Origin of the sequence: Fangia hongkongensis FSC776 = DSM 21703 (assembly GCF_000379445.1) — a bacterium.
GTDB classification, from domain to species: domain Bacteria; phylum Pseudomonadota; class Gammaproteobacteria; order Francisellales; family Francisellaceae; genus Fangia; species Fangia hongkongensis.
In genome coordinates, this window is the sequence record NZ_KB902241.1 from 1 (window position 1) to 57671 (window position 57671).

General features: G+C 39.0%; 51 protein-coding genes (1 of these 51 running past the window's edge). 12 read left to right on the forward strand and 39 right to left on the reverse strand.

Features of this window, described 5'->3' with window-relative positions:
• Window positions 1–44: 44 nt before the first annotated feature.
• Both A37Q_RS0102760 and A37Q_RS0102765 read right to left on the reverse strand, forming a co-directional pair.
• Window positions 45–323 (reverse strand): transposase, encoded by a 279-nt coding sequence (locus tag A37Q_RS0102760; RefSeq protein ID WP_018298742.1) that lies wholly within the window; start codon window positions 321–323, stop codon window positions 45–47.
• A gap of 15 nt (window positions 324–338) precedes the next feature.
• Window positions 339–644 (reverse strand): LysR family transcriptional regulator, encoded by a 306-nt coding sequence (locus tag A37Q_RS0102765; RefSeq protein WP_018298743.1) that lies wholly within the window; start codon window positions 642–644, stop codon window positions 339–341.
• Window positions 645–720: 76 nt separating this feature from the next.
• Between A37Q_RS0102765 and A37Q_RS0102770 the strand changes: the two genes are divergently transcribed.
• Together A37Q_RS0102770 and A37Q_RS0102775 are read left to right on the forward strand one after the other, a co-directional pair.
• Window positions 721–1410, forward strand: coding sequence for a carboxymuconolactone decarboxylase family protein (locus A37Q_RS0102770; protein WP_018298744.1), 690 nt, complete (start codon window positions 721–723; stop codon window positions 1408–1410).
• A gap of 31 nt (window positions 1411–1441) precedes the next feature.
• Complete coding sequence (locus A37Q_RS0102775) at window positions 1442–2305, forward strand: amidohydrolase family protein (RefSeq protein ID WP_018298745.1); 864 nt, start codon at window positions 1442–1444, stop codon at window positions 2303–2305.
• Here the strand turns inward: A37Q_RS0102775 and A37Q_RS0102780 are convergent.
• Window positions 2297–3133 (reverse strand): helix-turn-helix transcriptional regulator, encoded by an 837-nt coding sequence (locus tag A37Q_RS0102780; RefSeq protein WP_018298746.1) that lies wholly within the window; start codon window positions 3131–3133, stop codon window positions 2297–2299. The genes A37Q_RS0102775 and A37Q_RS0102780 overlap by 9 nt on opposite strands.
• A gap of 304 nt (window positions 3134–3437) precedes the next feature.
• On the opposite strand from A37Q_RS0102780, the gene A37Q_RS14470 reads away from it, so the two are divergent.
• Window positions 3438–3914, forward strand: coding sequence for a DUF2760 domain-containing protein (locus A37Q_RS14470; protein WP_018298747.1), 477 nt, complete (start codon window positions 3438–3440; stop codon window positions 3912–3914).
• A complete protein-coding gene (locus A37Q_RS0102790) occupies window positions 3914–5713 on the forward strand; it encodes an Hsp70 family protein (RefSeq protein WP_018298748.1) in 1800 nt (599 codons plus the stop codon). The genes A37Q_RS14470 and A37Q_RS0102790 overlap by 1 nt, the downstream gene beginning before the upstream one ends.
• A 16-nt stretch (window positions 5714–5729) precedes the next feature.
• On the opposite strand, the gene A37Q_RS0102795 is transcribed toward A37Q_RS0102790, so the two are convergent.
• From A37Q_RS0102795 to A37Q_RS0102805, 3 genes are all read right to left on the reverse strand, one after another.
• Window positions 5730–6365, reverse strand: a complete 636-nt coding sequence (locus tag A37Q_RS0102795) for a phosphoribosylanthranilate isomerase (RefSeq protein WP_018298749.1) — start codon at window positions 6363–6365, stop codon at window positions 5730–5732.
• Between the two features lie 10 nt (window positions 6366–6375).
• Entirely contained in the window at window positions 6376–6756 is a 381-nt protein-coding gene (locus A37Q_RS0102800; protein ID WP_018298750.1) for a ribosome modulation factor, read from the reverse strand.
• A gap of 266 nt (window positions 6757–7022) precedes the next feature.
• Window positions 7023–7601 (reverse strand): superoxide dismutase, encoded by a 579-nt coding sequence (locus tag A37Q_RS0102805; RefSeq protein WP_018298751.1) that lies wholly within the window; start codon window positions 7599–7601, stop codon window positions 7023–7025.
• Window positions 7602–7714: 113 nt separating this feature from the next.
• Between A37Q_RS0102805 and grxD the strand changes: the two genes are divergently transcribed.
• Both grxD and A37Q_RS0102815 read left to right on the forward strand, forming a co-directional pair.
• A complete protein-coding gene (gene grxD / locus A37Q_RS0102810) occupies window positions 7715–8053 on the forward strand; it encodes a Grx4 family monothiol glutaredoxin (RefSeq protein ID WP_018298752.1) in 339 nt (112 codons plus the stop codon).
• 72 nt (window positions 8054–8125) lie between these two features.
• Window positions 8126–8311: a hypothetical protein gene (locus A37Q_RS0102815; RefSeq protein ID WP_018298753.1), complete on the forward strand. Its 186-nt coding sequence runs from the start codon at window positions 8126–8128 to the stop codon at window positions 8309–8311.
• A gap of 7 nt (window positions 8312–8318) precedes the next feature.
• On the opposite strand, the gene A37Q_RS0102820 is transcribed toward A37Q_RS0102815, so the two are convergent.
• Entirely contained in the window at window positions 8319–9026 is a 708-nt protein-coding gene (locus A37Q_RS0102820) for a class II aldolase/adducin family protein (RefSeq protein WP_018298754.1), read from the reverse strand.
• Between the two features lie 67 nt (window positions 9027–9093).
• Here A37Q_RS0102820 and A37Q_RS0102825 point away from each other — a divergent pair, with 67 nt between their 5' ends.
• Window positions 9094–9831 carry an SDR family NAD(P)-dependent oxidoreductase gene (locus tag A37Q_RS0102825; protein ID WP_018298755.1) on the forward strand — a complete coding sequence of 246 codons (738 nt, stop codon included), beginning with the start codon at window positions 9094–9096 and terminating at the stop codon, window positions 9829–9831.
• 43 nt (window positions 9832–9874) lie between these two features.
• On the opposite strand, the gene A37Q_RS0102830 is transcribed toward A37Q_RS0102825, so the two are convergent.
• From A37Q_RS0102830 to A37Q_RS15755, 11 genes are all read right to left on the reverse strand, one after another.
• Window positions 9875–10471 (reverse strand): hypothetical protein, encoded by a 597-nt coding sequence (locus A37Q_RS0102830; RefSeq protein ID WP_018298756.1) that lies wholly within the window; start codon window positions 10469–10471, stop codon window positions 9875–9877.
• Between the two features lie 36 nt (window positions 10472–10507).
• The gene (locus A37Q_RS0102835; RefSeq protein ID WP_018298757.1) at window positions 10508–12700 is read right to left on the reverse strand and encodes an FYVE zinc finger domain-containing protein; all 2193 of its coding nucleotides are present in this window, start codon (window positions 12698–12700) and stop codon (window positions 10508–10510) included.
• A gap of 333 nt (window positions 12701–13033) precedes the next feature.
• Window positions 13034–15208, reverse strand: a complete 2175-nt coding sequence (gene priA, locus A37Q_RS0102840) for a replication restart helicase PriA (RefSeq protein WP_018298759.1) — start codon at window positions 15206–15208, stop codon at window positions 13034–13036.
• A gap of 1 nt (window position 15209) precedes the next feature.
• On the reverse strand, window positions 15210–16460 hold the full coding sequence (locus A37Q_RS0102845; RefSeq protein ID WP_018298760.1) for an MFS transporter: 1251 nt from the start codon (window positions 16458–16460) through the stop codon (window positions 15210–15212).
• Between the two features lie 202 nt (window positions 16461–16662).
• Window positions 16663–17034 (reverse strand): type II toxin-antitoxin system PemK/MazF family toxin, encoded by a 372-nt coding sequence (locus A37Q_RS0102850; protein ID WP_018298761.1) that lies wholly within the window; start codon window positions 17032–17034, stop codon window positions 16663–16665.
• Window positions 17027–17281 carry an AbrB/MazE/SpoVT family DNA-binding domain-containing protein gene (locus A37Q_RS0102855; protein WP_018298762.1) on the reverse strand — a complete coding sequence of 85 codons (255 nt, stop codon included), beginning with the start codon at window positions 17279–17281 and terminating at the stop codon, window positions 17027–17029. The genes A37Q_RS0102850 and A37Q_RS0102855 overlap by 8 nt, the downstream gene beginning before the upstream one ends.
• A gap of 76 nt (window positions 17282–17357) precedes the next feature.
• Window positions 17358–21245 (reverse strand): phosphoribosylformylglycinamidine synthase, encoded by a 3888-nt coding sequence (gene purL / locus A37Q_RS0102860; RefSeq protein ID WP_026196481.1) that lies wholly within the window; start codon window positions 21243–21245, stop codon window positions 17358–17360.
• 240 nt (window positions 21246–21485) lie between these two features.
• Window positions 21486–22937, reverse strand: coding sequence for a S8 family serine peptidase (locus A37Q_RS0102865; protein ID WP_018298764.1), 1452 nt, complete (start codon window positions 22935–22937; stop codon window positions 21486–21488).
• Between the two features lie 187 nt (window positions 22938–23124).
• Complete coding sequence (locus tag A37Q_RS15750; RefSeq protein WP_018298765.1) at window positions 23125–24204, reverse strand: diguanylate cyclase; 1080 nt, start codon at window positions 24202–24204, stop codon at window positions 23125–23127.
• 108 nt (window positions 24205–24312) lie between these two features.
• The gene (locus A37Q_RS0102875; protein ID WP_018298766.1) at window positions 24313–25791 is read right to left on the reverse strand and encodes a PfkB family carbohydrate kinase; all 1479 of its coding nucleotides are present in this window, start codon (window positions 25789–25791) and stop codon (window positions 24313–24315) included.
• Between the two features lie 15 nt (window positions 25792–25806).
• Complete coding sequence (locus A37Q_RS15755) at window positions 25807–26196, reverse strand: DUF4156 domain-containing protein (RefSeq protein ID WP_240402931.1); 390 nt, start codon at window positions 26194–26196, stop codon at window positions 25807–25809.
• Between the two features lie 128 nt (window positions 26197–26324).
• Between A37Q_RS15755 and A37Q_RS0102885 the strand changes: the two genes are divergently transcribed.
• Entirely contained in the window at window positions 26325–27101 is a 777-nt protein-coding gene (locus A37Q_RS0102885) for a DNA/RNA non-specific endonuclease (RefSeq protein ID WP_018298768.1), read from the forward strand.
• Window position 27102: 1 nt separating this feature from the next.
• Here A37Q_RS0102885 and A37Q_RS15760 read toward each other — a convergent pair whose 3' ends face one another.
• Complete coding sequence (locus A37Q_RS15760; protein ID WP_018298769.1) at window positions 27103–27975, reverse strand: LysR substrate-binding domain-containing protein; 873 nt, start codon at window positions 27973–27975, stop codon at window positions 27103–27105.
• Window positions 27976–28114: 139 nt separating this feature from the next.
• Here A37Q_RS15760 and A37Q_RS0102895 point away from each other — a divergent pair, with 139 nt between their 5' ends.
• Window positions 28115–29581, forward strand: coding sequence for a ketol-acid reductoisomerase (locus A37Q_RS0102895; RefSeq protein WP_018298770.1), 1467 nt, complete (start codon window positions 28115–28117; stop codon window positions 29579–29581).
• Window position 29582: 1 nt separating this feature from the next.
• Here A37Q_RS0102895 and A37Q_RS0102900 read toward each other — a convergent pair whose 3' ends face one another.
• The 9 genes from A37Q_RS0102900 to A37Q_RS14490 form a co-directional block, all read right to left on the reverse strand.
• On the reverse strand, window positions 29583–31184 hold the full coding sequence (locus A37Q_RS0102900; RefSeq protein WP_018298771.1) for a S8 family serine peptidase: 1602 nt from the start codon (window positions 31182–31184) through the stop codon (window positions 29583–29585).
• Between the two features lie 134 nt (window positions 31185–31318).
• Complete coding sequence (locus tag A37Q_RS0102905) at window positions 31319–32797, reverse strand: peptide MFS transporter (protein ID WP_018298772.1); 1479 nt, start codon at window positions 32795–32797, stop codon at window positions 31319–31321.
• Window positions 32798–32866: 69 nt separating this feature from the next.
• A complete protein-coding gene (gene parC / locus A37Q_RS0102910) occupies window positions 32867–35107 on the reverse strand; it encodes a DNA topoisomerase IV subunit A (protein ID WP_018298773.1) in 2241 nt (746 codons plus the stop codon).
• 151 nt (window positions 35108–35258) lie between these two features.
• Window positions 35259–36107, reverse strand: coding sequence for a hypothetical protein (locus tag A37Q_RS0102915; RefSeq protein ID WP_018298774.1), 849 nt, complete (start codon window positions 36105–36107; stop codon window positions 35259–35261).
• A 233-nt stretch (window positions 36108–36340) separates the two neighbouring features.
• The gene (carA, locus tag A37Q_RS0102920) at window positions 36341–37393 is read right to left on the reverse strand and encodes a glutamine-hydrolyzing carbamoyl-phosphate synthase small subunit (RefSeq protein WP_018298775.1); all 1053 of its coding nucleotides are present in this window, start codon (window positions 37391–37393) and stop codon (window positions 36341–36343) included.
• Between the two features lie 62 nt (window positions 37394–37455).
• Window positions 37456–38979 carry a DHA2 family efflux MFS transporter permease subunit gene (locus tag A37Q_RS0102925; RefSeq protein WP_018298776.1) on the reverse strand — a complete coding sequence of 508 codons (1524 nt, stop codon included), beginning with the start codon at window positions 38977–38979 and terminating at the stop codon, window positions 37456–37458.
• 67 nt (window positions 38980–39046) lie between these two features.
• The gene (locus tag A37Q_RS0102930; protein WP_018298777.1) at window positions 39047–39709 is read right to left on the reverse strand and encodes a DedA family protein; all 663 of its coding nucleotides are present in this window, start codon (window positions 39707–39709) and stop codon (window positions 39047–39049) included.
• A 123-nt stretch (window positions 39710–39832) separates the two neighbouring features.
• Entirely contained in the window at window positions 39833–40138 is a 306-nt protein-coding gene (locus A37Q_RS0102935; RefSeq protein ID WP_018298778.1) for a hypothetical protein, read from the reverse strand.
• A gap of 242 nt (window positions 40139–40380) precedes the next feature.
• The gene (locus A37Q_RS14490; RefSeq protein WP_018298779.1) at window positions 40381–41739 is read right to left on the reverse strand and encodes a flavin monoamine oxidase family protein; all 1359 of its coding nucleotides are present in this window, start codon (window positions 41737–41739) and stop codon (window positions 40381–40383) included.
• A 189-nt stretch (window positions 41740–41928) separates the two neighbouring features.
• Here A37Q_RS14490 and A37Q_RS14495 point away from each other — a divergent pair, with 189 nt between their 5' ends.
• Both A37Q_RS14495 and trmB read left to right on the forward strand, forming a co-directional pair.
• On the forward strand, window positions 41929–42924 hold the full coding sequence (locus A37Q_RS14495) for a hypothetical protein (RefSeq protein ID WP_018298780.1): 996 nt from the start codon (window positions 41929–41931) through the stop codon (window positions 42922–42924).
• 69 nt (window positions 42925–42993) lie between these two features.
• Window positions 42994–43683: a tRNA (guanosine(46)-N7)-methyltransferase TrmB gene (trmB, locus tag A37Q_RS0102950; RefSeq protein ID WP_018298781.1), complete on the forward strand. Its 690-nt coding sequence runs from the start codon at window positions 42994–42996 to the stop codon at window positions 43681–43683.
• A 58-nt stretch (window positions 43684–43741) separates the two neighbouring features.
• On the opposite strand, the gene A37Q_RS0102955 is transcribed toward trmB, so the two are convergent.
• From A37Q_RS0102955 to A37Q_RS0103010, 11 genes are all read right to left on the reverse strand, one after another.
• Complete coding sequence (locus tag A37Q_RS0102955) at window positions 43742–44506, reverse strand: hypothetical protein (protein WP_018298782.1); 765 nt, start codon at window positions 44504–44506, stop codon at window positions 43742–43744.
• Window positions 44507–44836: 330 nt separating this feature from the next.
• Window positions 44837–45400 carry an OmpH/Skp family outer membrane protein gene (locus tag A37Q_RS0102965; RefSeq protein WP_018298784.1) on the reverse strand — a complete coding sequence of 188 codons (564 nt, stop codon included), beginning with the start codon at window positions 45398–45400 and terminating at the stop codon, window positions 44837–44839.
• Between the two features lie 33 nt (window positions 45401–45433).
• The gene (bamA, locus tag A37Q_RS0102970) at window positions 45434–47824 is read right to left on the reverse strand and encodes an outer membrane protein assembly factor BamA (RefSeq protein ID WP_234393902.1); all 2391 of its coding nucleotides are present in this window, start codon (window positions 47822–47824) and stop codon (window positions 45434–45436) included.
• Window positions 47825–47912: 88 nt separating this feature from the next.
• On the reverse strand, window positions 47913–49094 hold the full coding sequence (gene dxr / locus A37Q_RS0102975; RefSeq protein WP_018298786.1) for a 1-deoxy-D-xylulose-5-phosphate reductoisomerase: 1182 nt from the start codon (window positions 49092–49094) through the stop codon (window positions 47913–47915).
• A gap of 3 nt (window positions 49095–49097) precedes the next feature.
• Complete coding sequence (gene gyrA, locus A37Q_RS0102980; RefSeq protein ID WP_018298787.1) at window positions 49098–51701, reverse strand: DNA gyrase subunit A; 2604 nt, start codon at window positions 51699–51701, stop codon at window positions 49098–49100.
• Between the two features lie 94 nt (window positions 51702–51795).
• Window positions 51796–53652 carry a ribonuclease catalytic domain-containing protein gene (locus tag A37Q_RS0102985; RefSeq protein WP_018298788.1) on the reverse strand — a complete coding sequence of 619 codons (1857 nt, stop codon included), beginning with the start codon at window positions 53650–53652 and terminating at the stop codon, window positions 51796–51798.
• Window positions 53653–53771: 119 nt separating this feature from the next.
• Window positions 53772–54635 (reverse strand): UDP-3-O-acyl-N-acetylglucosamine deacetylase, encoded by an 864-nt coding sequence (gene lpxC, locus A37Q_RS0102990; protein WP_018298789.1) that lies wholly within the window; start codon window positions 54633–54635, stop codon window positions 53772–53774.
• 86 nt (window positions 54636–54721) lie between these two features.
• Window positions 54722–55324, reverse strand: a complete 603-nt coding sequence (locus A37Q_RS0102995) for a LysE family translocator (protein ID WP_018298790.1) — start codon at window positions 55322–55324, stop codon at window positions 54722–54724.
• Window positions 55325–55418: 94 nt separating this feature from the next.
• A complete protein-coding gene (locus tag A37Q_RS0103000) occupies window positions 55419–56102 on the reverse strand; it encodes an HAD family hydrolase (protein ID WP_018298791.1) in 684 nt (227 codons plus the stop codon).
• 91 nt (window positions 56103–56193) lie between these two features.
• Window positions 56194–56757: a ribonuclease HII gene (gene rnhB / locus A37Q_RS0103005; protein ID WP_018298792.1), complete on the reverse strand. Its 564-nt coding sequence runs from the start codon at window positions 56755–56757 to the stop codon at window positions 56194–56196.
• A 4-nt stretch (window positions 56758–56761) separates the two neighbouring features.
• A complete protein-coding gene (locus A37Q_RS0103010) occupies window positions 56762–57496 on the reverse strand; it encodes an RNA methyltransferase (protein WP_018298793.1) in 735 nt (244 codons plus the stop codon).
• A gap of 86 nt (window positions 57497–57582) precedes the next feature.
• On the opposite strand from A37Q_RS0103010, the gene A37Q_RS0103015 reads away from it, so the two are divergent.
• Window positions 57583–57671, forward strand: the 5' end (the start) of a protein-coding gene (locus A37Q_RS0103015; protein ID WP_018298794.1) for an inositol monophosphatase family protein. 703 nt of this gene lie beyond the right edge of the window; 89 of the gene's 792 nt are visible here — the first part of the coding sequence; the start codon lies at window positions 57583–57585; its stop codon lies beyond the right edge, outside the window.

Sequence of the window (57671 nt, forward strand, 5' to 3'; positions counted from 1 at the left end):
CTGAGCCTAGGTTTAAAAGCAAACCCCAATTACATTTCAGTAAGTTACAGGCTTTTTTTTATTGTATTAATCACTGTCTTAGTGCTGACTTTGAGCACACGTGCCGTATCACGAATACCACTACCATTGTTGCACATATCAATAATCTTTTCTTTTGTCTCAGGAAGCCTGCCTTTTGCTTTATATTCAAGCTGAAAGTATTTGCCACAATCTTGGCATTTATACTTCTGAACTCCCTCAGGGTTTGACTTTATCCTATGCCTACCAGCCTTTACTGTATTGTTGGATTTACATAGCCTGCAAGTAACGTCAATTTTTGCCATTTTTGATTGAGTATTCTACACAGAGTTAAGACAAAGTAAAACACTACCATCATTTTTTATCTCGGACTCAAGTGCTAGGATCTCTCTTACCCTTGGCAAGATTCGTTTTAACTCGTCGGTTAATGTCACTTGTCTCGTTGTGCGATAAAAAAGGGGAACCTGATAAAATGCTTCCAAGTCTTTAATGTACTTAGAAATCACTGAAATTGACAAGTTCAACTCTTTAGCACTTCGGCGAAAATTCTGCACACTTGCAAGTTTATCCAGCACTTTATAATGCATATTGGTTAGCTTTATTTGATCTAAATTACGATCAGTCATTTCAAATATACGCTATTAATATCTATTTGAGATCAAAGTATAGTAAATGGGTAACTCAAACACAATGGAGATAATGATGATATTAATACATGTCCAATATATAAAACCTCTTAACGAAGTTGATCAATATAGAAAAGCGCATATTTTACACCTAGAGCACTATTATCAACAAAACTTGATACATGCATCAGGACCTTATAATAACCGTGAAGGCGGCTTTATTATTAGCAATATGAGCATTGATGAAGCACAGAGCTATATTGACAACGATCCTTACCATTTTGCACAAGTTGCCACATTCAAGCTAATCGATTTTTCACCTACCAAATCCTCAGAGTTATTTACTTTGCTTATTGACAAAGATCACTTCCCCAAAGAAGCTAAAGCACTTTTTAACTCGCTTCATGGTCAACATGCAGGGGAGAGATTAATTAATACGCTCAGTAATATATCACCTGAGTTTACTGATTTAACCTTTAACTTTGCATTTGGAGAAATACTCTCCCGCCCTCTACTGCCCATGCTTCTAAAAGAGCTTTTAATTATCGCCATGTGTACTATGCTTGGCGACACACAAAAACAACTTCACTCTCATATAGATGCTGCCTACAACCTCGGTGCAACAACACAAATGATTGTTGAAGTCTTATTACTTGCTATTCCAATCATTGGGTTTCCACGTGTTGCTAATGTGCTACTTACCTTAAAAGAAATAATCGAAAGCAAACATGGACATAGTGATATAGCAATGAATCACCTAGAATAGGGCAAGTAAATCACAGAAGGAATGTTAATCTATGCATACTAATAATGGAGAAATTATCGATAGTCATTTTCACATTTGGGATAGCACAAAACTGCCAATGCCTTGGCTTGAGTTATTTAAAGACACGCTTCGCCCCATATACACACTAAATGATTACATAAGCGCAATTCATAACAGCAACATTGTACAGTCAGTTTATATGGAAGTTGACACGGCTCATGATCATCAAAAAATGGAAGCTGACCTTGCCATAGCATTGTGTAACAATAATACTCAGGTTGCTGCTGCTGGCATTGGATGCGATTTAGCATCTTCTGACTTTCCTGAGTATATCCAGCACTATGCAAAGAATAGCAATATTAAATCAGTTCGGCATAATTTCTTTGCCTCAGATCCAAAAATCACCACTGAAGAGAATTTTATCAAAAACACACAGCTTTTGGGGCAGTTGAATATTATGTGTGATCTTATTATGCCTGTTGATGATATGCACTATGGCATAACACTTGCCTCACTCTGTCCTAACACAACTTTTATTATCGATCACTGCGGTGCTTGCCCACCTAAAGCAGATAGCCAAACATGGGATAAATGGTCTTTAGGTATTCAAAACTATGCAGCACTTAACAATGTCATTTGCAAAATATCAGAGTGTGGTTTTATGCAAGCGGATTATCAATGGGCAATAGAGGATATGTCTCCTATTATCCAGCATTGTTTTCATGCTTTTGGAAAAGATCGTGTTATATATGGCTCAAACTGGCCTGTTTGCGAACTAACAGGAACGGTAGAAAAATGGATCAGTGCAATTCATAAAAGCCTTGAGGGCGTTTCCAAGCAAGATTTACACAAGCTATTTTATCTCAATGCTAAACACTACTACAGTCTACCTTAAGCTTTTTACTCTTTTAAGGTATTGCCGCAAACAACTTTTATACGTGCTTTCTGACAGATCATAAATACCAATCTCAATGCACTTTTCAATAAAGCCTTCATGCTTCTGTAGGTGAATCTTTTTCTTAATATTTTTCAAATGTGTTTTAACTGTCTCTTCAGAGTTATTTAGACAATTGGCAATTTCAGCTATGCTATATCCTCTGAGCTTAAATGCCAGTACTTTAAACTGATAGGAAGTAAAAACAATATCCGTTTCATGATGCGTAAATACCACCTTTTTTGACTGATTGACAAGGTTTAAGTCAATATGCTTTTGTTTACGTGTTGATGGATAAAAAGGTAGTGGTAAAAAATCCTCATTTTTCTCTATTTTAGCGATAATTGGTGACATTTCTGAAAGAAAATGGAGATTAAAGTTTTTCAGCTGAGACATATTATTTAAATAATAATTGATAATAATATCCTTATTTTCCTTAGAACAACCATAGCCAAAAATATCAATATAATGTTGATGCCCCTCTACAATTTCTATCCGTCCATAAATCCCAAAATTTTCCTCAGCATCCGTTGCCGCATGACTCATTTCATCATGACTTAACCAATAATTCACACCCTCTTCCAAGCGCTCATGCACCAAAGTAATATAGTTTTTATCCCAAAAATGCCTATGCCATTTATTTTTTGAAGAAAGGTTTAACACATAACCATTTTTATAAAATCGCCCAAAGTTAAAAAAACTAACAGGCGTTTTGGAAAAGAGCTCTCGGCAAATATTGTGCACCAGTGGCTCATATTTCAGTGAAGAATGATTGTCATTTAACTGCATTTTTTAACATTATCGCTTATTTTTTAAAAATACCACCATTAAGGGTTGTTTTTCAGCTTGAACATTGACAAAGAACACTTTATCATTGGCAAATTATAAAAGCTACTTGTTTGTAGATATTATACAAATAAATGTGTTTTTATAATCAAATTACGCGTGGGGGCGGGACCGGCTAACATGCCACAAGGGGAATTTAATTCTATTTGGCATGTAGCATGGTCTAATTGATCAAAGAAAGACTTGATGCACCAAATGAATACGTTAAACTGAGTGTATACCGAGAGATATCTGAGCCTATATATTTATGGATATGAGACTGTCGTGGAAACAAAGAGTAAAAGCTTTTTTCTGCGGGAAGCTTCAGGTCGATGTGACAGAAACAAAAACAGATTTTCCAGTAAATAATAATGCTGCAAAGCAATTATTAAAAATCTTACAAAAACAAGGTCGCCTCCTTGATTTTCTGACACAGAATATCGATCAATTTAATGATAAAGAAGTTGCGAATGCCGCAAAGGTTGTCCATCGCGGGTGCAATAGAGCACTTAAGAAACATTGCATCATTAAAGCTATTTATGATACAAATGAAAATACAAACATAACTCTCAATCCTGACTTTGATCGCACCAAAGTTAATCTAACGGGAAACCATCATATCAAAAGTCCTATCAAAGGAATTTTAATTCATAAAGGCTGGCAAATAGAATCACTATCACTGCCAACTTTAACTGAAAAAGCAAATCCTGATATCCTTCAACCTGCTGAAATTGAGGTGAGATAATGGCAGAGAAATATATTATTGGCATCGACATGGGCACTACCAACTCCGCTGTCACTTATAAGACAATTGAAGAAGATGGCGAGATACACACACTCAATATTCCCCAGTTTGTTGAGCATGGACAATATGAAGATAAAGTGTTGATGCCTTCTTTTTTATATATCCCCAATGAAGCAGAAATCACCTTGGATGATATCACCCTGCCATGGCAGACTGACACCAGTATTATCGTTGGTGAGTTTGCTAAATCAAAAGCACAAAGCACACCAAATAGAAGCATTACGAGTGTTAAAAGCTGGCTTTGCCAACCAACCATTGATAAACGAAAAGGGCTCTTGCCCTATCAAGCGGCTGAAGGAGTGGAAAAAATCTCCCCACTTGAGGCATATACGCACTTTTTTGAACACATTAAAAACACTTGGAACAATCAATTTCCACAAGCACAACTTTTTCAGCAGAAAATTGTTATTACGATTCCTGCTTCTTTTGAACCTGCGGCAAGAGATCTAACCGTTGAAGCTGCAAGATTGTGTGATTTTGAAAAAGTGACGTTACTTGAAGAGCCGCAAGCTTCACTTTATGGCTGGATTCATAAGCATCAAGATACTTGGCGTGACACTTTAGAGAAAGAAGATATCATTCTTGCGATCGATGTCGGCGGTGGCACGACTGATTTCTCACTGATTCAAGTTGAGGATAATAATGGCGATCTTGAGTTTAAGCGAATTGCAGTGGGTAATCATATACTAGTCGGTGGCGATAATATTGATTTAATGCTCGCTTATACCACTCAACAACGTCTTCTTGATCAAGGTCAACATATCGAACACTGGCAATTACAAGCACTTGTCCACAGCTGCCGTGATGCAAAAGAAAGACTATTAAGTGATGATAATCTTGATGAGATTTCTGTCATTGTTCCAGGGCGATCCTCTCAGCTATTTGAAGATGCATTAAAAACAACGTTAAGCCGCGAAGATATTCAACAAATTATGTTAGAGGGGTTTTTCCCGAAAGTCTCCATTAATGATCATCCTAAACACACTACGCGCGCTGGTATTAATCGTTTTTCACTCAACTATACACAAGACCCTGCCATCACAAGACATTTGGCACAGTTTTTGCATACACAATCACAGGATAAAAAAAGTTTTGTCAAACCAAAAGCCATCTTGTTTAATGGAGGTGTTTTTAAGCCCGATATTATCAGAAAACAACTGCTTGAGACTGTCAATGACTGGCTTAGTGCATCAAAAACCACAAAAAACAGAAAAACTACGCAAGTGATTGAGCTTAAAGGCGCTGATTATGAAACCTCTGTTGCCTATGGCGCCACGATTTTTGCCGATGCATTAATTGGACATGGCATCAAAATCAAAGGCGGTGCATCACATGCCTTTTACATTGGAATTGAATCACCTATGCCGGCAATTCCCGGCTTTCAGCCACCTGTTGAGGCACTTTGTATTGCCACTCAGGGCATGGAAAGTGGTGAGATGATCACTTATACAGGAGAGACATTCTCACTTGTTGTCGGCGAACCTGTTGAATTTAAATTCTTTGCAGCAAACCATCGCCCAGATGACGCTTTGGGTGATATTATCGGTAACTGGGAAGAGGCAGGACTGATCGAACTTACGCCACTTCGTTTAACGCTTTCTGCTGCCAATTATCAAAATGCACAGCATGTTCCTGTACATATCAGTGCACTTCACACAGAAATTGGCACACTTGAGCTGACCGCTCATGCCATTGAAAATGCCGATCAATGGAAAATTGCTTTTGAAACCATTCGCTAGCTTCTTTGGATAATGCTTAGGCTAACCTTAAATGACAATCAAATCGCCTGACTGCATCGCAAAATGCCTGAATTTTTTCATGTGACTTCACGCCTTTTTGCACTTCAACACCACTACTGACATCTACAGCAAGAGGTTTAACACCTTCAAGCATTGAAACCACATTATCAGCATTTAGCCCACCTGCAACAATCACTTTATTTCTAAGGCTCTCAGGAATCATTGACCAGTCAAAAGCCATTCCAGATCCACCATAGAGATTTTGATCATAACTATCAAGCAGCAATGCTCTAGCCTCAGGGTATTGGTTATCAGCCTCGATAATATCTTCATTTGAGCGTACACGTATCGCTTTAACAAAAGGAAAGTTAAACTGTTGGCAAAATGCAGCTGATTCATCACCGTGAAATTGAAGAATATTCACGCCAGTGGAAATGATTTCTTTGACATATTCACTATCAGCATTAACACACAAACCAAATACACTGACAAATGGCGGCAGCTGTTGAATAATCACACGTGCATGCGTGGTAGAGACATAACGCGGGGATTTTGCATAAAAAACAAAGCCAAGCGCATCAGCGCCGCATTCAATTGCAAAAAGTGCATCCTCTAAGTCAGTAATGCCACATATTTTAATTTTTGTGGTCATATAGCTCTCCCTAGGCAACAAAGTTAATTAATGCTGCAGCGACCATTGAGGCGGTAGCAACACTCACCCCTGTACCTGCAATCAACCTGTCAACTTTATTTAAATGGAAGCGTTTGCGCTCCTCCAGCTCACCATCTTTGCCCTCCAAGTGATCTGCTAATACTGAAATATACTCAGGAAAAAGCGGCTTTTCACCATATTCACCAGATTGATACCCTTCCAGCCAATAATTATGCTCTACTGTATTTTCTGGAAAAGGGTTACTGTCATCAGGTCTACTTTGAATACCATGGGCATAGCCTGACATCCACACTTTTTCAAGCTCATCGAGTTTATCAACCTGCGCTGAAAGTATTAGCTTTAAGCGTGCATCCACATCTTTTTGATCCATAACTTTCTCCTTCTGAATGCCTTACTATATTTATACCCTATCTTCATAGACATGAACAGCGGAATATATAAATACCTTCCGCACTCATTTATTGTATTGTGTAGACAGTCCATATAAAAAACAATTTGATGATGCCGATGTGGAAAATACTTTGATATCTCTAGAATTTAGGGCATTTTCCCCTCGCAATTAAGAAGATAAAGCCTCAGACAAAAGGGATGTAAATAGGTTGAAAAACGCTTAATTAATAACAGCTGTGCTAGTTATTATGCCGCAAAATTATTGGCAACAAACTCCCAGTCAACAATTTCCCAGAAGTTTTTGATATAGCCTGGGCGCGCATTTCTATAATCAATATAATAAGCGTGCTCCCATACATCGCAGGTTAAAAGTGGCGTATAACCATCAGTCAACGGGCAGCCTGCATTGGAAGTGCTGATGATTTTCAGCTCGCCTTTTTCATCTTTAACAAGCCATGCCCAACCTGAACCAAAGGTTGTTGCTGCTACTTTTGAGAACTCTTCTTTAAACGCATCAAAGCTGCCAAATTTTGCCTCAATTGCATTTTTAAGTGCTCCTGCTGGCGCTTTTGTGCTGTTTGGTGTCAAACCATACCAATAAAATGTATGGTTCCAAATTTGTGCCGCATTATTAAAAATGCCACCGGAAGATGCAAGAATAATTTCCTCTAGTGATTTGCCTTCGTACTCTGTGCCCGGCACAAGATTGTTCAAGTTATTGACATAAGTTTGATGGTGCTTGCCATAGTGATATTCAATTGTCTCCTCAGAGATATAAGGCGCAAGCGCATTTTTTTCATAGGGAAGCTTTGGTAATTCGAACATGTAATTACTCCTTGTTATAATATTGACCAATGGCCGTGAAATGATATGATGTACGAGCAATATAATACTAATCATCCACCATTTCAAGGTTGGAGCTAACAGAGGATACAAAAATGAGCTCTCCAGAGGCTTTTGATAAAGAAACGGTTATTGAAACCATTAAAGAACAAATTGAAGACAACAGCATTTTACTTTATATGAAAGGCACACCGAATATGCCGCAATGTGGATTTTCTGCTCATGCCGTTAATGCTATTAGAAGCTGTGGTAAAGCCTTTTCATTTGTGAACATTTTAGAGCACCCAGAGATTCGCGCCACATTGCCTGAATATGCTAACTGGCCGACTTTTCCTCAGCTTTATGTCAATGGCGAGCTCGTTGGTGGCTGTGATATCATTTTAGAGATGAAAGAGTCAGGCGAACTTCAAGATGTGATTGATCAAGCTAAATAAGCACTACACATATGGCACAAATTTGATTACCCTTTCTAACACGGATTCAATTTTTATTTTTTTATGTGATATATGATTAAGCGCTTAATAATTCTTATCATCACTCTTTTTATTATCATTGGCGCTTGGTTGTACCTTGTTATTAGCGAATATCAAGCGCTTAAAAAGGCTCAAAATCACCAAACTGTCTCAATACAAAAACTCGTTGAGAACCCAATTGCACTCCCTGCGCTTAATAAAAACATTGATACGTTGTAAGATAAGCTTAGCTTGTCACTCGAGCACTCAGTGCTTCAAACTCTTTGTATGGCGTTAAGATTCGATCAAACTGCGATTTGGTTTTTTGACAGACAGCTTCAGAAATAGTCACCATGTTTTGATTGGTGCTTTGTGCTAACACCTGTAATTTGCAGCATATCTCCAGATAATATAACCGATAAAGCGCGGTTTCAATGTCTATTCCTGTTGTTAAAAGCCCATGATTGCGCAGAATCATCACACTTTTGCCTTTTAAGGAGGCAACAATTTCCTCACCTTCATTTTCAAGCGCAAGTCCATTAAAATCATGATAGGCAACATCATTATAAAAACGAAGTGACTGCTGATTAAAAAACAAAAGTCCTGAGCTTAATGACGAAACGGTAACCCCATAGGTGCTATGTGTATGCATTGCACTCATACAATGCGCACTATGACGGTAAATTGCAGCATGAATGTTCACGGCCTGTGGCATTACTTTATAAGAATTTTGTGAAATGATATTTCCATATAAATCGGTTTTTACTAAATTGTCCGCTGTGACATTTTCAAATGTTACATTGTGCGGTGTGACCAACAGGGTATCTGTGTCAGGAATTCTAGCACTTAAGTGTGTTGCCAGTAAATCATCCCATCCATAGTAATGAACAATATGATGGGCACTTGCAAGCTTCTGTCTTAAATTTATCTCTAGCTCTGTAATTTGACTTGGCATCTTCAACCTAATATCATCGCGGCAGTAATTGTAATTTTACAAATTTATTGAGAGGAGAGAAAGGAAAATGAGTACAAAACAAAAGATACTACTGATCACAGGCGGCAGTAACGGGATTGGTCTTGCCTCTATCAAACGCTTTAAAGCTGCCAATTATTACATCATCAACTTTGATATCATGCCATCTAACATTGCTGATGTTGATATTTTGGTAGATCTCAGTAGCCCTAATGCAATTCAAGATGCCTTTGACAAGATTAAGGCGCAATTTCACACAATCGATGCACTTATCTCTAATGCTGGCATTCACTACTCTGGCACAGTAGAGTCCACAAGTATTGATGATTATTACAAGGTGATAAATACCAACCTAAGCTCATGTTTTTTTGTTCTCAAACACGCTGTTTCCTTAATGAAAGCACATGGTGGAAGAATTGTAACCATCGGCTCAGACCAAAGCTTTATCGGCAAAGGAAACTCAGCTGCCTATGGGCTGACTAAAGCGGCTATCGCTCAGCTGACAAAAAACATTGCTATTGACTATGCCCAATATAACATAAGCGCAAACTGTGTTTGCCCCGGCACTATTGATACACCACTTTATCAAAAGGCAGTGAAAAACTACTGTGAGCGCTCTGGCCGCAGTGAAAGTGAAGTACATCAAGAAGAAAAAGAAACACAGCTCAATACCCGCATTGGCACACCTGAAGAAGTAGCCTCGCTTATCTTCTATTTAATTCATGAGGCTGGAGACTTTATCCTCGGGAGTAATATTCTTATTGATGGGGGTTATTGTGCAAAGTAGATTAGATCAAATATTGACTGATACTCACTCAGACTATTTCTATTTAAGGCCCAAGTAACCTTGATTTCCAAGTGACTGCTTCATATGCCTTTGCATTTTCTACCTGTAAAGCACCGTTTCTAACGGCCTCACGGATATAGCAAGGATATGACTCCCCTGCAAGATAAAACAGAAAATCTCGCACATCAAAAAATATACACAAGCTAATCACAGCTATCTGACTCCAAAGAAATATGTAAAAATAAACACTTTCACCTTGCGGCCAAGGGACAACCCAAAGCAGTACTAACACAGGTCCAAAGCTCAATAGGTGACAAAGACCTAACCCCCTTGTAAAAGGCATAATCTCATCAAGTTTTCGAACAATACACATTGCCAATATTCGTGCAAAAAATATCGCTAAGGTTAGCAGTTTGAAACCAAACAAAGGTGCAATAAACCACTGAGGGAAACACATAATAGGCGCCCATAAAATCACCAAAAAAGCACTAGGGCTGCCTGATTTTCTGCAAATTTTTAAGATTTTTCTGTGTTCACTCACAACAACCCACTGACTCTCTAACACCCACCATAATGGATATAAAACCTTTCGAAGCAATAAATAGCCGCGATAACTCCCTAGCCTTTTTACTTTTATCATACTTTATACCTCTATATTCAATTTCAGCAAAATAATTTAAACACTTACCAACCCATGACAAGGCGCACAAAGTTTCATTGGGTTTTCATATTTAGCCCAGATATCTTGCTCTTCAAGTGCTGTTCGAATGTTTATTTTATCAAGTGTATATTTATCCAAGCATTTATCACAAAATATATTTCCGCATCGCCGACAATGATGCCTGCGAGTAAAGAAATCAAATGAACGAGTACAGCTATCACTCATACAAGAAGAAGCTTTGCTATCAGGTAAATAAATAAATTTTCTCTGTGCTTTTGAGGCCCCTTCTTTCTGAGTCATGCCTATAAGGTGCTGTGAAGCAATTTGACTTATATTGCGATCTAATGCCCCATATTTGCTTTTACAAAAATCCGCAATTTTCCTTTGTTTATCTTTTGGCACTTTCAGCTCATTGAGTTTCTCCTCAATATATTGAGGAATGTGCGCTAGAAACTTCGCGCTTTTAAGAATAGCTTGATACAAAGGACCTTGTTGATTGCGACAAATGCGAATGATATTCTCACATAGCCATTTTTGATGATGTGATGAGGTTTTAGCGACATCAAGAACACTATTTATAAAAAACTCATTCACATTGCCTGAAATACTGCCATATTTGAGGCTATCTAGCTCACTTACAGTCAGTGTTGAAGTTGCCAACATCAAATTATCAGCATCCAAAAAGTCCTGTTTATAGCGATTTTTATAGGAAGTTGTCTGATAAAATAAGGTTGCAGCATATAGCATAGGCAAACAAAGTGCTATTGTTAACAAAATACCCTCTCCCTCTCTACTGCGTAAATCCTTAATCAATAAAGGTGACTCAATGGGTATATCCAGATTATGTGTTTCAATATCCTCCCGCCATGTTCCCCAAAATGTTCCATCAATATGCTTTTTAAATTTTTGTAACACCAAACAGCTAGGCAAATCTTTTTCCATGGAGTTTTTCATCATTAAATAGACATGAACAGACCCAGGCCCTACTGAAATTGAGTTATAAGTTCTCTGAAACTTTTCACGGGGATCATCACTTTGAAACGTGCTAACTTTTCCTTGAAACCTTTGTGCATCAAATGGGCTTAAGTATAGTTGCCTTTCCAAATCACGATAATTTTTAATTGGGATATCGGTATCTGGATTGGTTAATCTTGCAATGGCTAAAGGCACATCATGCTTACGAATATTTGGATTCACATACCCTGTCTGTGACAAATAAGGCTGACTACTCGGCGTCATATTTGCAAATAAAGTAATATAGCGTGAAAATTGAGAAAACTCTGATTTTTGCCTTTGCTTTAAAGATGGGTTTGACGTTTTAATAATAATCTGAGTTAGATGTATTGCTAAAAAAAGTATTAATACATCTTGTGCACCATGCTCTTGCCATTTACTCATATCTATCTGAAAAGGATTTGATTTCATTTTTTCCATACGTCTATGTACAGATTGACTCTTATTGACATCATACTTTGTCGACATCAAAAATGAGTTGTTTCTCATATACGCTGTAGCAAACTGGGTTGTACTTTCAACCACTAAATCTTCTGAGGAAAGCTTTTTTGTGATATTTTCATCTTGATCCGTATAAAGACCACCATACTTTAGCAGAGCAACAAGACGAAGGAGACTGACAAAAGAGGCGTAGTTATTATATGAGAGATTCTCCACCAAAGTATCAGATGAAGCATAATCTTGTGTTGTTGATTTGAATCCATATTGATCTGGTTTATAGCTAAACCCTATAATGGAAGCGAAGCGGTTAAATGTGTAGAGCATTAGCTTTGGAATATCGCGTTTGACATGCTGTCCATACTCAGGTGCTCTTAGATAATTACTGGCATTAATTTGCCGATTATAGATGGGATTGTCGCCATTAAATATCTTCACATGATTAATGGCAACATATTCCAATAGCTCTTTAATGTTTCTAATTTCAAAATTTTTTACGCTTTTAGTCGTTTCTGTTCCATACAAACTATCTAGCTGCTCCAACACCAACTTCTTTGAGTTTGTCCAAAAAATCACTTTGAAATCAGGTTGTTTTTTGGCTAATAAAATTGAGTGACGAACAGATTTAACAAGTGGCTTGCCACCCACCCAAAACTGATGGATTACTTTTGGAATCTCTACTGCTTTCTTACGCCCTTTGGGAAAGTACTTTAACTCATCCTTTTCTGGCACATCACAAACACGAAAGTATGTCATTATTGATATTTCTCCTAAATTGTTACCGCATATCAAGCGCTTTTTGTGATCAGCGATTCATAGGCGGCATTTATCCTTTCCATGATATTTTGCGTTATGTCACTTGCATGCTCGATTACAACTGCTTTCTTATATTTAAAGCACTGTAATTTGTCATGATGTACAATTGATATAACCATTGATATGACAACATACCAGAGGCAGGAATTTTAGGGCTTCGAATCGCGCTGCCTCTAGTATGTCTTATTTAAATTAACCCTTTGAATCACCCGCGTAAACCAGCTAAATCTAAACAGCTGTTAAGTAGATGTGAACGTTAAAAGAGAAATGTGTTTATTTCATTTCAATTGGATCGATATCAATGATAATTTTAACTTTCCTTTGCTGGTAAATAAATGCACGCATTGCATGGAGCGTTTGCTGTAGCGGCTGCCTACTCTCTGCCGTTAACATCACGCTTTGCAGATATTTCCCTGCACTTCTCTCGTGAATTGCTGATATAGGGCCAACGATATTCACAGATAACTGATTACTCTCTATAACCTGTTTGATATGACTTACCATTCCACTGGCACTACTTAGCACAAGTTCCTTTTGTTGTGCTTGAACATAAAGATAAACTTGATAGAAAAAAGGCGGATACTCCAAATACTGTCTTGTCAGTAAAAGTGAATCTAGAAACTTTTGATATTGACCGTTTAAAATCAGATTCAGCATCGGGTTATCTACCTGATAGCTTTGTACAGAAATATCTCCTTTTTCACCAGCTCTCCCTCCACGCCCTGCCACTTGCGTAATAAGCTGAGCTGTTCTTTCGATGCTATGGAAATCTTGTGAATAAAATCCACTATCGGCATTAACAATACCCACTAAAGCAACATGCTTAAAATCATGCCCCTTAGCGATCATTTGCGTGCCAATAATAATATCCGTTTTTTGCTTGGCAATACGATCAAGCTGCGCCTCAAGCACGCCTTTTTTCTGTGTTATTGTCCTATCTAATCGCGTAATTCGCGCATTTGGAAACGCTTCTGCCAAATATTGCTCTAACTTTTCTGTGCCATGACCGATGTCAATAAGTGCATCAGAGTGACAGTTTGGACACTGATGATAAATCTTTTGTGCTTTAGCGCAAAAATGGCAAGATAAATGCTGTGGGTGCATATGAAGCGTGTAGGGTTTATCACAAGCCTCACACATCGCACACCAACCACAATCATTACATACAAGCGTATGGGCAAATCCGCGTCGATTAACAAAAATAAGCGCCTGTTTATTTTGCTTAATACATCTATCAATCTTATGCTTAAGCGTATTTGACAGCCCTGAGGTGACTTTCTGTTTCTGTAAATCAATCAAATTAACATCATTATCTGTATCACTTAAAGCGCGCTTAGAGAGTTGTATTAATTCGTACTTTTTAGTCACCGTTGCATGGTAATAGCTTTCAATTGAGGGCGTTGCACTACCAAGAATAATAGGGATATTAAGCTGGTGCGCCTTCATAATGGCAACATCGCGCGCGTGATAATAGACACCGCTTTGCTGCTTAAAGGATGCATCATGCTCTTCATCAACAATAATCATTGCCAAATCTTTAAACTGATATAAAAGACCTGCACGCGTTGCAATGACGATTTTAATAGTGCCCTCTTTTACCCCAAACCAATAATTAAGGCGCATTTGATCAGATACTTTAGAACTAATCGCAGCAACAGGCACATTAAAGCGCTCATTAAAGCGTGCCAATGTTTGAGGTGTTAGATTAATCTCTGGCACTAAGACCAGAACTTGTTTATTTTGATTGATAAGTGGAGCAATGCTCTGTAGATAAACTTCCGTCTTGCCACTTCCTGTCACACCATACAATAAGCTGCAATGAAATGCCCCTATCTCATTTTGAATCCTATCAACTGCAAGCTTTTGCTCTACATTCAAGCTTTTGGGTTCATCTTGAGCCTCTTTGGTTAGATGATACGTCACATCCTTTGTATAACTTTCAATAACCTCTAAATCTAAAAGCGCCTGCATAGTTGGTTTTGTAATTCCCTGTACTGCAAGCTCTTTTTGTGATTGATCTTCTTTAGCTAATAACTCAACAAGCAACCTTTGCTTTGTTGCACGTTTAGAGAGTGGGACACTTTTGTTCACTAAGCGATAATAAACTTCCTTGGAAACATTCGCTTTTTCATCACTTAACAACAACTTCGGTAGCGCTATTTTTAAAACCTGATAAATGGGCACATGATAATACTCACTCATCCACTTGATAAGCTTTATGCTTTCTCTAGAGAAAAGCGGCTTTTTATCAATCAACTTAATAATTGATTTCACCTTAGTTTGATCATATTCACAGTGATCAGATACACTCAAAGCGACACCAATTAATTTACGCTTGCCAAAAGGCACCAGTACACGTGAGAAAGGTATTATCGTCTCTTTATGATCATAAAAATAATCAAGCCCATCAAAAAAAGGACCTTGAAGGGCAACTTTAACAAAGGGCAAATTATTTGACTCGCTTAATAATACTATTTAGCACAATAAAAATTAATGTGATGATACTGCCAACAGCAAGCACATAAGAAGGAGCACTGACATCATGTGTCACTTTAATCACTGATAAAACAATCAAAGGTGTCAAGCCGCCAAAAACAGCAAAACCTAAATTGTAGGCAAAGCCAATACCAGTATAACGCACATCTTGTTGATACAATTCAACCAATATTGCTGGAATGTTACCCCAACAAAAAGCGCAAACAATGGCGCTTAAGAGGATTGCATAAAAATAATAGCTCGCCTGAGAGATGTAAATACCGTAAATCACTGTTGGTAAAAATAACAGCAAAACACAACTGATCACAAGTAATACGGTTTTACTCATTTTATCCGCACAAAAGCCAATCGCAATACATAAAATAGAAAGGATAATGACTCCAAGACTATTCATCCAAATAAAGTTGCTCAGTTTTAAAGATAGTACTTTAGAGATATATGATGGCAAAAAGATAAATAAAGTGACAAAGGCAAGTGCTCCAAAAGAGACTAAGACCGTGCCATAGATGAAATTCCAAAGCTGTGTTTTAAGGAGCTTTGTCACAGGCAAGGCAAACTCTTTTTCAATAAAGGGACGAAAACTTTTAATATCCATCAGCTGGCGTCTTAAATAATAGGCAACAAGTCCAAAAATACCGCCTAGAATAAAGGGTATACGCCATGCCCAATCAAGCATTACTTGATGCGTGTATATCGTTAACAGCACCGCCTCCACAATAAACCCAACAGCCACACCTGCAATTAAAAAGCAAAATATTGTCCCGGTCATAAAGCCTTTTTTCTCCGGTGCAATCTCACTGATATAAGTAATAGCGCCTGGAATTTCACCGCCAACTGAAATACCTTGGAATATGCGAAAAATCACCAGTAATACTGGCGCTAATGCCCCAATTGTTTCATAGGTTGGCAACAAACCAATTAAAAGTGTCGAAAGCGCCATCATTAAAATCGAAATGGTAAAGGTTTTCTTTCTGCCATATTTATCACCAAAGTGTCCAAAAATAAGGCCACCGAAAGGTCTTGCAAAATAACCTACCGCATAAGCACTAAAAACGGCTAAAAGACCATTTATACTTGAAGTTTCGGGGAAAAAAAGCTGAGATAAATACCCAGCTAAAAGCGCATAGATGATAAAATCGTAAAACTCTAAAAGCCCACCTAATGATGACAGCGTTAACGCTTTTTTATGCTCTCTCAATAACATTAAACTATCCTAAATTATATGTATTTATCTTAGTTAACATACGCTATCTGGCTGGCATACACCATATCAAATTATAGCGAAAAATAATATAGGCGCTATTTCCCCATTTTTTAATATTTGTTAGCATAATCACACTCAAATTTCACCAAATCGTACATACATTGTATACCTAAGTAAAAATTGTATTAACAATGTATTTTTTTTATTTGTTACTCAAAGCTTCTTGTATTACTTCTTCAGCACCAATTAATGGCAAAATCCTCAATATAACCTCTTTAAATACGCCTTTTTCTGCTTTAGCAATGAACTTACACTTTCTATCTTTCCAAGATAAGGTTTGCACAATTGAAGCAGCCACAACAGATTTACTCTCTAAATTGTTAATATGTACTTCGGTAATACCACCACGAATGGATGTGCTGACTGGACAGCAAATCAGTGTAGCAGTTTTTTGATTATATTCTTTAGAAGATAGGACAAAAGCAGGGCGGTACTTCCCTATTTCTTTGCCTTTTGTGGGTTCAAAATCAAGCCAAACAATATCATTTCTTTGAGGAATATACTGCTCAGTCATACCACTCATCGCCTTGTGGTTTAGCCAAAAGACTATCATGACTTTTTTCATCTAAGCCTTCAAGCAAAGCAGATTCAGAAAATGGCAAGATTGTTTTTTGTGGCGATTTTCGTATAAATAAACCATCTTTTTTGATTTCGATATCCACTTCTGTACCAGCTTTAAAGTCAGTTAGGTCTTTAAGGGCACCTGATAATCTAATGCCTAGACTATTTCCCCATTTTAAGACTTTTGCATTTACGTGCATGATACGCTCCAAAGCATTTAATTATACAAAGTATAACACTGAAAGGATGGCATATCAAATCAAGTATGATTTATCTTCAATCAACCCATACTCTGGCATTTCTGAAAAGGCGCATCCAAGGGGAGTACTCTTTGTCTTTATTACGCCAATCAAATGGATACCATGATAACTGCGTCAAACGAAATGCTCGCTCTGGGTGCGGCATCATAATCGTTGCTCGCCCATCTACACTTGTAAATGCTGTCATTCCTCCTTCAGAGCCATTTGGATTTAATGGATAATGCTCTGTAGGGTTCGCATGACTGTCAATATAACGCATTACCGATTGTTTATTCTCTAAAAGACGCTTAGCATCTTGTACATCGTCATATTGCACTTTCCCCTCGCCATGAGAAACTACAATTGGCATTTTAAGTCCTTGCATATCCTGAAACACAATTGAAGGGCTCTCCATAATTTCCACTTGCGAGAATCTGGCTTCAAACTGATTGGAGTCATTATTCACAAACTTTGGCCAACTCTCAGCACCAGGGATTAATGACTTTAATTGCGATAGCATCTGACAGCCATTACACATGCCAACACTGAAGCTGTCAGCACGGTGAAAAAACTGCGTGCACATCTCTTTAAGCTTCTCATCAAATAAAATCGACTTGGCCCAGCCACCGCCTGCCCCTAATACATCGCCATATGAAAATCCACCACAAGCAGCCAAACCTTTAAAGCTCTCAAGATCAAAACGTCCACTTTGCAAATCACTCATTGTGACATCAATAGCTTCAAAGCCTGCCAAAGAAAAAGCAGCTGCCATCTCATTATGACTGTTTACCCCTTGCTCTCTCAGTATCGCAACCTTCGGTCTAACGCCTGAATTAATGTAGCTTGCTGTAACATCCTCACGCATATCAAAAGGAACCTGAGCAAAAAGCCCATAATCATTAAAGCCTTTGATTAAGGCATGCTCTTTCTCAGCACACTCACTGTTATCACGCAATTTTTGAATTTGATATGATGTCTCAGACCAAAGTGTCTGGAGCTCAGCACGTGTCGCATGAAACACCTCATCTATATCATCAAAGATACTCAGTGATGAGTCTTCCTGATCAGTGACAGGTTCACCTATCACATGCGCTTTTAACTGGAAACCTGCCAATGCTGACATAACAATATCTCTATCGCTATTTCTAATTTGAATAACCGCACCAAGCTCTTCATTAAAAAGCGTGCTGATAACATCTTCACCTAAATTATCAATATGAATCTCAAGCCCACATTTGGCAGCGAACATCATCTCACAAAGCGTCACCATCAATCCACCATCAGAGCGATCATGATAGGCTAAAATCTTATCGCGTTTCACCAGCTCATGAATGGCAGCGAAAAAGTTTCTTAAATCTTCTGCTTCAATATCAGGTGTTTGATCACCTAGCTCATTGAAAACCTGCGCAAGTGCCGAACCACCCAGACGGTTTTTGCCACCCCCTAAATCAATTAAAATCAAATCTGTTTCAGGAATAGTTACCCTAAGCTGTGGCGTTAGTGTACGCCTGATATCCTGAACTGGCGCAAATGCAGTTGCAATCAATGAAACCGGTGAGGTCACAGACTTATCAGTGCCATCTTCCTGCCAAAAGGTTTTCATTGAGAGTGAGTCTTTACCTACAGGAATAGTAAGATCAAGCTTAGGGCAAAACTCTAAGCCTGCTGTTTTTACCATTTCATACAGCTTAGCATCTTCGCCCATCTGACCGCATGCAGCCATCCAGTTGGCTGAGAGTTTGACATCTGAAAGGTGATAAATATAAGCCGCTGCAATATTAGTAATTGCCTCCCCTATCACCATTCTTGCTGCCGCTGGTGGGTTCATCATTGCCAACGTTGGGCGCTCACCCATTGCCATCGCCTCACCATGATAACCTGTGTAATCAGAGGCGGTCACCGCCACATCTGAAACCGGCACCTGCCAAGGACCCACCATTTGATCTCTTGCCGTTAATCCACCAACACTCCTATCACCAATAGTAATAAGAAACTTTTTACTTCCTACAGCCGGTAATCTTAAAACACGCTTTGTTGCCTCAGCAAGATCAACTTTACTATAATCCCACCTCGTATAGGCATTATCTGATGATCTCACATTCTTAACAAGCTTTGGTGGGTTCCCAAGAAGCACCGATAAAGGCATATGGATGGGATCTTTCTTTGAATTTACATCTTTCAGAACCAATGTTTTTTCATTAGTAGCTTCACCAACAACTGAATAAGGGCATCTCTCACGTTTCGCAATCTCATCAAAACGTGCTAAATCTTTCTCTAAGATCGCAAGCACATAACGCTCTTGAGACTCATTACACCAAATCTCAAGCGGAGATAACATACTCTCGGCAACATGGATTGCATTTAAATCAAATATTGCCCCCATGTCACAATCAGCAACCAGTTCAGGCAAGGCATTGGAAATCCCACCCGCACCGACATCATGAATGCTGATAATAGGATTATCATCACTCATCCAGCAAGCATCAATCACCTCTTGCGCTCTTCTTTGCATCTCAGGATTTCCACGTTGCACAGAGGCAAAATCAAGGTCTTCCTCTGAACTGCCAGAGTCCACAGAAGAGGCAGCACCCCCACCTAGACCGATCAGCATCCCCGGCCCACCTAATACAATGATTTTGGCGCCATCAGGAATTTTATTTTTCTTTACATACTCCAAACGGATATTCCCATAGCCACCTGCAATCATAATTGGCTTATGATACCCTCGGACTTGATTATCAACTCTCTGCTCATAGGTACGAAAATACCCACACAGATTTGGACGGCCAAACTCATTATTAAAGGCAGCGCCCCCTATTGGCGCCTCTAGCATAATATCAAGCGCAGAGGCAATGCGCTCAGGTTTACCATAATGCTGCTCCCAAGGCTGAATATCATCAGGGAGATATAGGTTTGATACCGTATAACCTGTTAAGCCTGCCTTGGTTCTAGCGCCGCGACCAGTTGCAGCTTCATCTCTAATTTCACCGCCAGCACCTGTTGCTGCACCAGGATCTGGCGCAATCGCCGTTGGATGGTTGTGTGTTTCTACTTTAATCTGAATATGAATTGGCTCTTGCTTGAAATAATACTTTGCCTCACTATCACGAAGTAATCTCTCTCCAGAATAACCAGCAATTACCGCGGCGTTATCATGATATGCTGACAGTACATTTTCTTTATGATGCTCATAGGTATGCTTGATCATTGGGAAAAGACTATGTGATTTTTCCTGACCATCAATTACCCAACTTGCACGAAATATTTTATGGCGACAATGCTCTGAGTTTGCCTGCGCAAACATCATCAACTCAACATCTGTTGGGTTTCGACCCAGATCTACAAATGCTTTATATAAATAATCAATTTCATCTTCTGATAATGCAAGTCCAAGCTTCTCATTAATATGAATAAGTGCAGACTTTCCCTTATCTAAAACATCAATTATATCAAGGAGCCCTTGCCCATGAGTGCTTTGAAATGGGTCAACCTGATCTAAATCAAAAGCAACACTCTGTGTCATTCGATCATACAAAACACTAGCGAGCGTCATAAGCTCACTTTGATCAAGCGTATTTTCAGAGGCGATGTAATAAATAATACCACGCTCAATGCCTGTCACTTCAGTTAAACCACAATTGTAAATAATATCACTTGCCTTTGAAGCCCAAGGAGAAATCGTCCCAAGCCTTGGCGTCACAATAATACTTTGCCCCTCTTTGTATTGAAGCTCACCTTCAGCGCCATAATGAAGAAGCTGAGTTAGCTTTCCTAGTTTTTCTTCTGTCAGAGAGTCAGAAAGGTTAATAAAGTGGATATACTCAGCCTGAACAGAAAGAATTTTATCTGAAAAATTTCTTAATTTTGTAAATAATTTTTGCTGATTAAATGAAGATAAGGCGCTATTGCCATAAATTTGTAACATCATGTATCTCGGGTTACAGATTTAAGATGTCATTATTTTGATCGATTTAGTCACAATTGAAAAGAGCTTAATGTGTTTTTTAACAAATAACGTCTGTTTGACATTAAATAAGCGCCACAAAGGAAGATATGACTAATAGCGGTGACTTGCTCCAGCCACTTATCTGATACAAAAGGACCTTGTCAAAAATGTTAACTTGCAAATGCTAAGTGCTGAGATGCACATAGCGTATCAGTAAGCTTATTCACTTTGATCTTGTAATACCATTTTCACAACATCATAGCTATTGATAATGGCACGCTGTTTTTGTGCACGTTTTAATACAGATTTGACATAAGCATAATCACTGTCTTTATTCATCGCATAAATCAACGAAATGATTCCTGCCATATGCGGGGTTGCCATTGATGTACCCTGCATATAACCATAGCCGTTCCCTAAGGTTGATAAAATCCCCCCAGTGTCATAATCAACTCGCTTATCTCCGCCTGGTGATTTAACTGTCAAACTTCTCATTGGCTCAGTTTTGTCATAATAATTGGAGAAATAACTTAGCTCACCGGTAGGGCCTGTTGATTCAACGACAACTCCATCAATATTTGGGCAACCTGCAGGCAGAGCGTTCCAAAGAGGATGTGACTCATTCCCTGCTGCCATGACCACCGTGACACCGGCTTTTGTTGTCATATCAATCGTATCTTGCCATGCAGCACAAAGTGGCACCATATAATCACGCCTCCAAGTTGCCTCATCAACAATCTCTCGCCCGTAATCATCAATTCGCCCAAGTCCTAAACTTAAATTGATTACACTCACCTTGTGCTGATTCTTTTTGACCTCGCCACCATCTGTAAGCTTCACATCCAACAGCTTATAGCCTGCAGCCCATTGCATGGCTTTTAAAATCGCAACTGTTGTGCCTGATCCATCATCACCAAGCACGCGAACCGGGATAACTTTCACTGATTTTATCGGCCCTGCAACACCCGTAACATTCGGTCCATTTGCAGCAACCGTTCCGGCAACATGTGTCCCATGTGAGCGCCCATAACCATAATCTGTTACATCAGCAACAGCAACAATTTGATCCGTGGCTTCATCCAGTTTAAAATAATAGCTCCCTTTTGTTTTTACCCTCTTAGCAATATCATAAGGTGATCTTGCTGCAAGCCCTGTATCCAAAACACCAACATAAGTCTTTGCTGTTTTGTAATTTTTGAGCATTTGCCACGCTTGTGGTGCCCCCACACCAAACTCTGTATTGTGCATACTCCATTGATAATCCCAATAATGTACATTTTTCCCTTTATTAGATGCCGAATAGCTGACCGTTGGCTCAGGCATATCAAAAGCGTACATTTTCGAAGATTTGGGTAGTGCATATTTCACCTCTGGATGCTCATCCATATAAGCTCTAGCTGCCTTATAAGCACGCTGGTTAAATGCATCTTTCTTGACACCATCATCATTTAATCTAACTTTAACAAGCGCACTTGAGTGATCGATAGACTGCTGTGATAACACGGTCAATTTGCCACTTTCAAGTTGACTTGACGATTTTACGGCTAACACACCTTTCATAGCAGGCTTATATTTCACAATTAAATCAACGCTGTTATCACTTGCATACCCAGATGCTCCCGCACCTAAAAATACCATGCTAAATAAGCCGATTGATATTTTCCTTCTCATCTCATTACTCTCCTTTTTGTTGACATAGCAAGAGAATTCCTCCCTCAAACACAGCTTCCCCTTCAAAGCCGAGATAAGATTGAAACATGAATATAACGGAAAAAATTGATACAACAAGACAGCCTATTAGACAAAAAGGACAAAATAGTGCCTTACGCCCTATTAGCTGACCTAAGCTTAGTGTTAACTACAGCATAACCACATCTTTGCCCTTGGCTTTTGCTTCATAGAGCGCTTTGTCTGCTTTGGAGATGACATGACCAATAATGCTTTTATCCTTTTCATCCAAAGTGCCCTCTGCTACGCCAGTACTGATGGAAACATCAAACCCACATATTTTAGATACCATCTCGCGCACTGTTGCTGTTACTCTTTTAGCGACCAAAGAGGCATCAGCTGCCTTTGTGAATGGCAAAAAGAGAATAAACTCATCACCACCAAAGCGTGTAGCAATATCATTTTCTCTAAGATTGGTTTTTAGCACATTGGCAATTTCAACCAGCACCTGATCTCCAGCATGATGCCCATAGGTATCATTGATAATTTTAAATTTATTGACATCAATAAAGATAAAGCTATAGCAACTTTTATAGTGGCTTTCTTGTTGGTGAAAACGGCTGACCTTTTCATCAAATGCATGGCGATTATAAAGCCCTGTTAAGGAGTCTGTTGTCGCAAGCACAACCAATCGACGCTCACTATATTCTAGATCTGACAGTATCACTGCAATAGATGCTGAAATAACAATCACAAGACATAATAGAATAAAGGCATTTGTGATGATTTCATCATTCTGAGAAATTTCTATCACATACTGTGTGTTAGGATAAAAGGCACAAAACAGCATCAAGCATACTGCAATCAAAGATAATACCCATTTTGTCATTCGCTGATTGATTTCAAAAATCATATTGGCAAATGGCGGTACAAGCATGAAGAACAAATAATTCCATAAAGTTGGCGCATATAGGATATAGGTAAACAAAAACGTATTAATAATATACAACATCGTTGCAACAAGCTTTCCCAGATAGTAATAACGATAATAAATCAACATAAGCGGAATCAGGTTAATTACAACGACAAAATAGCTATAGATTCCCCCATAGATCTTTGGCTCAGTAAGAAAATGAAGCACACCAAAAACACCATTGCCGATAATCACCAGAAAAATACTCACCACCGTCACACGAATCCTATGCCAATAAGTGGAGCGTGAATCTTCTAATTTGAAGTAATAATTTATATTTTGTTTTAAGCTGCGCATAAAAAGCTGCTTCCTTTCACCAAATTCAACTAAACATCACAAAATCATTTGTGCTGGTATATAAATAAACTATAGTATTTTTTAAAAAAATTGGTGTGTTAGAGCAGCCTATTTACAAATATTTAATGCCTCTTTGATACGATTTTGATAGGTGTTTTCATCGGATAAATAGCTAATCACAGCAGGATGAGCACCTGCTTTAACAATATCTATAATATTTCCCTTATTAATACCACCTATTGCGACAAGCTGTATCGTGTTAGGAATAATACCACGCCAGATGTTAAGCATATCCATGCCTCTGGCAGAAAAAGATAATGTCTTTGTTTGTGTTCCAAAAATTGGTCCCAAAGCAATATACGAAGGGCTAAGATAAAGCGCTTTGCCAAGCTCTGTATAGTCATGCGTGCTAATACCAAGACAAATGTCACTTTCATACAGCTGCTGCAAATTTGCCGTTTCTAAATCTTCTTGACCTAAATGCACACCAAAACACTGGTGTTTAATCGCATATTGCCAGTGATCATTAATGAAAAGTGCAACTTTATATTCTCTAGCAATCTTATTAGCAAGCATAATCTCTGATTCAATATCTTCACACTTTTCCCCTTTCAAACGAAGCTGAATTGTCAAAACACCAAGCTTTGCTAACCTTTCAACCCAAAGTGCACTATCGACAATAGGGTAAAAGCCAATTTCCCTCTTTAAGGTTGGAAATGCCTTTATTTTATGTTTTAAGGTTGGAAGTTCTGTTATTTTTGGGAAATATTGCTTGGGAGAATCTATACAATTTTGCTGATAATCCAGCATATTCTGAGTAACAAAGTGCTTTGCTTTAGCAATATTATAAGTAAGATAGAACTTACTTAGCGTTATTGACTCCTTTAGGGTTTCGCCTTTGGCCAAAAGTGCAGCAATCCCACTTGCCAAGGCACACCCTGTTCCTCTAACCTCTTGATAATCATTGCTTGGTGAGAGATAGCACAGTACCTCTTTGCCGCCAAAAAGATAATCGACCCCTTGGCAAAAAGGCAAATGCCCGCCCTTTAATAACACATTTTGAAATTGATATTTCTCTTGAAATGTTACTATCAAACGATAGACATCTTCTATATTTTCAAGTGCATGCGAGCTTGATGATAGCAGTTTAAGCTCATGTGCATTTGGGGTAACTACCGTTGCCTTTGGTAATAACATTTCTTTAAATGCAGTTAAAGTATCTCTGTCACTCAGCTCACCCCCTGAAGAGCTTTTTATAACAGGATCACAAACATAAAGTACATCTGGATTGTTTTGCAGATACTCAGCAATTGTTATGACCTGAACCTTACTGCACAGCACCCCTGTTTTAATCACTTGCGGATGAAAAGTTTCTGTCATTTTACTAAATTGCTCAATAAAAACCGCATCACTAACCGGGTTTAGTGCGCTGAAATGACTGCCTGTTTGTACGGTATTAGCAGTGACAACTACAACAGACTGTACCGCAAAAAAACTTACCACTTTTGTATCCAACAAAACCCCAGCAGCGCCAGTTGGATCAACCCCGCCAATACATAAAACACAGTTACTTTGCTCTTTTAACATCATCAATTCAATAAACTATTTAACTGGACAGTGATACGCTATAGCGGATATTGCCGGCATTCTGGTAAATTCAAATACTCCAAATAAACTTGATTGTAAATACTCATAATGTAGCACTTGTACATAATTGGCATTAAGTGACTTTGCCCGATTTCGAATTAAACTATATGCCGATTGAACCAAATTATCATTTGCCGTGAACATATCAACAAAAAGCCAGCTGTCTGTTGCTTCAATAGGTGCAACATACTGACAAGATTTAGCAGGCTTATTCTTTGATATTTCAACTGTATTTGCCTCTTTTTTAAGTGCCACTGGCGAGAGAAATGCACACCCTGAAAAGACCAAGGTTAATATTATTATCATTGTGCCTTTTAATAGACCATTACCAATATTATACCGCACCAAAACACTCCCAATTTCCATTTTTCAAATAATCATAACATATCTGCTATAACCCTCTATCTATTAATCACGAATATCGTCTATAGTGTGCCTGAGAAAAAAATGAGAGAAAGAGAAGGATCTATATCATGAATAAAATACTATATTTTAGTATCACCCTTATTGGTTCGCTATTTGCCTTTAACCAATCTTTTGCCAGCACACAAAGCACCCTATGCTTTGAGGATAGCTGTCCAAATGGCGCGCCATCGAGTAACCTTATCGCTGATCATCATATATTTATTTTAAGCGCTAATATCAATACACTTTTTGCTGATTGGGTTGCCTACAAAGTTGAATCTCAAAACCTTGATGGCCCATCAAGAAGCCGCTATTGGAAAAAAGACCCTTTACTTCCAAGTGGTTATACACTTGAACCAGATGACTATAAAGATGCACATGCTACAGAGGGATATGACCGCGGGCATCAGGCTCCTCTTGCAGCTTTCAGCAACACAGAATATTGGAGTGAAACCAACTATCTATCCAACATCACCCCGCAGAAATCTGAGCTTAATCAAGGGCCGTGGAACCAACTAGAATCAAAAGTCCGCGATTTGGCAAGAAAGCATGGTAGTCTTTATGTCATCACAGGAACACTGTATCAGTCTCCTATGCCTGCCCTACCTAATGCTCAGTATAATCACGAAGTCCCAAGCGCTTATTGGAAAGTCATTTTACTAGATCATGATAATACATTAGAAACAGCAAGTTTTATTATGCCACAAACTGCCAAACGAAGTGACTCTTACTGTAGTTATACGAGTGACATTAATAATGTTCAAGCTGAGACAAAGCTAAGCTTATTCCCAAGCACGCCAAGTGTTATAAAACCTACTTCATTATTATCAGAGTTCGGGTGCTAATTTATACCACCAATTGGCTGCACAATTGCAAAAAAGCACGCTTTGTCTTTGACTCTAATGCGCTTTTTTTCATAATAATACCAACACGTATTGTTGGCATATCGGTTATTTCAAAGGTTTTTACCGACGCTTTAAGTGGACTAAATTCAACCACAGCTTTTGGTAAAACTGAGATCCCTACGCCTGAGTTGACTAATGATAAAACAGCTTCATTCCCTTCAACCTCACCATACATGCTAACATTATAGTCACAAGTTTTTATCCAGCTTTCAACCAGCTTATCCTGAATATATTGCACAGGCATAATAAATTTATAGTGCTTAAATGCATCATCAGCTTGTTTTACTTTCATGTTATTTGGACAGACTAAAACCATATTAGTTTGAAGCAAAGTTGCGCTCGCGAATGATTTTTCAATTGATTCATTCAAAATAGAAATAACCGCATCCACCTCAGGCAAATTTAATGTGTCATAAATATTACGAATTTGCCCTGTTTCAATATGAAGCTGAATATCAGGGTGGGTTAGTCTCAACGCTTTGGTGATTTTGGGAACCATAATATAAGATGCTGTCACCGTACAAAACAGGCGAATAACCCCCTTTGGCGTATCTTCTACTAATGACAATGCCTCTGCTAGGCGTTCATACTCATCCAATATTTTAAGAGCATGCTTGTAAACCAGCTGAGCTTTTTGTGTTAGGGTGACTTTTCTATTATCGCGTTCAAATAGCTGAATGCCCAATTCATGTTCTAGATTCTGAATGGTTCTTGTCACCCCTGATGTGCTAATATGACAGCGTTCACCAGTCTCTCGATAATTCAGTGTTTCTACTAATGTCTTAAAAATTTTAAGCGCCTTTTTGTGGCTCATACTGCCTCCAGTGTTGCACTTTATGCAATACATCATTGCGCATATTTCACTTCATTTCAAGGCATATTTACGTTAAAACTGTTCTACAGCTCTAAAAAATCGATGCACATTACAAATAACATATTAAAGAGGAATGCACATGCAAATCAAAAGTAATATCTTCGAAGTGAAAGAATACAATTTAGCCGGTAATCTTGAAACAATTGTTGCCGGTGGCAGAAACCTTTTTGACAAGCTGCCTGAAGCATTCTCTGGTGTTAAGAAAGTCGGTGTCATTGGTTGGGGCTCACAAGGCCCTGCACAAGCACAAAACCTAAAAGAGTCTTTAGAGGGAACAGACATTACTGTCAGCGTTGGCCTAAGAAAGAACTCCAGCTCATTTCATGAGGCTGAAAAGGCAGGATTCAGTGAGCAAGATGGCACACTTGGAGAAATGTTCGATGTGATTGCTGAATCTGATCTCGCTATTATCCTTATTTCTGATGCTGCTGTTGCAAAACTCTACCCACAGATTTTTAATGCGCTAAAGCCAGGGGCAACTCTTGGTCTTTCACATGGCTTTTTAATTGGTTATCTACAAAATACCCACTATAGCATTCGTGATGATATCAACATCATTGCTATGTGTCCAAAAGGCATGGGACCTTCTGTTAGACGATTATATGAACAAGGAAAAACACAAAATGGCGCTGGAATTAATAGCAGCATTGGCGTCTATCAAGATGTTAATGGTAAAGCGACAGATTATGCCCTAGCATGGGCAATTGCATGTGGTGCACCATTTGTATTTCCAACTACCATGGAGATGGAGTATCGCTCTGACATCTTTGGTGAGCGCGGCGTACTACTAGGCGGCGTACATGGTATTATCGAAGTTTTATATCGTCATTACACTGATAATGGTATGGATAAGGAAGAAGCTTTTAGAAGAACTGCTGAGTCTATTACAGGGCCTATCTCTAAAACCATTTCCACTGAAGGCATGAATAAAGTATATGACAACTTTGATGCCAAAGATAAAGAAACCTTTGAAAATGCTTATAATGCCGCTTATCTACCACTTTTTGATATCTTGATGGAAATTTATGAAGAAGTTGAAAGCGGAAATGAAATACGCTCTGTGGTAATGGCTGGCGCCCGTCATGATCGCTTACCTATGGGTAAAATTGACGGCACGCCACTTTGGGAAGTAGGCAAGAAAGTTCGTGCTGAACGTGATCAGCATCAAGAGATTATTGATCCGACTACAGCTGGCGTATATATTGCATGCATTATGGCTCAGGTTGATGTTCTTGCTGAAAAAGGACATGCTTATTCTGAAATTGTCAATGAATCCATTATTGAAGCGGTTGACTCTCTTAACCCTTATATGCATTTCAAGGGCGTCTCCCACATGGTTGATAATTGCTCAACTACAGCACGCTTAGGCTCACGCAAATGGGCGCCGCGCTTTGACTATAATCTCATGCAGCAAACTGTGCCTTATATTCATCAAAAGACACTTGCTAATGCACCTTTTGAGAAATTCAAAACACACCCTGTACACCAAGCGCTAGCCACTTGCTCAACCTTAAGACCTTCTGTTGATATCAGCGTAGTTGCCTAAACTACCAGATTAATACCGCGGCAACAGCTGCCGCAAGCGCGCCTGCGCCAGCAGCAACAGCAGCGCCTGCTCCAGCACCTCCGCCGCCACCGCCACTACTATCACCACTAGCGGTGTTTGTCTCTTCTGTTTGTGGCGTCGTATTCTCTTCTGAGCTTTCCTCTGGCACTGCTGTCAGCGTTGCCAATCTTAATGCTTCTTGTGCATTAATAATGGTTGAACCAGACCAATTTGCTTGAGATAAAATACTTTGCACATAATCAACCGTTGCCGTTGGGCGTTTTGCATAAATCATTGCAACTATTCCCGAGATATGTGGCGCTGCCATTGAGGTACCTTGTTTGTAAGTATATGAGCACACATTTTCACTGGTACAACTTCCCGTGCTTAATATTGCCTCTGTGATATCAGTTGAAATATTATCTCCACCTGGCGCTCTGACAACGAGACTTGTAACCGTCCAGCTCTCAGCATTATAATATGTGGAGTATGATGCTAAAGCTCCCGCTTGATTAGATGCCTCAACCACAACTGCATCAATATTTTGACAACCACCAGGGGCATCATTCCAAAGCTCATTGCCATCATTCCCAGCTGCAATAACCACTGTAACATTAAGTGCTGTCACCTGATTAATTGCATCAGAGAAAACATCACAATATGCTGGAAGCAAAACAGTTTTCCAATAGGATTCACTGGCCACTTCATTACCAAAACTATCAAAACGAGAAGCCCCTAAACTTAGATTAATCACTTTGGCCGGGTTAGCGTTTTGTGTTAATCCAGATATTGATTGCAAAGTGGAATCAAAGATCCCTGCCGCCCATAGAATGCCATTATGTATCGAGGTTAAATGCCCACTTCCTCCATCATTTAATACCTTTACTGGCAGTATATTAATGTTATCAACTCCTCCTGCCACGCCTGTCACATTAGGGCCATTTGCCGCAGCAATGCCTGCAACATGCGTCCCATGATAAAAAGGGCCATTATCATATATATTAGAGGATACTGTTACATCACCATCCCCATCAACATAGAAATAATAACTATCAGTAATGCTTTTTGATAAAATATCTGTTGGTGAGTACAACGCAAGACCAGAGTCCAAAACACCAATATTTACCGTATTTTCATTCGTTGTCAAAAATGACCATGCATTGACGGCGTTTACACCTGAGCTACTACTATTATGAATATGCCAATGATCATCATAAAATAAAACATTCTCTCCTGTTGTAAAGCTTGTAACTTTAGCTTCTTTTGGAATAACAAATGCAATGTTTTGATATTGCTGCTTCATTGTTCTTGCAGTATCAAATGCTTCTTTTGATGCACCATAATGCGCTGTAAAATGACTATTTGGTGAGATATTTTTAAGCTCTAATTGAATCACCTCAATATTTGAGGCAAGCTTTGTAACCTTTTTGGGAGAGTGGGAGAAAGCAGCGCCAGTTAATGAATGACTATAAGGAACAGCCTTATATTTTATATATAGATTTATATTCTCAGATTGACTTTGTGCAACCACACAATTTATAAGAAGAAAAACAATACCCAATGTGCAACTTTTTTTGCACCACCTAACGATCCACTTAACCATAATATATACCCTAGCACAGTTAGCCGCTGTATATTTTCAATAATTCCTTAGAGAAAATAATCCGTCTGTTTAAATATAAGTATATATAAAGATATTTTTTGAGCGAATCTGTTTACTTTTAAAGCATTTATAGCTTATCGAGAAAATCGTTTATAAAGAAAGCTGGCAAAAAGAATCAAAATTAGTACGATAAAAGTAGCAAATGCAAAGGTGGTAATGCCGCCAAAGACTTTATAATAGCCTTTTGCACTGTCAACCAAGAAATTCTGAGCACCATTAATCGCCTTTACACTTGTTAAAGTTGCAATCTCTGCTGCAGCGTAATTTGCAATCGCTCCAGTGAGTAGCATATAGGTTCCTGCCAAAAAGCCAACCGAGCCACCTGGATTTAACCGTGTGATTTCAGCTAAAGCGACAGGGTCAACAAATAACTCGGCAAATCCAATAAGCAAAAGACCGCCAACAACCCACATCATTGACACATGCCCACCACTTTCTGCGGCAACTTTAGCGCCCATCATAATAAGGAAAAAGCCAAGCATTAAAATGAAAATTCCAATTGTAATTTTCACCAGTGCACTTAAGCGAACACCTGCTTTGATCAGTAGATACCAAAGCTGTGACATAATCACCCCACCGATTAAAATAGCAAATGGATTAATAGACTGAAATGAAGCGGCAGGAATGTTAAAGCCTGCAAATTCTCTTAGTGTATTTCTCTCAATAAATAAACTAATTGAACTGCCACCTTGTTGATCAAATGCCCAAAAAATAAGGCCAAAAATCATAAAAAAGCAAATGGCTAAAAGCGCACGCTTATCCTCTTTATTTAAGCGTAAAAATAAAAAAAACAAAAAGTACAGACTCACCAAAACACAGACCAATAAAATCCAGCCTGCAAATAAATAATATAACGCCAGCGTGAAAAACAACGTGCAAAGTAATATGCCTGCGATAACAAACGGAAAAACGCGAAATGAGAAAAAGCCATCTTTTTTAAGTGCTTGCCACTCTGGTTGGTTACCGCGCTCAAAATGTGGGGTCCCCAATAAAAAGATTACAAGGCCAATCGCCATACCAATCGCTGCAAGCAAAAAACCATAGTGCCAACCCCAAACTTGCGCGGCCCATGCCACAAAAATAGGCGCTAGAAATGCACCGATATTTCCCCCGACATACATCAAGGCAAATCCACTATCTCTTTTGGGGTGTGTTCTACTGTAGGCTGCACCTAAAAGACATGAAATATTGGTCTTAAAAAGACCATATCCACAAATAATCAGCGCAAGTCCAATGTAAAGACCATGGCCATCTAAACCAAGCACGATATGTCCTGCCACCATTGTTGCTGCGCCCAATAAAGTTGCCCAGTAATAACCTAAATATCTATCAGCAATTGCGCCACCAATAATTGGTGTTACATAGACAAGTGCAGTGTATGCCCCATATAGTGCATAAGCCTGTGTATCACTAAAAAGAAGCTTTTGCGTTAAATAAAGCACCAAAAGTGCGCGCATGCCGTAGTAACTGAAATACTCCCAAATATTAATCGCAATTGAATAATAAAGTGCCTTGGGGTGTTTTGTTTCATTTAGCGAAACAGTGTCCGTCATAATCGTTATCTATAAGTGTTATGATCTAAACATCATACTGAATCTGAAAAAAAAGAAAATGAAAACTGCTTAAGAAATTTCTAGGCTGTCAACGTTCTGATAGCCACGTGGCAACATTTTTCCACGTGAAGCTCGTTTGCCATGATAGTCCTCAATATCACTATAGCTTAGCTTCATATGCCTTTTGCCTGCATAGATAATCAGCGCATCGCTCTGATGAACACCTGCAATAAATTTAAATATCTCTCCTGTGGCAATATGACTTGGCATGTTGATAAAGCGATTGCCCTTTCCTTTGGATAATACCGGCAGCTCATCAATATCTACACTGAGCATTCTTCCTTGATTTGAAATGCCAACTATTTTTATATTTTCATTCAATACGCCAAGATTAAACGGCGCCAACATCTTATCTTCCGCTAAATTGATAACCTGCTTACCCGAGCGATTTTTGCTGATAATGTCCTTTGATTGTGCGATAAACACATTTGCGGCACTTGATGCAAAGATAAAGCTATCTTCCTCAGAGGTAAAAGACAAAGCCACAATACTCTCATCAGCATCTAACTTCAAATGCCCTGTGATAGGCTCTCCTTGACTTCTTGCTGATGGCAGCTCACTACTTAATAATGAATAAGCCTTTCCCTTAGATGAAAAGAATAAACAGAGCTGATTGCTCTTACCTTGGCTTGAGTTAAAGTAGCTATCTCCTGCTTTATAGCTTAAACCTTTTGGATCAATATCATGCCCTTTTGCAACACGCACCCAGCCTTGCTTTGACATAATCACAGTGACACTTTCTACAGGCTGTAAGTCACTTTCTTTTAATGCTTTGGCCTCAGGCCTTATAACGAGCTCAGAGCGTCTGTCATCGCCGTGTTTTTCTGCCACACTTTTAAGCTCTCTTTTAATCAAATTTTTCAGCTTTGTTGGGGAGTCTAGATAGGACATAATCTCATCACGCTCTTTTTCAAGCGCACTTTTCTCTTTTTTGATTTCTATCTCTTCTAGCTTGGCTAAATTTCTTAATCGCAAGTTAAGCACAGCTTCTGCTTGAGTATCTGTTAAAGAGAATCGTTCCTTTAATGCCTCTTTCGGTTCATCTTCATAGCGAATAATATGAATCACCTCATCAATATTCAAATAGGCAATTAAAAATCCATCTAAAATATGTAACCGCTCAAGAATTTTATCAAGGCGAAACTCAAGACGATTGGTTACAGTTTGAATCCGAAACTGAAGCCACTCAGTTAACACTTCAATTAGCGATTTCACTTGTGGTTTGCCATTTAATCCAATGATATTTAAATTGACACGATAGTTTTTTTCAAGCTCAGTTGTAGCGAACAAATGACTCATTAAAAGCTCAGTATCAACACGGTTTGAACGTGGAACAAGAACAATTCGGACCGGTTCATTATGATCAGATTCATCACGCACATCCATAAGCCATGGCAGTTTTTTCGCTTGCATCTGGGAGGCAATTTGCTCAATCACCTTAGCACTTGACACATGGTGTGGCAAAGCACTAACGACTAAATTTCCTTCTTCTTTATGATACACCGCCCTTAATTTGATAGAACCTGTACCTGTTTCATATATTTTTTTTCTCTCTTCAACAGAGGTAATAATCTCAGCGCCTCCGGGATAGTCAGGCCCCGGGATATATTGCATTAACTCATCAAGATTATGCTCCTTAGTAGCTAATAGATATAAGCACCCGTCTATCACCTCATGCAAATTATGAGGTGGAATGTCGGTTGACATCCCAACGGCAATTCCCATACTGCCATTTAACAGCACATTTGGCACTTCAGCTGGCAATAATTTCGGCTCTTTTAAAGTTCCATCAAAATTAAGCCCCCATTCAACAGTCCCGAGCTTTAACTCGCTTAAAAGTACTTCTGCATATTTTGATAATCTTGACTCAGTATAACGCATTGCTGCAAAAGATTTCGGGTCATCCTGAGAACCCCAGTTACCCTGCCCATCAATCAATGGATAGCGATAAGAGAAGTTCTGCGCCATCAGCACCATCGCCTCATAACAAGCACTATCACCATGCGGGTGATACTTACCAAGCACATCACCCACCGTCCGCGCTGATTTTTTATGCTTACTAAGTGCTGAGAGCCCAATCTCACTCATGGCATAAATAATGCGTCTTTGCACTGGTTTTAAGCCATCACCGATATGCGGCAATGCCCGATCTAAAATCACATACATCGAGTAGTTTAAATAGGCTTTACGTGTAAACTCACTAATGGTCTGTTTTTCATTATTTTCAAATGACAGATTAATTTGATCCATATGCTATATCTTTAATGTCTGGTGATGGTTGTAATATAGATTTAATATCAATTATGATACGTATATATCTCATTATAACCTGAATTTAACATTAAAGAGCATAAATATTTTTGCTCAGTTCGGCACTAAGCTGTTTTCAATTAGTTTGAGACTAAGCTGCTCCAGCACTTAGCATCATAGCTTCCCGCTCACGCTCACGCATTCGCCGTCTAATCTCTTGTTCAAGCGAGCCAGCTCCATGCCTTCTTTCATATACCTTCTCATCCTCTTTAGGTTTACGAAGCGCCTGTATTAGCTCCCCTCTACTCAACGCTGCACATTCATAAATTGGTCCACAAAGCCAAAATAAAGAAGTTGCCCCCTGTAATGGAAGCCTAAATAAACTTACTGCATAACACTTCTCTTTACTCATACATAGATATATATCCGGTTTGCTACTTCCAGACAGTCCCCACTTGGTTGAAAATTGGATAAGATCACTAGGATCTACGGCGACACCGGGATTAAACCCCTGAACTTCCTGTGAAGCCACTTCTCCACTTGTAAGAAATGCACAAAACTTATCTTTCACCATGCGATTATCAATGGGGTTTGTAGCTGCAGTCCCAATATGTGCGCATGACCAATTATCGTAACCTGCAGCTTTAAAACGTACAATTTGGCAACCAGACATAGGCCCAGAAAGAACCCAATCACCGCCATGGAGATTGTTATATTTAGCTGTTTCTCCAGGAATGTAATCCAGCCACTTAAAGACTTTCTCATCTTTAGAGGCAGCACGAGTAGCAATCAAATAGAGTATCTGCAAAAGCTTCTTACAGCACCCATTATCCATCAGCACTGGGTAGTGATGATTTGTTGCAGGGGTGATAACGGCTGAAGACTCCGGATTAGAAGGCACAATTTCCCCACTTCTTATACTTCCAATATTATCCGCTTGCCCTATTTCTATTGCACCAGCATCCCAGTGATACACCCATCCTGTTTTAAAAAAATCCATACCCATTCTATCCTTATATTTAAATACAGTATTACAGTGCAGCCTAATGATTTATACTTGATGTCGTCTTCCTTAACCTTATTTTGACTTAACTCAAACTAAGATAAGACTTCCTTTTCATTTGCTGTCCCTATTCGCTTGGCGATTTAGCTATACTAAATATGCATCATGCCTGCCAAAACGGAGGTTATTATATACACTTTATTTAAATAATGTGAGGATTATTTATAACTTTATAGTTGCTCGACAAATCGATCAAAAAGCCATACGGTATCGACAGGACCGGGACCTGCCTCTGGGTGGAATTGTACAGAGGAGTAAGGCTTTGTCTTATGTTTCAAACCTTGCACTGTATTATCATTAAGGTTTCTAAACCACACCTCCCAATCTGTTGGAATACTTTGCTCATCAACAGCAAAGCCATGATTCTGCGAGGTCAAATAACTTCTGTCCGTTCCTTCTAATAAACAAGGATGATTCTGCGCACGATGGCCAAACTTTAACTTATAAGTTTTAGCCCCTATCGACATTCCCATAATCTGCGCCCCTAAGCAAATACCAAAGACTGGCTTTTCAGGATGTTGTTGCATTGATTTCTGGAGAATATCCGCTGTTTTATTGCAGCGTAACGGATCGCCTGGGCCATTTGAAATAAAAACACCGTCATATTCCTCAGCAGTATAATCATAATCATGTGGAACACGTTTAATACTAATATCATCATATGCACAAAGATAGCGCCAAATATTGGCCTTCATGCCACAGTCAACTGCAATGAGTTTTTTCTTACCCTTTCCAACCTCCAAAGGCTTATCAACACTTACCTCAGGGATTAAATCAAGTTCACTGATATCAGGGTAGCTCTTTGGCATATCTTTACCAATTACAATGGCGCCAGCAACAACACCGTGATGGCGCAGCACTTTTGTTAAGGCACGCGTATCGATATCAGCAATAATTGGCGTATTGTATTTCTGACACCAATCTTTAAGCGAGCTTTCACCTTGTGCTCTAGCGTAAAATGGCGCAAGCTCTGAAACAATAATACCCGCAGCATGAATGCGATCTGACTCCCAGTGATTTTGGCTTTCCACACCATAATTACCAATCATTGGGTAGGTGAAGCAGACAATCTGTCCTTTATATGAAGGATCTGTCAGCACTTCTGTATAACCAACCATCCCCGTATTAAATACGATTTCACCAAAATTAATTCCCTTAACCCAAGAAGGGGACTTCCCTTCAAATACTTCTCCTGTTTTTAAAACTAGCTTTGCCGGTACCATGAAAAAAATCACTCTGTTGAAGTTGACCTATTCTAAAGTAAGGGCATCAAATTTGCAAATATCTAGTGCTCCATACTAACAGCGGTATTTTTTGGCTTTTTCAGCATAAAAATAAAAGGAATTGCAACCAGCAAAAGAAGATAAGACAAATAAGACACATCATCAAATGCAATGATATTCGCCTGCGGCAAAATCAATTTTACAACCTCAGCTAAAGTATGTGGATCCTCTGCACTCCAGCTCATATGCTGAAGCCACATATGATAATCAGGGTTCATTGTATTTATCTTTTGTATCATACTATGCCATGCGACCTGTGCTTGCTGTGTCAGTACAGTCACCATCACAGAAGTGCCCACAGAGGTGCCTAAATTTCTAAAGAAACTAAACATCCCACTGCCTTCAGCTAATGCCGCTGGTGCCAATGTCTGTAAGGCCATCGTTGAAACAGGAACAAAGAAAAACCCCATACCAATCCCTTGAACAATACCAGGATAAGTTAAATTCCAAGGATCTGACATTAAAGGCACGCCTGCATACAGGTAATTACCATATGCTGTAATCAGAATCCCCAATAAAATAATAAGCCTTAAGTCTATCTTCTTTGCCAAAGGTGTGACAAACACCATCGCAATAGCAGCTGCAATACCTCTTGGTGCCATTAATTCACCAGAGAGGGAAGCAGAGTAGTTCATATAGCCTTGCATAATAAGTGGCTGTACCGTCATCATACCAAAAATGCCCGCAGTATATAGCACCAATAAAATACAGGAGGCCGCATAATTTCTATCTTGAAATAAATGAAGGTTCAAAATATTTCTAGGTGTTATCCAACCGCGTACAATAAAAATAATGCCAGCAATGATCCACGTTAATAAGAGACCCAAGATAAAGTGCGAGCTCAACCAACCATCTGTGTTGCCTCGATCAAGGAAAATTTGTAGCGTTGATATCGTAATGACCAATAGCGCTAGACCTATCCAATCTATCTTCACTTTTTCACGTTTGGTCTCCGTGATAAATAACAGTGTCATTAATATCGCTAATAAACACACTGGAATGTTGATATAAAAAATCCAGCGCCAATTCATCCAGTCTGTGATATAGCCACCCAGTGTTGGCCCTAATACAGGCGCAGCCATAATGCCAATACCCCATACTGCCATTGCCTTGACTTGCTCTTTTGGTGGAAATGTATCTCGCAGCACATATTGAGACAGAGGCACTAAAGAGGCTCCAAAAATCCCTTGCATAATACGAAAAAAGACCATTTGGTCTAAAGATGTAGACAATCCACATAACATCGAAAAGATTAAAAAGCCGACGATGTTAATTAATAAAAGGCGCTTGCGTCCAAAAATACGCACAAAAAAGCCCGTAAGTGGCATACAAATTGCTGCTGAGACAATATAAGAAGTAACAACCCAAGAGATTTCATCTGTACTTGCCCCCAAGGAGCCCGCCATATCTTTTAAGGCCACATTGACAATCGTTGTATCAATAATTTCAATCATAGCCGAAAGCATGACGGTAATGGTAATCAACCACTTTGCAGCGGTTGATATTGTATGGTGTTTTTCAGACATTCACTGTCAATCGGTCAAGAATAATGAGGCTATTTTAGCCTGATTTAATGTTATTGAATAGCCTGAATCATTTCGGCGTTATTTTTGCCTCTTTTTTCAATCTACGGCGACGCTTAATGAGCTCAATAATCGCAGGCGTGATAGAAACAATAATAACTGCCAAGACAAGATAGCTAAAATGCTCACGCATAAATGGAATATTACTAAAGAAGTAGCCGATATAGACTAAAGAGCCAACCCATACAAATGCAGCAATCACACTTAGGATCATAAATCGCCTGTAAGGCATTTCTCCCATGCCCGCTGCAAACGGGGTAAAGGTGCGCACAATCGGCACAAAACGTGCAATAATAATCGCTTTAGCACCATATTTTTCAAAGAATTGGTGCGTTTTTTCAAGGTGCGAAGTCTTGAGGATTTTCGCATCAGGTTTAAAGAGCTTCTCGCCAAATAAATGCCCAATCCAATAGTTACAGTTATCCCCTAATATCGCCGCAAAAGCCAACACAAAGATCATTAAATGAACATTTAAATTTGTGGTTGCTGTGACAATACCGACTGCAAAAAGAAGGGAATCTCCCGGCAAAAAAGGCATGACAACCAAACCTGTTTCACAAAAGATAATCAGAAATAAAAAGGCATATGTCCACAAACCAAAGGTATTGACCAATGTATTCATATGTACATTTAAGTGAAGTACAAAATCAATCAGATATTGTATTGTGTCCATCTGGTCTATATATCATTTTTAAAGTTGCCACATTATAGCGAGAGTTTGCTGATCTGGCTATCTGCAATAAAGCATAAAGGGGTGATTGAACTTGATATGGCTTGTTATGAAGTATTCTGACTGCTATACAAACTTCTCAGTGGGCCATTTATGATACAGTATATTATATCGATCAATGCGTGCTGCTTTAAGATGTTTCCTATAACGATCCAAATAGAGTTTAACCGCTGGTGGTGGCGCATCGCTTTGCAGGCGAATATGATATAAGCGGCACCATTTTTTTACTGTTACAACTTTGCAGCCAATAATTTCAGACACATTTTGATAACTTAAATTTTGCGCTGAAAAATCTGATAACACACTTTGTGCCGAACGGTGGTACACAGCCTGTATTTTATTGGGCAAACTATCTTGATATTGATTGGCCATTGCACATACCTCTACATTTATCCTCGAGTCAACAAATACTCTAGAACATTCCTTTATAGTAATTTATCTACAAAACAAAGCTACTATATATCCTAGACGCACATTCCATAACTTAATATTATGAAAACTTATCACTCAGAAATATTATCTTATTTATGCAAGTACATATGTAAGAGATACGCCATAAGGTATGTACGAGATTTAATTTAAAATATAGCGACAATTTGACTATTTACAACAAATTATAGGTAAATATTCTCCAATGATGCTGTGCGCTTTCTTATATCTTCTGTAAGTAAATCCGTCTGTAAAATATCATAAGATGCACGAACGCCACTTAAAAAGGCACCATGTACTGTTGAGGGAAAATAGCGAGAAGTCGCCTCGCCTGCAAAAAATACCTTATTATCAATTGCATCTGCAAGCACCTCTCTTTGCTCCACATTTACACCAACAGGCAAATACGAGTACGAGCCATAGCTTGTGTTATCTTTTGACCACCTAGTAATGTATACATCAACTGGTTTAGGCACCTTGCCATACATATTTTTAAGCGGCTCAATAATCTTCTCAATCAGCGCCTCATCTGTTAACGCTTCATATTCTTTTGCCATCTCTCCTGCGGTAAATGCTACCAAAATAGGTTTTTGAGTTAGTGGATATAGATTTATCATCTCCCTTGCAATTTGATGGTCATTAGATAAACAGGCAATACTTTGTGCATTTTCATCCCAAAATACATGATCAAAAGCCAAATAAATCTTATCCAAAACGCCCATTTTTAACACTTGCAGTGCTTCTCTTTTCTCCACAGGAAGGTAAGGATCAAAGCTGATATCTCCTCGTTTTAAGACTCCTAACGGCGCGGTAACAAGCACATAATTACTAGTGTACTGCCTATCTTTAGTCATCACTTGAACCATATCCCCACTGTAATCAATCTGCTGGACTTTTTGATTTAACTCAATCTTAACGCCTTCTGCTAGCAAATAAACAATTTGTGCATACCCCTTAGGAAAAAGCCTGTCATGACCAGCAAAGTCATGATCTGCGTGATAACTCTCAGCAGAAAGATCATCTGCCTCGGTTGCGTATTCATATAAAATAAGCGTATCGACAATATACTCAAGTTGCTTGATACTATTGCTTTTGAGCACTCTTTTCTCAATAAAGTCATTTTTTAATGACTCAATAGAACACAGATGCATATTTGTTTTTTTAGTTGTACTGCTTAAAAAGTCTAAAAAATCCGCCATCAAGTTAGCAATTTCAAGCTTCTGTTCTCGATTCAGTCGCTTGAAGTCTTTATCAAAAATATCTCGCTTAATAATATTATTGGGGGAAGAACCACACATCTGGGAGCGTTTTGTTTCAACATCATGCTTCATGGCCAAACGGGTAATTGGGTTTTCCTCAATCCCATGAATCCAAGAGGCACCTAAATCAACCGTTGCTCCAGCAAAGTGAATACTATGGATGCGCCCTCCTAATCGATCTTTTGCCTCAAGCACCAATACATCAAACCCATTTAAACTTAAATTCCTTGCCGCTGACAATCCAGCGATTCCACCACCAACGATAATCACATCATATTGCTGCATACAAACCCTTTTGCGATACACATCACTACACTATCAAGCATAAAGTATTTCTTTGCTATCGGCGAATCATTTTCCAAATAAGCACAATTATACTTTTATTTATTTGGGTTCCATTTGAAATTTTGATACCATTTTCTCTAGCGATTACTATTGCATGTTACACTTAGTATACTTTCGGGGGAGAGAACAATGAAAAGACTTGTCTTACTATGCCTTAGCATTATATGCATACAAAATGCCGTGGCATCAAACAATAGTCCACAGATCTATCTTTTTCTTGGCGGTGACAGCCCATGCAAGCATTTACAAATTTTAAACCATCCAGAAATTACCGGTGCGCAAGTTATTTATAACTGGAAGCGTCTAGAACCCCAAAAAGACACCTACAACTTTGAAGGCATTTCAAAAGACTTACAATGTTTAGACAACATTCATAAAAAGCTTTTTATTCAACTGCAAGATCGCTCTTTTTCTCCCGAAAACATCCCCGTTCCAAAGTATTTACAAACAGATGAATATCACAACGGCATTGCCAAGCAAACTGATAACCCCGGTGAAAACAAGCCACAAACAACAGGCTGGGTAACAAAGCAGTGGCAGCCAAGAGTACAAGCGCGTTTCCAAAAACTCATTGCAGAGCTTGGAAAACATTTTGATGGCAAAATCTCTGGCATTAATCTACCTGAAACTGCCATTGATACAGACCATCAAACAAACGCTTTTTGCCAAGCTTATTTTAACTCTATCTTAAGCAATATGAGCGCCTTGAAAAAAGCCTTTCCCAATAGTTACGCTGTCCAATATGTGAATTTTATCCCATGTGAGTGGAATAATAGTGAGCACTATATGTCGAGACTATTTAGTTATGCAATCAAACATCATATTGGCCTTGGAAACCCTGACACCGTTCCGTATCGAAAAGCGCAAATGAAAAATAGCTACCCATTTTTTCATCGTTACCATAAGGCGCTTTCTGTTGTGAGCATTGCAATTCAGTCACCTGATTATACTTATACCAACCCCAAAACAGGCAAAAAGTTTACCGTCGCTGAATTATATAATTTTTCTAAGAACTATCTTGGCGTAAATATTATCTTTTGGAACATTCAAGAACCTGAGTACAGCCAGAAAGTACTCCCTTTTTTGCAACGTGAAATTCATTCTCAAAGAAAACAATCCTCTTGAGATTTACAACATAACACTCTACCATAGCGCTTTTAGATGATTGTTAATATAACAGCCTAATACAGTAATATGAGTGATATAGAGAAAAAACATCTTCGAACAGTCAAAAGTTTTGTCAAACGCGCTGGGCGCATGACTCAACGTCAAACAAATGCACTTGAGAAGCATGCTGATAGCTATTTAATTCCTTATCAGCCACAAAAGCTAGCGCTAGAGCGCATTTTTGAAACAACACAAAATATCGTCCTTGAAATTGGCTTTGGCATGGGAACAAGCTTGATTGAAATGGCAAAAAACAACCCACATATCAATTATCTTGGTCTTGAAGTACATGAACCTGGTGTTGGCAATATACTTGATTTAATCCATCAGGAAAAACTGACCAATCTAAAGGTGGTGATGCATGATGCCGTTGAGGTTTTAAAATATAACATTGCACCTCAGTCACTTCAAGGCATCCAGATATTTTTCCCAGACCCTTGGCATAAAAAGCGCCACCATAAGCGCCGCCTTGTTAACCCTGAGTTTATTACTATTATGTCAAATGCACTCGCCAAAGGTGGATTTATTCACTTTGCCTCTGACTGGCAGCCGTATGCCGAGGAAGTTTTGGCGCTTTTCACAAACGCTCCCGAGCTCATAAATCAGTTTACCAATTTTGCCCCAAGACCAGAAACAAGACCACTCACTAAATTTGAAAAGCGTGGACAAAATCTTGAGCACCCTATTAAAGATATAATATTCACTAAAATAGATTAGCTCTACAATTCAATTAAATAGTCAGTTGATCTGCTCCAGATTTCACTTCAAAACTCGTTTACCATGGTTTAGCGAATGATTTGCCGGGTGAGCGTATAGGTGAGTTCTCAGCAGATGAAACATTATACATCTCTTGATTAAGAGGTAGCACATTTTCTAAAAAAATGCCTACATTTGCATTATACAAATATAAATTATTTTTCCGATACGCTCCTACACTATCAATAGTATTTAAAAAATACCTGATTCCAACTGGTTGTTTCCCTAAAAGGTTTGAGCCATTTTGCTGAAACCATCTAAAGTAGTGCCCACCGCTTGCTTTTCTTAAATATTGAAAAGACATTGCATGTCCACCTTCAGTTATCCTGCCTACCATATAAAAATAGTGTACTTGATTTTCCTGCAACTGATTGAAATATTCTTCCCAGATATGGAGCTCAGAGTCTTTTGGTATCATCTGAGGCACACGGTCCACCTCAAATATATTATGTTTACTTAACAGTTGAAAGAGGGTTTGAGAACGATAGCCAGCTGCATGTTCAAAATTACATGTCACACTCCCCCAGAGTGATTTATTGGATAAAGCACCTTCCTGAGTAAATTCAAAGAGAAATTTTCTCATTGCTTCATGCCTAGCATCATTAATACAGCTTAAATCATAACCTGTGCCCAAAAGTAAGCCAAAAAAGGCATAGCTCACACATGGGCCGTGCTTGAAGCCTGCATTCCACATCCCATCACTAAATGACGCCAAAAAGTTACGATAATCAGTGGTTAATATTTGGTGGCTAGTCGCATTATATTTGGGAAAATCCAATGGCATTTATTTCTCCAACGATATTCTATTAGAGAAAATGATAGGCCATGAAAAAACAAAATATAGATGAGTTATGCTCTGAAATAAAAAAAGGTGAAACCAAAGATCACCCGAAACATAAATATTTTTTCACTCAAAACTGGGAAATATCAAATTAATTGATATAAAGTTGACTTTTTTTAACTGATTTTATTTACAATTAAAAACTTAGTGCTTATATTCTAATGCAGGCAGAGGACTTCAGCCCCCATCTGAAGCGCTCAAGTATCTTCCATACCCCCTCGTGAAATTGAGCAAGGATCCTCTGCCCCTAAACTGCTTACTGAATTAGCTTATTTACTTTTTTGTATCCGCTTTATCTGCATCATCTTTTTTAGTTGGTGTAGCTGATTTCATAATCTCAACAACATCACTTGTTACATCAACTTTAAGTTCAGGTGCCGCATAAGCCACTGCTTGTGAGCTTAATATCAGCTGATAGCCATCTTTTTTAGCAACTTGATTGACTGCATCACCAAATTGGCTTTGGAATGCTTTAGCAATCTCCTGCTCTTGTGTTGCTTCACTTTGTCTAAAGCTATTTGCCTTTTGTTGGAAATCTTTTTGTGCTTGCTCTAATTTTGCTTTTTGCGCATTTAGATCCGTTTGCGTTAAAGTCGGTGCATTTGTTTGCAAAGTTTGCATCTTTTTCACTAACTCATTTTGCTCATTTTGCAGCTCTTTTGCCTTTGGCTGTAATTTTTTTTGTAGTGCTTGGATGCTGGCCTCACCTTGTGGTGCTTGCTGATAGATAATCACGGGATTCACCACACCAACTTTAATAGAATCCATTTTTGCAGCGGCCATTGCCGTACCTGCCATTGCAATTGTTGCTACACCTGCTGTTAGTAATTTTTTCACTGTTTGCTCCTTAATTATTACTTAAAATCAACCTTAAAAAGTCTGCCCTAGTGTAAACTGGAATATCTGAGTGACATCACCTGATTGTACATTGAGTGGTTTTGCTAAACTAAAGGCCATCGGTCCAAGTGGGGACAACCATTGGAATTCAACACCAACAGAATAACGCAAATTAGAGAACGTTGGTGACTGATCACCCTGCGTACCCGGCCATATTGGTCCACCATTATCATAGTTTGGAATATTATACGTGTTATAAACATTACCCATATCAAAAAAGACACCCAAGCGCATATTATGGCTGTCTTTAATCCCCGGGATTGGAAAGAGGATATCTAAATTTGTATACACATTTAAGTTACCACCAATGGCATTGCCTTGTTCAGCAGAACCATCATTTGGAACATAAGTATCAGAAGGACCCATACCGCCTTGGGCAAAACCACGGACAGATCCCCAGCCGCCACCATAGAAGTTTTGGAAAAATGGTAAGTAATCCGTTTTTCCATAACCATTACCATAACCAACGCCTCCTTTAAGAGACAAGGTAACATCACCGATAATTGGATGGAAGTAACCAGCAGATGACGTGATTTTATACCACTGTAAATCACTGAAAGGTACAGAAGCGGTTCCATTAATGCCAAAGGTTGTCCCATGTGTCGGGAAAAAGGCGCGGTTGGTTGAGTTATGGTTCCAACCAAGATTTACAGTAAATGTATTATAAGAAGTTTTTCCACCATTTTGATTAACAAACCACTCAACTATTTGAGAGGTACCACCTGTTGGTTGCAATACCTGAGTATGATCGATACCACCGCCAATACTGACTGAGTCAAATGCAGAGGTCGGGATACTATACCCTAAATTAGCACCATATTGATTTAAGCGATAATTGGCAATATCCGTGTTACTGTAATCTGTTCTTGATAAATAAGTACTGATAGTTTGACTGACACCAGATTGGGTAAAGAACGGATCAGTATAGGACATATTCAAGCTTTGATAAACACTTGATAAGTTAGCACCTATCGAGAACTGATTTCCGCCTCCAAGCAGATTTGGCAGCGTCAGGTTTCCACCAATCATAAATTTATATAACTGGGAGTAGCCTAAACTAGCACTAACAGAATTCGCACTTCGCTCTTTAATGTCATAGTCCATATTGACCAAATCATCCGAGCCTTCTACAGGTACTTTGTTAACATTTACATCCTGCACAAATGGTAATCTTTGCAGTTTGATTTTTGACTGGTCAATCATCGACTGATTATATACCCCTGATTCAAAATACTGCATTTGGCGACGATATACATAGTCATCTGTGACATTATTGCCCATAAAGTTAATCTGATTAATGTAAACCTTTTTACCCGGGTCAATATAAAAAGTTAATGCAACTGTTTTATCTTTCTTATCCACTTTTGGCAATGGGTTCACAGTCGCAAAAGCATACCCCTTATCCCCCAGTGCTTCTGTAATCGCCTTGGCACTATCAAGCACCTTCTGGCGTGAGAATGCCTCGCCACTATGGATAAGTAATAGCGCCTCAAGCTTATCCTTTGGAATAACAAATTTGCCCTCAAGCTTCACTCCCGTCACGGTGTAAACACTGCCTTCATTCACATCAAATGCAACATAAGCATTTTCCTTATCTGGCGTCAAAGATGCCTGCTGGGAAGTCACGCGAAAATCTAAATACCCTCGATCCATATAATAGCTACTCAAACCTTCTACTGATGAGTTCATCGTTTTAGGTGAATAATCTGTGACTGAACTAAAAAGTCCCCATAAATTCCAGATAGACGGCGTTCTAAAGGTAATACTATCTAAAAGATCACTCTCAGAAAACGCCTTTGAATTCACCACATTAATGCCACGAATAACAGCTGTTTTACCCTCTTTAATATGAATTTTAATGGCGACTCTATTTCTAGAGAGGGGAACCTGATCAATCGTTACCGTTGTTGAGTAATAGCCCATCAAGGCATACTGAATCAAAAGTGATTGCTTAATTTGGAAAATCACCTCAGGATTCACAGTGTTACCAACATCAAGCCCTGCTTGTCTTAGTACTTTTTGCAAATCTTCATTTTTGATTTTCTCATTACCATCAAAATCAACTGAGCTGATAGCTGGTCGCTCTTGTACTTTAACAATCAGCTCATTGCCATCTCGATACATTTCAACATCTTTAAAAAAGCCACTTTGATAGAGATTTTTAATCGCCTTATTGGTATCATCAACTGTGACAGTTTGACCTTTTTGAATCCCTAGATCATTATATACCGTATCCTCAGAGATACGCTCTAGACCTTCTACTTTAATCTTAGAGGCAACAAATTCGCCATCAGCATAACCAAAGGTAAATGGAGAAGCACATAGAAGTGTTAACAGCAAGGTTTTTCTTAGTGATAAGCTCAAGCTAATCTTCCTTTTTAATTTCATTATTTACTTTATATTGGCGCAGGTTTACCATTGAATGGACGCACATTTTTCTAATCACATTTAATCATGTGTACATTACATCATCAAGCAAAAAACGCTGTTTGATAAAATCACGTGTTTTTTGGTCAATTTCGATGACATCTTCAATCGTTTTTGCCGAGCTGAAATGCAACTCTGCTAAAGTTTGTTCAATATACGCTATTATTTGCAAGTATTGTATCTTTTCTGCCAAAAAAGCCTCGACAAGCACTTCATTTGCAGCATTAAAAATAATGCTTTTGACATAGTCTTTTTCACCTAGCAGTGAAAACACCATCTCCAACGCTCTAAATCGTATAAAGTCAGCTTTTTCAAAGGTTAAACTTGTCGCACATAAATCAAGTGGTGTCACATTAACCGCTTGGCGCTCTGGGAAGAAAAGTGAATAGCCAATCGGTGTTTTCATATCAGGGGAGCCAAGCTGAGCAATATAACTACCATCGCAATATTTCACCATTGAATGTACAATACTTTGTGGATGAATCAACACTTCAAGCTTATCAACCGAAACATTAAAAAGCCAATATGCCTCAATCACTTCAAGTGCTTTATTGACCATGGTGGAGGAATCAACTGAAATCTTCCTGCCCATTTTCCAATTTGGATGATTGCAAGCCTCATCCGGTGTAATAGACTCTAAATCTGACAGTGCTTTATTTCGAAAAGGTCCACCAGAGGCCGTTAGAATAACCTTATCGACTTCTTTTGCATGATATTGATTGTCAGTTAAACATTGGAATATCGCATTATGCTCACTATCAACAGGTAAAAGCGTAGCGCCATTTTCTTTGACTGCTTTCATAAATATATTGCCTGCTGCAACCAAAGACTCTTTATTGGCTAAAAGTACCTTTTTGCCAGCGCAAACTGCGGCATAGCTGGATTCAAGTCCTGCCATGCCAACAATAGCAGCCATGACAATGTCGACTTCATCTGCCCTGGCTATTTCAATCAGCGCTTTAGCACCAAATAAAACGATGGTCTCCAAGCCCTCAGATTTCAAAGCATGTTGCAATTTATCAGCAAGCGCTTTTGTTGCAATCACCACATATTTAGGCTGAAAATTTCGTGCCTGCTCCAGAATCTTATCATAATTATGATGTGCTGATAGCGCATAAACATTGAACTTATCTTGATTATCTGCAATGATCTTCAGTGTATTTTGACCAATTGAACCTGTTGCCCCAAGAATACTAATTGTCTTCACAGCTTAACTCTCAGCGTTATCATCTGGCTCTATAGCATCATCTAGGTTATCCAAGGGTTCATCTTCATCTTCATCATCATTTTCAACCACTTGCACACTGACAAGCTTTTCATCTTCTTTTAGATTAATAAGCTTAACCCCTTGTGCAGATCGACCTGTTTCACGTACTTCATTGGCATGGGTACGGATTAAGATTCCCTGATCTGTCATCAACATAATATCATCGGTATCGGCAACAAGATTTGCTGAAACCACAAGACCATTTCGCTCAGAAGTTGAAATAGAAATCACACCTTGTGAGCCACGGGCTGTTTTACGATATTCATGGACAGGAGTACGTTTTCCAAAACCATTTTCAGTTGCAGTTAACACCATACCTTGATCAATGTCCGTCACTATAAGCGCAACAATCGTGTGTTCATCTTGAATGCGCATGCCGCGCACACCTCTTGCAGTTCGACCCATTGCACGAACATCTTCTTCACTAAAACGTATCGCTTTTCCAGCATCTGAGAACATCATAATTTCTTTGTGTCCATCAGTAAGCTCTACGTGTAAAAGCTCATCGCCTTCATCGAGCGTAATCGCATAAATTCCGCCTTTTCTTGGGCGAGAGAACGCTTCTAAGTCAACTTTTTTAACGGTGCCTTGTTTTGTCGCCATAAAGACATGATGGCCTTCTGTATATTCAGATACTGCAAGCATTGCCGTGATTTTCTCACCATTTTCAAGCGGCAAAACATTATTAATTGGTTTACCTTTAGCTGCACGACCTGCCTGTGGAAACTCATACACTTTACTCCAGTAAATTTTACCAAAGCTTGAGAAGCAAAGCATCGTTGCATGCGTTGAAGCAATAGAAAGCTTATAGACAAAATCTTCCGATTTCATCTGTGTTGAGGACTTTCCACGTCCACCGCGCTTTTGTGCATTATAATCACTTAAAGGCTGTGCTTTGACATAACCATCATAGGAAAGTGTTACCACCATATCCTCTTCAGTAATTAAATCTTCATAGCCCAAATCAAGCTGGGATGCGATAATTTCAGAGCGTCTCTCATCACCAAATTGTGCTTTAACGTCTTCTAACTCTTCACAGATCACTTCTAATAAACGCTTCACATCTTTTAAAATCAAAATCAGCTCTTCGATTTTAACCAAAAGCTCTTTAAATTCACTTAATATTTTATCTTGCTCAAGACCGGTCAAACGATGCAGCCTAAGCTCTAAGATCGCATCAACTTGTGCTTGCGATAAGAAATACGCTTTATCATGAATGCCATAATGTGAGGCAAGTCCCTCAATTCGATAGAGCCCCTGATCAACCCCTGCGAGCATCGATGCCACAAGCTCACCATTCCAAGAGCGCTCCAAAAGTGCAGCTTTTGCCTCTTGTGGTGTTTTAGAGGCTTTAATCAGTGCAATCATCTCATCAATATTAGACAGCGCAACAGCAAGTCCCTCTAAAATATGGGCACGCTCTCTGGCCTTTCTTAGCTCATAAATCGTTCTTCGTGTCACAACCTCTTTGCGGTGACGGATAAACGCTTCTAGTACTTCTTTTAAGTTCAAAAGCTTCGGCTGGTTATCAACAAGCGCAACCATATTTACCCCGAAGCTGAGCTGCATTTGTGTCTGCGCATAGAGATTATTTAAAAGTACTTCAGGGACTTCGCCTCGCTTAATATCAATAACGATGCGCATTCCATCTTTATCTGATTCATCGCGAAGCTCTGAAATACCTTCAATTTTCTTATCTTTAACCAGCTCAGCAATTTTCTCAATTAAGCGTGCTTTATTCACCTGATACGGAATTTCAGTAACAACAATTTGCTCACGATCTGTTTTTTTGTCCTGCTCAATCGATGCTTTGGCACGCATAATCACACGTCCTCTGCCTGTGTTATAAGCATCGACAATTCCCGCTCTGCCGTTAATGAAAGCACCCGTTGGGAAATCAGGCCCTGGAATATACTCCATGAGCTCACTAATGCTCATTTCAGGATTATTAATCAGCGCAATTGCGCCATCGATCACTTCGTTTAAATTATGTGGCGGAATATTAGTAGCCATCCCAACAGCAATACCTGATGAGCCATTGACCAGTAAGTTTGGCACTCTTGTCGGCAACACATCAGGAATGGACTCAGTCTCATCATAGTTAGGCGAGAAATTAACCGTTTCTTTATCAATATCAATTAAAAGTGAGTGGGCAATTTTAGACATTCTCACTTCGGTGTAACGCATTGCTGCAGGTGAGTCACCATCAACAGAACCAAAGTTTCCTTGACCATCCACCAACATATAGCGAAGAGAAAAAGGCTGCGCCATACGCACGATTGTGTCATACACTGCTGTATCACCGTGTGGATGGTATTTACCAATCACATCACCGACAACACGCGCAGATTTTTTATATGGCTTATTATAATCATTACCAAGCTCTTTCATCGCATACAAAACGCGTCTATGCACAGGCTTCAGGCCATCTCTAACATCCGGAAGGGCACGCCCAACTATGACACTCATAGCATAATCAAGATACGACTGCTTTAACTCCTGCTCGATATTAACAGGAGAGACTTCGTTGGCAAATTGTGTTGTCATGAAAACTCTGATATTCGATAACTAAAAATAGTGATTAATGATATCATATTTTGCTAAATGACTAAAGCGCGAATCCTTGTGTGAATCGCAACATTTATTCAGCAGTGCTTTGCATAACTTTAAAGTAAACATCTTGCGTAGAAAGCTTAACCTGGCTCACAGCAATCATAATCTTCTCATCAAGCTCAACGCTTTGTGACAAGGTGAGTTTTTTGATTAGTGAAAGCTCAGGGATAAACACAGTGACGCGATTGTTATTTAACTTCTCAATGATCACCGCTTCACCTTGCCAGTTTGGGTTTTCCAGAAGATAGACACATTTGTAGTGATTGTTAGAAAAGCTCTCTGCTTGCCTTGCTGATTTTATCCCGGCTTCAGACTCAGCAATACGCTGCAAAACTTCCTCGCCAGACAAAAGCGGCTCTTTTTTTAAAAATGCTCTTAACTGCTGGTGCACAACCAAATCAAGATAACGCCTAAGCGGACTTGTCGCTTGCACATATGCATCAAGCCCCATGCCGGAGTGTACATCTGGTGCGCTCTTATACACGCCTTTTTTAAGCCGTCTTCTCACTGCAAACATCTCAGAGAGATGCTTTGGTGTTTTTTCTTCCTGTGATAGATCTCCCTCAGGCTGCGTTGAAAACGGCAGTGGAATGTTATTCAGCTCAGCATAGTGCGCAACGGCAACCCCTGCCATCAACATTGCATCTCTCACCATAGAGCGACTTTTTAATGTCTCAAGCGCTGTTAACTCCACCGACTTTTGCCCATTTGTTTCTTTTAGTGATAGTTTAACCTCTGGAAAATGAAGCTCGACAGCCCCTTTTCTCTGGCGATGCTCGGTGAATATATTTGAGTATTCAACAAAACTTGAAAAAGGCGCCTGATCTAACTTTTTCTCTGCCTCTTCATAACTCAAACGTGAGACTTTCACCTCAGATAAACAAATTTCTATATCCTGAAGCGTACCTGTATCATCAATTAAAAAACCAACCGACAGTGCAGGTGAGCTTTCATGTAACCCAAGCGCTAAGCGCTCAGTAATTTCATGCGGCAGCATAGGCACAACACCTTCAGGCAAATAGACATTACTGCCACGTGATCTGGCTTCAATATCAAGCGCACTTTGTGAGTGAACCAATGAGGCAGGATCAGCAATATGCACCCACATTTTCCGCGTTGTTTCATCAAAACTTATGGCATCATCTGGATCATTGCTGCCCTTATCATCAATAGCAAAAGCCTCAAAAGCCTTTAAATCAACACGCCGCTCATCTTGTAAAGACCCCACCTTAATCTCAGGCGCAAAAGAGGGTGCATCAAAGCGCTCAGGATAAGGATTACTATAGAAATTCCAAAATCCAATATCTAATAAAATTTTATGGGCATTTTGCGCTGTTTCTTCTTTTTGCAGCAGTTTGACAAAGCGACAGGAAGCTACCTTCCCTTGCGCCAATTGGACAATTTCTTTAATAAAGGGTAAATCTTCTTCAAGATACTGATTAGTTTCAAGCCTCGAGATAAATGCCTCAATGGCGGCTTCTTTTGCGGCTTTCTCTTCGATCGTTTTGATAATTTTTTCAACAACTTCTTTACTATTAACATGAATTTTTCCACCTTCAGCACTAAAATGTATGCCTTTTGTAACCTCTTGCCAAGTTGCATAGGCGGTTATTGGTGTGTACTCCCCATAGATCAGCTCACTTAGCTCTGAATAGCTCGTATCCTGCCCTTCTAAAAGTTCCCATGCTTCACTCAATTCACCTTGATGTAAACTCTGATCCAAAACAGAAAAGTCATCAAATGACCCTTGATGCAACAGTAACACATTCTTTTCGGGCAACTTGATACATTTTTCATCATCAAGCATGATTTCAATTTTCTTCTCCAACTCCGCTATCACGCGTGCCGGCTTGTTTTTGAAAATAACAAGGCTATTTTTTTGCATTTTTTTATTATTTCATCAGTTAGTGAACATTTGTATTTTAACAAAATTCCTTGTTTCAAGGTATGTACTTTAATCTATTTATTGAGGATAGCCTCACAAGCTTGATTACATATTAACTCTTACACATACTCCCAAGCGGTTTTATCTTGATACAAAGCTCTTAATAATTTATTGTTAAGTGTATGCCCTGATTTATAGCAATTAAAACGCCCAATAATCGCTCCACCGACATAAAAATCCCCAATAGCATCTAAGAGCTTATGCTTTACAAACTCATCTTCATAACGAAGTCCCTCGGGGTTAGCTACACCATCAGGGCTTACACCCACTGCATTATCAAGAGATGCCCCCTTGGCAAGATTATTTTTATGTAAATATTCAAGCTGTTCCACAAAACCAAAAGTTCTTGCTTTGCTGACAGTGTCAATATAGGTTGTTTTGTCCAACTTGAAATCAACCACACTTGGAGTGTTTGCAATAACAGGATGATCCCACTGAATTTCAAACCGATAGCTTGTCTCATCAGCTGGTAAAAGTTCAGCAAATTTATCCTCATCCTCAACACGAATTGTTTTTAGCACCTTAATAACTTTGCGCGCTTTATCCTGCTCTTTAACGCCTATTTGCTCCAATATATCCACAAATGGTCGACTACTACCATCCATAACCGGCAATTCAGCGCTATCAACTTCTATTATGATATTATCAACTTCATATACACAAAGCGCTGACATCAAATGCTCAATTGTCGATACTGTCACACGGTTATCCTCTGGTGACACCAAAAGTGTACACATCACCGCTTCAGTAATATTAAATGGCGCAATTTTGACATCTTGATTTCCGCTCAAATCGGCACGCCTAAAAACAATGCCTGTATCTACAGCTGCGGGCTTTAATATCATATTTACATTCACCCCTGAGTGCAGACCAATACCGGAGATATTCCCTTCTTTTGCAATGGTTTTTTGATACTTTGTCATATAAATAGTTTGTCGTTTTAATGTAGCTTTTTATATCATACCATTGAATAAATGAAATTGAATCACCCGTATATGCTAAGCTCGAATTAAATAAAGTTAATAATGATAGATAGGATCAGAAGCACCCCCATCGTAACACAAAAATACTGTAGCGCTTTTTCATTTTTAATCAGCTTTTTAATGACGCGCCCACCGATATACCAAACGCCCAAACTTGGAATATTAACCACAAAAAAAATCAGCGCCATCAGTAAAATTTGCCCATAAAGGCTGCCGCCTATTGTGGTATAGGTTGAAATAGCCGTAATGGCAATAACCCAAGCCTTTGGATTGGCCCACTGAAAAAGAACAGCCTGTAAAAAGCTCATGGGGTTGACTGACTTTCCGCCCACCTCAATTTCTTTTATTTGACTCGAGGCACGCATAATTTTCCAAGCAAGATATAACATATACACTGCGCCTACATACTTTACAATGCTATGAATGACCGGATAGGCAGTAAATACCTCTTTCAATCCCATACCAAGAATGATCACCATAATAGGAAACCCACAGCAAACACCAAAGTAATGGGCAAAGGTTTTCTTCATGCCAAAACGTATTGATGAAAGCATAATCATCAAGGTGTTTGGTCCTGGGGTTGCCAGTGCTGAAAAAGCAAATAAGATCAGGGCTAAAATAAGGCTCACTATCAGTCCTTAGAAATAACATCATGTATTATTCAATAGAGAAAATATAAAGGATATTAAAACAAATGTACAGCGGCTAAAAAATATTTGTTGATTAGCTGGCAAGTAGCTTCTCTTCCCAGCTTAACACCTCCCAACCTCGTTGTTGTGCCAGCATAAATAACTTTGGATCTGGATTAACGCAATAAGCCTTATCAGCAAATGCCAGAAGTGGCGCATCATTAATTGAATCTGAATAAAAAACACTTGTTTCGTACATAGTTTGCTGCTGTTGCCGCCACAACTTAAAGTGCTCGCATTTTCCCTCTGCAAAGCTAATCGGCTCAATAACCTCTCCTGTATAACAGTGGCTATTTTTTTCTGTCTTGATACCAATGATATTATCTTTTTCAAAACCTAATATCTCCCCAATTGGTCTTACCAACTCCTCAATACTTGCAGAGATCAGTAATAAAGCATCTCCTTGGCGCTGATGTTCCTTGAGTTTAACCAAAGCCTGAGGGTAGATATACTGCGGTATCATCGTATGGACAAAGCGCTTAAAGTGCATCTTCATCTCAAGGGCATCTTTCCCTTTAAGTGGTGAGAGCAAAAGCCGAGAGTAGCCGATCATATCCGACTCACCCTGCCTATAGGCTTCATCAAAACTATTTTTTTGCTTTCTAAATTGCTGTGGATTGTCAACAAAGTGGTGTGAGCACATATACTCAATCCACAAATTCGAACAATCCACTGAAATTAAAGTATGATCCAAATCAAAAATCGCTACGCTTGCCATAAGCTCCCTACTTAATGTTTCACCTACCTTGTCAGTGTAGCAAAAATTGCATTTGATATGTGATAGAAATAACAAATATCAAAAATCGCTATCAGGATACCAAAAGCCTTGCCACAGGTGAGAAACTTTTTCGATGTATATCAAGCGGCCCATAGCGCTCCAACGCTTCCATATGGAGCTTAGTTGGATAGCCCTTATGCTGATCAAAGTGATAGTTTGGATAGGCTTTAGCATACTCAAGCATTTGTCTGTCACGATAGACTTTAGCGAGAATAGAGGCCGCACTGATTTCAGCGAATTTACTATCTCCTTGGATAACAGCTTCTGAGAAAAATTGCCACTTTGGTAAATGATTCCCATCCACTAAAACTTTATCAAAATGAATATCAATTGCCGCAACTGCACGGTGCATAGCAAGGAGGCTCGCCTGAAGGATATTAATATTATCTATCTCCTCAGCACTACTCTCAGCGATGTGATAGCATAATGCTCTAGCAATAATTTGATCATACAAGACTTCTCGCTTTTTACTTGAAAGCTTCTTAGAATCTGCCAAGCCTTCAATTGGGTCTTTGGGGTCTAAAATCACAGCTGCAGCGACGACAGATCCGGCCAAAGGTCCTCTTCCTGCTTCATCAACACCAACGATAATCATCTACTTATCCTTTTAATTTGTGCTCAACCGCTGATAAAAACCCACGCAAAATATTCACTTCTTGAGACTCCAGCTGTGCACGCTGATATAACCGCTTTAACTTATCAACAACATGGCCCGGTTTATCAGGATTTAAAAAGCCACTGTCTATTAAAGTACTCTCTAAGTGCGTATAGAAACTCTGAAGCTCTTTGCTTGATGCTTTGTCACGCATATGGTTCACATTTGGCGTTGCTTTAATATTTTTTTCAATTTGATATTGCTTATAAAGCTCATAGCAAAAGACTTGCACCGCCTGTGCCAAATTCAGCGAATTATACGTTTCATTTGTTGGAATATAGGCATGTTTGTGACACATCAATAGCTCATCATTATAAAGCCCGGTTCGCTCTCGACCAAATAAAATAGCCGCCTCCAGCCCCACTTTAGCAACATCTAGTGTGCTTTTGGCTGCCTCTTCAGCGCTTAACATAGGCAAATCCATCCGCCTTGTTCTTGCACTTGTGCCAATAATCAGATCCACTCCATCAAGCGCTTCATGTAAGCTTGTCACCACTTTCGCACCTCTCACCAACTCATCTGCATGTGAAGCAAGCGCCTCAGCATGATCATCTGGGCGTTTTTTAGGATTCACCAGATACAACTCAGTCAATGACATATTGAGCATTGCTCTGGCAGCTTGACCAATATTCCCAGTGTGTGAGGTTTCTACTAAGACAATACGTATTTTATTTAACATCCAAAATTCGAACTATCACCTTATGATTAAATCCTGTATTATACACAACAAATTATTATATTTATAAGTTAATCGAGGAAACTTTCATGCATCCGAAGATGAATGTTGCGATCAAAGCGGCGAGGCAAGCAGGTCGCATGATTCTAAAAGCCAGTGAAAATCTCTCCAGTATTGA

Bases quoted from the DNA above. Each gene is read 5' to 3' on its own strand.
- trmB (WP_018298781.1), top strand. From the start codon at position 42,994: ATGAGTGATATAGAGAAAAAACATCTTCGAACAGTCAAAAGTTTTGTC.
- A37Q_RS0102935 (WP_018298778.1), bottom strand. From the start codon at position 40,138: ATGGCCAATCAATATCAAGATAGTTTGCCCAATAAAATACAGGCTGTG.
- A37Q_RS0102930 (WP_018298777.1), bottom strand. From the start codon at position 39,709: ATGGACACAATACAATATCTGATTGATTTTGTACTTCACTTAAATGTA.
- A37Q_RS15760 (WP_018298769.1), bottom strand. From the start codon at position 27,975: ATGAGCCACAAAAAGGCGCTTAAAATTTTTAAGACATTAGTAGAAACA.
- purL (WP_026196481.1), bottom strand. From the start codon at position 21,245: ATGTTACAAATTTATGGCAATAGCGCCTTATCTTCATTTAATCAGCAA.
- A37Q_RS0102765 (WP_018298743.1), bottom strand. From the start codon at position 644: ATGACTGATCGTAATTTAGATCAAATAAAGCTAACCAATATGCATTAT.
- A37Q_RS0102775 (WP_018298745.1), top strand. From the start codon at position 1,442: ATGCATACTAATAATGGAGAAATTATCGATAGTCATTTTCACATTTGG.
- A37Q_RS0102800 (WP_018298750.1), bottom strand. From the start codon at position 6,756: ATGGATCAAAAAGATGTGGATGCACGCTTAAAGCTAATACTTTCAGCG.
- A37Q_RS0103010 (WP_018298793.1), bottom strand. From the start codon at position 57,496: ATGTTAAATAAAATACGTATTGTCTTAGTAGAAACCTCACACACTGGG.
- A37Q_RS0102855 (WP_018298762.1), bottom strand. From the start codon at position 17,281: ATGCACGTAAATGCAAAAGTCTTAAAATGGGGAAATAGTCTAGGCATT.
- A37Q_RS0102915 (WP_018298774.1), bottom strand. From the start codon at position 36,107: ATGGATTTTTTTAAAACAGGATGGGTGTATCACTGGGATGCTGGTGCA.
- A37Q_RS0102885 (WP_018298768.1), top strand. From the start codon at position 26,325: ATGAATAAAATACTATATTTTAGTATCACCCTTATTGGTTCGCTATTT.
- parC (WP_018298773.1), bottom strand. From the start codon at position 35,107: ATGGATCAAATTAATCTGTCATTTGAAAATAATGAAAAACAGACCATT.
- A37Q_RS0102925 (WP_018298776.1), bottom strand. From the start codon at position 38,979: ATGTCTGAAAAACACCATACAATATCAACCGCTGCAAAGTGGTTGATT.
- A37Q_RS0102790 (WP_018298748.1), top strand. From the start codon at position 3,914: ATGGCAGAGAAATATATTATTGGCATCGACATGGGCACTACCAACTCC.
- A37Q_RS0102850 (WP_018298761.1), bottom strand. From the start codon at position 17,034: ATGACTGAGCAGTATATTCCTCAAAGAAATGATATTGTTTGGCTTGAT.
- A37Q_RS0102805 (WP_018298751.1), bottom strand. From the start codon at position 7,601: ATGTTCGAATTACCAAAGCTTCCCTATGAAAAAAATGCGCTTGCGCCT.
- A37Q_RS14470 (WP_018298747.1), top strand. From the start codon at position 3,438: ATGGATATGAGACTGTCGTGGAAACAAAGAGTAAAAGCTTTTTTCTGC.
- A37Q_RS0102865 (WP_018298764.1), bottom strand. From the start codon at position 22,937: ATGAGAAGGAAAATATCAATCGGCTTATTTAGCATGGTATTTTTAGGT.
- rnhB (WP_018298792.1), bottom strand. From the start codon at position 56,757: ATGATTATCGTTGGTGTTGATGAAGCAGGAAGAGGACCTTTGGCCGGA.
- grxD (WP_018298752.1), top strand. From the start codon at position 7,715: ATGAGCTCTCCAGAGGCTTTTGATAAAGAAACGGTTATTGAAACCATT.
- A37Q_RS0102900 (WP_018298771.1), bottom strand. From the start codon at position 31,184: ATGGTTAAGTGGATCGTTAGGTGGTGCAAAAAAAGTTGCACATTGGGT.
- A37Q_RS0102770 (WP_018298744.1), top strand. From the start codon at position 721: ATGATATTAATACATGTCCAATATATAAAACCTCTTAACGAAGTTGAT.
- A37Q_RS0103000 (WP_018298791.1), bottom strand. From the start codon at position 56,102: ATGGCAAGCGTAGCGATTTTTGATTTGGATCATACTTTAATTTCAGTG.
- A37Q_RS0102875 (WP_018298766.1), bottom strand. From the start codon at position 25,791: ATGTTAAAAGAGCAAAGTAACTGTGTTTTATGTATTGGCGGGGTTGAT.
- A37Q_RS0102815 (WP_018298753.1), top strand. From the start codon at position 8,126: ATGATTAAGCGCTTAATAATTCTTATCATCACTCTTTTTATTATCATT.
- A37Q_RS15750 (WP_018298765.1), bottom strand. From the start codon at position 24,204: ATGCGCAGCTTAAAACAAAATATAAATTATTACTTCAAATTAGAAGAT.
- gyrA (WP_018298787.1), bottom strand. From the start codon at position 51,701: ATGACAACACAATTTGCCAACGAAGTCTCTCCTGTTAATATCGAGCAG.
- A37Q_RS0102985 (WP_018298788.1), bottom strand. From the start codon at position 53,652: ATGCAAAAAAATAGCCTTGTTATTTTCAAAAACAAGCCGGCACGCGTG.
- A37Q_RS0102835 (WP_018298757.1), bottom strand. From the start codon at position 12,700: ATGACATACTTTCGTGTTTGTGATGTGCCAGAAAAGGATGAGTTAAAG.
- A37Q_RS0102780 (WP_018298746.1), bottom strand. From the start codon at position 3,133: ATGCAGTTAAATGACAATCATTCTTCACTGAAATATGAGCCACTGGTG.
- A37Q_RS0102845 (WP_018298760.1), bottom strand. From the start codon at position 16,460: ATGTTATTGAGAGAGCATAAAAAAGCGTTAACGCTGTCATCATTAGGT.
- A37Q_RS0102830 (WP_018298756.1), bottom strand. From the start codon at position 10,471: ATGATAAAAGTAAAAAGGCTAGGGAGTTATCGCGGCTATTTATTGCTT.
- A37Q_RS0102895 (WP_018298770.1), top strand. From the start codon at position 28,115: ATGCAAATCAAAAGTAATATCTTCGAAGTGAAAGAATACAATTTAGCC.
- A37Q_RS0102760 (WP_018298742.1), bottom strand. From the start codon at position 323: ATGGCAAAAATTGACGTTACTTGCAGGCTATGTAAATCCAACAATACA.
- A37Q_RS0102820 (WP_018298754.1), bottom strand. From the start codon at position 9,026: ATGCCAAGTCAAATTACAGAGCTAGAGATAAATTTAAGACAGAAGCTT.
- A37Q_RS14490 (WP_018298779.1), bottom strand. From the start codon at position 41,739: ATGCAGCAATATGATGTGATTATCGTTGGTGGTGGAATCGCTGGATTG.
- A37Q_RS0102905 (WP_018298772.1), bottom strand. From the start codon at position 32,797: ATGACGGACACTGTTTCGCTAAATGAAACAAAACACCCCAAGGCACTT.
- A37Q_RS0102825 (WP_018298755.1), top strand. From the start codon at position 9,094: ATGAGTACAAAACAAAAGATACTACTGATCACAGGCGGCAGTAACGGG.
- A37Q_RS14495 (WP_018298780.1), top strand. From the start codon at position 41,929: ATGAAAAGACTTGTCTTACTATGCCTTAGCATTATATGCATACAAAAT.
- A37Q_RS0102955 (WP_018298782.1), bottom strand. From the start codon at position 44,506: ATGCCATTGGATTTTCCCAAATATAATGCGACTAGCCACCAAATATTA.
- A37Q_RS0102795 (WP_018298749.1), bottom strand. From the start codon at position 6,365: ATGACCACAAAAATTAAAATATGTGGCATTACTGACTTAGAGGATGCA.
- lpxC (WP_018298789.1), bottom strand. From the start codon at position 54,635: ATGACAAAGTATCAAAAAACCATTGCAAAAGAAGGGAATATCTCCGGT.
- carA (WP_018298775.1), bottom strand. From the start codon at position 37,393: ATGGTACCGGCAAAGCTAGTTTTAAAAACAGGAGAAGTATTTGAAGGG.